A 57,671-nucleotide genomic window follows, 5' to 3' on the forward strand; every position below is an offset into this window, starting at 1 on the left:
TATTGCCTTTACCGATAGTGTGTCGTTGGAATTTACTACGAGCCGTCCTATTAGCTTAGTTTATACGCTTGACGGTACTGAACCTGGAATATCCTCGGAAATTTATACTTCTCCTCTTTCTTTTATCAGAACGGTATCCTTAAGATCGCTTCGTTACTACCCTCTGGAAAACTGAGCAAAGTGCGTACAATCCTGATAGAGAAGCAGGCACTTTTGCCTGCTGTGGGTGTAGAAGGGAGTTTTCATGGGTTAAATATGGAAGTGACATACGGTATGTTTCTTAATATGCAGGAGTTTATGAAAACGGGCAAGAGTGTGGATGTCAGTACGGATATCAGAGAAACGGGGGAATTAACGTCATTCGTGCCTTCTACGAATTCTATGCGAGGCGTAAGACAATATGCTGCTGTGGCCACTGGATTTATTGATATTCCTGAAAATGGTGTTTACTTTTTCTCCTCTGATCTGGAAGAGGTTTGGGTCGGCGGAAAATTACTTGTAAACAATGGTGGAGAGGTGAAACGTCATTCCCGAAATGACCGCTCCATTGCTTTGGAGAAGGGTATGCATGAATTGAAACTCGTTTTCTTGGGGCACATCATCGGAGGATGGCCATCGAACTGGAATAACGGAGCTGTCATGCTGCGAAAGTCTGATGAGAAAAAATTCCGAAAAATAACAAGTGACATGCTTTGGAGAAAAAAGTAGAGCTTATAATCTTTTTAAAAATATAATCATATGAGAAGAATTTTATATTGTTTTCTGTTTATTGCAGGAGGGGGTATTATCCATGCATCTGCCAGAGAAGAAAGAGTAAGGACAGAGGATCGGATTAAATCGGATAGTGTTTTATTTGTTGACAGTTTTGACGGTAGCTCCGTCGTGCCCGATACAGCAGTCTGGAAACTTTGTACGTATGCTAACAATGCCTGGTCACAGTATTTTAGGGGTGTGAATGGTTACGAAAACGTAAAAGTGGAGGATGGTTATTTGAAGTTGAGGGCCTGTAAGGATAACGGGACTTATAAAAATGGCGGAGTATTTTCCAAAATCGGTTTTCCCTGTGGTACACGTTTGGAAGTTAAAGCCAGATTAACCAAATTGGTTCGTGGAGGTTTTCCCGCTATCTGGCAAATGCCCATGGGAGCACCGGAATGGCCCAGAGGGGGAGAAATAGATCTTATGGAATGGGTTCAAGGAACTCCCTTGCAGATCTATCAGACAGTACATACTTATTATATAAACGGAGCAAACGGTTCTGCGGGCGTAACTAACAAGAATCCTGATAAAAACTTTGATGTGACTAAGGATCATGTATATGCAGTGGAGCGTACTGAAAAGGAACTTATATTCTATGTCGACGGCAAAGAGACCTGGAGATATGGGAATCAATACTTGGATGAGGGGAAATTACAGTATCCGTTTTGTGAATATCCCTTCAATATAATTCTGAACTTCTCGTTGGGAGGCGAATTGAATGGCAGGATGACATGGCCGGGAGAAATCTGTGATGAAGATTTGCCGGGAGAGATGTGGGTTGACTGGGTGCGTGTTGTGTCGTTAAATAATGAAAATCAGTCCGATACGGGCGATAAATAAATATCATTTGTTACAAGGCTGTTTTAAAACTGAAAGGTAATAAGTGTAAACAATATATGTGTATAATTTAATTTTATAAGATTTCATATGAAGATTTTTTGCCTTCTACTATTGTTGCTTTGCTCAATGAATTCCATGTCTCAGGAAAAAATTCCTTTCGAGATCAGGGATGGACATTTTTATCGGTATGGGGAGGAAATCCCTATTCTTTCTGGAGAGATGCATTATGCCCGTATACCACACCAATATTGGCGCCACCGCTTGCAAATGATGAAAGGAATGGGGCTTAATACCGTGGCAACGTATGTTTTTTGGAATCTCCATGAGGTTGAACCAGGAAAATGGGATTTTTCTGGAGATAAGAATCTGGCGGAATATATAAGGATTGCCGGGGAGGAAGGGATGATGGTCATCCTTCGTCCCGGACCTTATGTTTGTGCCGAGTGGGAATTTGGTGGGTATCCGTGGTGGCTACAGAATATACCAGGTATGGAAATAAGGAGGGATAACACTGAGTTTCTGAAATATACGAAAAAATATATTGATCGTCTGTATGAGGAAGTAGGCGACCTGCAATGTACAAAAGGTGGTCCTATCATTATGGTACAGTGTGAAAATGAGTTTGGCTCATACGTTTCCCAGCGTAAGGATATACCGCTTGAAGAGCACCGTTCCTATAATGCAAAGATCAAAGGGCAGCTGGCTGATGCCGGGTTTACCATTCCGCTGTTCACCTCCGATGGAAGTTGGTTGTTTGAAGGCGGGTGTGTGGCAGGTGCCCTGCCCACGGCCAATGGGGAGAGTGATATCGCTAATCTTAAAAAGGTGGTGAACCAGTATCATGGTGACAAAGGACCGTATATGGTTGCAGAGTTTTATTCGGGCTGGCTGTCGCATTGGGGGGAACCGTTTCCGCAGGTCTCTGCCTCGGAAATCGCCCGCCAGACTGAGGCCTATCTGCAAAATGATGTTTCATTTAATTTTTATATGGTGCATGGAGGTACGAACTTCGGTTTTACCAGCGGTGCCAATTATGACAAGAAAAGGGATATACAGCCTGATTTGACCAGTTATGACTATGATGCTCCTATTAGCGAGGCCGGTTGGCTCACTCCAAAATATGATTCTATACGTTCTGTCATCCAGAAATATGTGAAATATCCCATACCTGCTCCTCCTGCCCCCATACCGGTTATAGAAATCTCTTCGATAAAACTGGAGAGGGTAGTTGATGCCCTGCTTCTTGCACAAAGTATACAACCGGTGAACGCCTCTACTCCTCTGACGTTCGAGCAACTTAATCAGGGGTATGGTTACGTTTTGTACACCCGTCATTTCAATCAACCTATCAGTGGAATCCTTGAAATCCCAGGATTACGTGATTATGCTGTGGTTTATGTAGATGGTGAGAAAATAGGTGTTTTAAATCGCAATACCAGAACATATTCTATGGAGATAGATATCCCGTTCAATGCCACTTTACAGATCTTGGTGGAGAATATGGGACGTATCAACTATGGAAGTGAGATTGTATATAACACAAAGGGGATTATCAGTCCTGTCACTGTTGCCGGTAAAGAAATTACGGGTGGCTGGAATATGTATCGGTTACCAATGGATAAATGTCCGGTATTGACTGAATTTGGCGATAATGTCTACAGGAACACACCTTTGCAGGCTGTTCAATTCAAGGATCGCCCGGTTATTTATGAGGGAGAATTCACATTGGATCAACCGGGAGATACCTTTATCGATATGCGTGCATGGGGAAAAGGGATTATTTTTATAAATGGTAAACACATAGGCCGTTATTGGAAGGTGGGACCACAACAGACCCTTTACATTCCGGGGGTATGGTTAAGAAAAGGTAAAAATAAAATTGTAATTTTTGAACAATTGAATGAGATTCCCCAGCAAAACGTCAATACGGTCAGAGAACCCGTGTTAATGAATTTAAAATAGCGTTTTGGACATAATAGCTGCAATTAGAGGAGATCCCACAGACTATTTATAGATACGTGTGTTTGATCTGACTGTATTCAAGTTTTAGGTGAATGATAAGAAAAGTCTCCACTGGTAGTTTCTTCTTAATTGTATTGATTATTTATTTTGAGATTTTAATTAAAACGAGAATCTTGTTGGTTATTTATATTGCTAAATATAAGGACTGAATTGATAATCTATATCTTGTATGATTAGCCTTTCTTTGCATTAAACAATAAATCATATATGAAATATTATGGATAAAAACAATAAAATTCATAAACTGACTGCCGCTAATGGTCGTCCGATAGCCGATAACCAAAACAGTCAAACGGTAGGTCCGCGTGGTCCTATAGTATTACAAGATCCTTGGTTCTTGGAAAAATTGGCCCATTTTGATCGTGAAGTGATTCCTGAGAGGCGTATGCATGCCAAAGGCTCAGGAGCTTATGGGGTATTTACTGTAACTCATGATATAACCCAATATACCCGTGCTGCCATCTTTAGTGAAATAGGCAAGCAGACCGAGTGTTTTGTCCGTTTTTCTACAGTTGCTGGTGAAAGGGGGCGGCTGATGCAGAGCGTGATATTCGCGGATTTGCTATAAAATTCTATACAGAAGAGGGGAATTGGGATTTGGTCGGAAATAATACTCCTGTATTTTTTTTACGGGACCCTTTAAAATTTCCAGATTTGAATCATGCTGTGAAACGTGATCCACGTACTAACATGAGGAGTGCTAATAATAATTGGGATTTTTGGACCTTACTTCCCGAGGCGTTACATCAGATAACAATTACTATGAGTTCACGTGGTATTCCATATTCTTATCGTCATATGAATGGATATGGCAGCCATACCTATAGCTTTATTAATGCCAAAAACGAACGTATTTGGGTTAAATTCCATTTAAAAACATTGCAGGGAATCAAATGTCTAACTGATCAGGAAGCGGAGGCTATTATTGCCAAAGATCGCGAATCCCACCAAAGAGATTTGTATGAAAGTATTGAGAGAAGGGATTATCCTCGTTGGAAATTTCAGATACAGTTGATGACTGAAAGGGAGGCGGAAAGTTATCGAGTCAATCCTTTTGATTTAACCAAGGTCTGGCCCCATAAGGATTTTCCGTTACAGGACGTGGGTATTCTGGAGTTGAACCGTAATCCTGAGAATTATTTTGCGGAGGTGGAACAATCAGCTTTTAACCCACAGAATATTGTAGAGGGAATTGGCTTTTCGCCAGATAAAATGTTACAAGGGAGACTATTCTCTTATGGTGATGCACAACGTTATCGTCTTGGCGTCAATGCAGAACAAATACCGGTCAATAGACCGCGTTGTCCTTTCCATGCATTTCACCGTGACGGAGCAATGCGCGTAGATGGGAATTATGGTTCGGCAAAAGGATATGAACCTAATAGTTATGGGGAATGGAAAGATTCTCCAGAGAAGAAAGAACCTCCTTTGAAAGGATATGGTAATATTTATAATTATGATGAGCGCGAATATGATGCTGACTATTATAGTCAACCTGGTGACCTGTTTCGCTTGATGCCTGTGGAAGAGAAGCAGCTGTTATTTGAAAATACGGCACGGGCAATGGGAGATGCGGAATTATTTATTAAATATCGCCATGTCCGTAACTGTTATAGAGCTGATCCCGATTATGGAACAGGTGTCGCAGCTGCGTTAGGAATCGATTTACATACGGCTTTAGTGTCAACTGAATGATTGTTTTGTTTTATATTCCCCTTTTTAATAGGCAATATTTATATTGAATAGGAGATGATTGTTTTCTTGTTTGATATTTGTATTTTGTTGATTATTATTAATATAAAAATAAAATGTTTAAAAATGAAAATATATAGACAGGGAGCTCTGTTGAGTATAATATGTTCCTTTGTTGGATTAATTTTAATAGGATGTGCAGAGGAGAAACAGGGTGTCGAGACAGGAATTCATAAAATTGTAATCCAACAGTCCGGTGACACAGATTCATTTGAAGTGAGTGTAAGTATCGGTGGTGCTGACAAGGGTGGTCCTGCCAAGTTGTACAATGACAAGGGAGAATACATTGGTGATTCCTATTCTGCCCAAATAAGGACGGCAACCATGTCTTGTCGTACAAATGGGAACGCGTTTTTCATGACCTGTGCCGGTTCGGTTTCCAGTATCTCGGAGGCGGGTAAACGACTTCATATAACAGTAATAGGCTACATTGACGACAAGGAGGTTAACCGTTTGGAAAAAGAATATATAACAGATGGTAATACCCTTATTGAAACTTTCAGCGTTTCAACCAAGGAGATATGATCCGGGTAGAATACAGAACTTGTATTGAAAAGAGCATAACGCCTGAACATGTTTCTTATCGAACTTTTTTTCCTAACTAAATAATTTATGAATACACTTCAAAAAACAGCGGGAGCAATTCTGTCGCTCTCGCTATTGTGTGGGATGCAGGTTTATGCGTTCCCTGACTACCCTTCCCTGAGGGGACAAATTATCGAACAGAGTGATATCTGTCAAGGAGTTGTCAAAGATGCCAATGGCGAAAGCATTATCGGCGCATCCGTACTTGTCAAAGGGACGACAAACGGCAGCATTACGGGACTTGACGGTGATTTTTCCCTTAGGAACGTAAAAAAAGGGGATATAATTGTTGTTTCTTATGTCGGCTATCAGAGCCAGGAAATAGCCTGGACAGGTGAACCGTTAAACATCGTTTTGAAGGAAGATGCCGAAGTCCTTGACGAGGTGGTTGTTATTGGCTATGGTGCTGTAAGAAAAGCGGATATGGCCGGTTCCGTAGCCGTGCTGGACAACAAAAATTTCAAGGACCAGCCTATAACCCAGGTTGCAGACGCTCTTCAGGGGCGTGTCAGTGGCGTTCATGTTGAGAACAGCGGCGTCCCCGGGGGAAGCGTGAAAATCCGCATCCGCGGTGCTAACTCCATCAGCAAAAGCAACGACCCTTTGTATGTGGTTGACGGAATCGTCCGCGAAAGCGGTTTGGACGGTATCAATCCCGAGGACATCCGTTCGATGCAGGTTCTCAAAGATGCATCGTCCACTGCCATATACGGTTCCAGGGGTTCGAACGGGGTCGTTCTGATCACTACCAAGAGTGGTAAGGCCGGTGTGCGTGAAATTATGTTCGACGCATCAGTGGGAGTTTCCAATGTATATAAGAGATACGATATCCTTGGAGCATACGATTACGCTCTGGCGCTCAAGGAGGTCAAAGGTATTGATTTCTCAAACGAAGAGATGCAATCCTATCAGAACGGAACGGCGGGCATCGACTGGCAGGATGAGATTTCCGTACGGGGATCACCCAGAATTACAAGTTGGCTCTTTCCAATGGTAGCGAGAAGACCCAATATTACATTTCCGCCAACTACATGAGCCAGGAAGGTGTGGTCATTGAATCGAAGAACGAGCGTTATCAGGCGAAGGCGAATCTTTCCTCACAGCTTACCGACTGGCTGCATATCACGGCTGACATCAATGCTTCCCACGGTGTGCGTCGCGGGGGATCTTTTGCCTCCGGTAAGGATAATCCGATCTGGATTGCTTTGAACTATTCGCCTACCATGACGATGATGGCCGAAAACGGGAACTATAACACCGATACTTATAATTCCATAGCTTCCAACCCGGTCGGTATCCTAAAGTTGCAGTCGGGAGAGACAATGACCAATGTTTTCAACGGACGTGTTGATTTGCGCCTTGATATAATGAAGGGGCTGACATTCACCACAACCAATGGCGTGGACTATTATGACGGGAAAAGTTATAGTTTCAGCTCCAAACGAGTGGGGACCAAGAGTGGTATGGGCAACAATGACACTTACCGCCTGATGCTGCAGAGTTCCAACAACCTGACATATACGGGTTCCTGGAACGACCATCATCTGACAGCCACGGCCGTATATGAGGTGACCTCCTCCGAAACCAGGACAATGGGTATAACCGGTAACAACCTGCTGACCGAGGGTGTGGGCTGGTGGAATGTGGGTATGGCTTCCTCTCGTGATGCAAACAATGGTTACGAGCAATGGGCGCTGATGTCGGGAGTGACCCGTGTCATGTACAATTATAAGGACCGTTATATGCTTACCGGAACATTTCGTGCCGACGGTTCTTCTCGCTTTGCCAAAAAGAAATGGGGGTACTTTCCTTCTATTGCCGCAGCTTGGACGTTGAGCAATGAGGATTTCATGAAGGATGTTTCCTCGGTTCAGGACATTAAACTTCGCGCCAGTTATGGTATTGTGGGTAGTCAGGCTATCAGTCCTTATGCGACCATGGGCCTTATGAGTGCTACTGCATACAATTTTGGAACCAACAGTAATTTTACCGGTTATTGGGCAAATGACATAGCGACTCCTGAGCTTACGTGGGAGAAGACCAAACAGTTCGACCTGGGCTTGGAGTTCTCCCTGTTTGACAGGCGGCTGAATTTCAGTGTGGACTATTTCTATAAACGCACTACAGATGCGTTGCTTAAAAGAAGTATCCCCGGATATGTCGGCGGTAACTCTTTTTGGGTGAATGACGGCGAAATCAGTAATCGTGGTATTGATTTGAGCGTGACCGCCCGGATTATGCAGAATGACCGGTTCCAATGGACCTCCACCTTGAACGGTACTTATTTGAAGAACCGCGTGGAACGCCTTTCCGGTGGTGAGAATGATTTCATCAACGGCTCCAGTCCGGCTGCCGGTATGGTTGATTATGCCACCATTATCAAGCCGGGTGAGGCCATCGGTACTTTTTGGGGATATGAATGGACCGGCTTGGATGAAAAGGGACATGACACTTACACGGATGTAGATGGAAATCAGATGATAGACGGTGGCGACCGCAAGGTCATCGGCAAGGCCAATCCCGATTTCACCCTGGGATGGAATAACTCCCTGTCTTATAAAAACTGGGATCTGAACCTGTTCTTCAACGGATCTTTCGGAGCCAAGCGTTTGAATCTTGTAAGATATACGATGGCTTCGGCCGAAGGGAATTCCCGCTTTGTAACTCTGGCAGACGCCTATCTGAAGGGATTCGACAAGATTGGCTCTTCGGCAACATGCCCGAGCCTGACCGAAGGTGGAAATAATTTGCAGCCGGTTTCAACCAAATGGCTGGAGAACGCGGACTTCCTTCGTCTGGAGAATATCAGTCTTTCATACACTTTCCCCAAAAAGACAACGGGATTCGCTGATTTGCGGCTTACTTTCAGCTGTCAGAACCTTTTTACAATAACCGGGTACAAGGGGATGGATCCGGCCGGTACTACCTTCTCGAACAGCAGCGTTGACGTTGACGCGGGTATTGACATGGGAGCCTATCCTTCCCCAAGAACATTCACATTCGGTCTCCGGATGAATTTTTAAATCTAAAATAGAAGAACTTATGAAAATAAAAATAATAGCAGGCACTATGGTTGCCCTGTCATTTTCACTGATGTCGTGCAGTGATTCTTAACGGAAGATCCCCAGGGGAAAACTCACTCCGGAAAACTTCTTCTCTACCCAGGATGAATTGAACATGAGCATATATGCCCTTTACCAGAAAGTCAATCTTTCACAGGTATATACGAACATGCAGCTGCCCCAGTGGCAGGGGGATGATATAACGACCAATCCGGGGAGCAACAAACAGCCTGCCGCAGAAATGGACAAGTTTGCCGCAGCAAACAACAACAAGGGTGTCAAAGATGCGTGGAACATGCATTATGCCATTGTAAAGGCTGCCAATTTGATCATACAGGGGGCCTCTAAAACACCTACCACTCAAGATGAGATAAATATCGCCCTCGGGCAGGCTAAATTCTGGAGGGCATACGCTTATTTTACCCTGGTGCGACTTTGGGGACCGCTGCCGATGAATCTGGACAATGTCAACGATGATTATACCAAACCTCTATCCCCAGTGGAAGAAGTGTATGGTCATATTGTGCAGGACCTGACCGAAGCCGAGGCCATATTGCCTACAGTGTATAGTGCAGCTCCTCGCTTTATGAATGGTGTAAACGTGTATGTAACCCGACAAGCTGTAAAGTCAACTTTGGCAGCAGTATATATGGCTATGGCCGGTTGGCCCATGAATAAAACGGAATACTATGCAAAGGCTGCTGAAAAGGCAAAGGAGGTCATTGACGGGGTGAACAAAGGTGAATATGAGTACAAGCTCGATAAGGATTACAAAGATGTGTATGCCATGAGCAATAATTATAACTTGGAAACAGTACTCGGTATAAACTATTCTCCATTCGTGGATTGGACTCAGGATTCGGAACTCACCTCCTGTAACCAGTTTGAATCGCTGGGTGGCTGGGGAGACGCTTGGGGGGAAATTCGTTTCTGGAAGGAGTTTCCTGACGGTCCGAGAAAAGATGCGACCTATGATCCCAAGATTCGTCTGAAAGACGGAACCTTGGTTGACTGGTGGGAGTTAAAGGAGGATGGTACCCCCGTCGTTCCGGAACACCACCCAATGTTCAGTATATTCTCCGTAAACTGGGATCCTGCGTTAAAGGTGAATACTGATGCCCCGTATGACTATACAAAGCCGGCCAGTCAGAACATGTGTAATGACCATCGGCATAGAATCATTCGTTATTCGGAGGTTTTGTTGTGGTATGCGGAAGCCAAGGCCAGGACGGGGCAGACGGACGAGTTGGCATTCAAGTGTCTGAATGATGTCCGCGAGCGTGCCGAACTGGAACCGCTCACCGGACTTTCTGCAGATGACCTTGCCGAAGCGGCTTATAAGGAGCATGGTTGGGAGGTGGCAGGCTACTGGGTGGCCCTTGTCACACGCCGTGCGGACCAGTTCCGTATGAACAGACTGAAAGACACCTTTAAGGAAAGAGCGGAGAACACGGCTGTTGAAGTCGCCGACGGGATCCTGGTAAAGGAGTCTGTAGAATATACGAACAGGACATGGAGTGACAATCTGATGTATCTTCCATATCCTGATATGGATTCCCAGAAAAACCCGAATCTGGTAAGGTGATTTTTTATTTTAAGCCAGAGGGCACCCGCCAATCACCAGTTGATTGGCGGGTAGCTCCTCTGATTTTCAATGTATAATTTTTTAATATCATGTACTAAATTTTGAATTGTTTTTTCCGTGTTCTCTGCTCCTGCCTTTCCGGTCATCTGTTTTCGGAAAGAAGGGTATGTGACCTGCACGTGACTTTTGAGCTGATAGGGGAATGGGGTGTGGAGATCGTTCCCGTGGCATTATTGTTCATTCTTATGTTTTTCTCCCTTTTGTAAACTCAGGAGGTATCATTCCCGTCCCCATTGATATCCATGTTTGCGGATAGTCATTTGTAACGTGCTTGCGGCATGATAATGCCGGAAATCATGGACAAACGCATAATAGGTACACATTCGATTTTTAGTAATAACGGATTGGAATCATGAACATTCTGAAGTTACAAGGATTGGACGGTCGGCTTTTTGACCTTGTCGCCCCTTTGGTAATGAACCCGGCCGTATTGCGGCAAAATAATAATTACCCTTTCAAAACGACGCGTAACCATGTCTGGTACATTGCCATGGATGAGCAAAGGGTGTTGGGATTCATGCCTGTGAAAATGACCTTGACAAACAATTGCATAGATAACTACTATATTAGCGGGGATAACTCCTCTGTAATAGAGGTGTTATTGGACCGTATTATCCATGATTTTTCTTCTGATGGTTCCCTTGTGGCCGTTGTACACGAACGCCACGTGGAAGACTTTTCAATGAAGAATTTTATCCCCTGTGTCGAGTGGAAGAAGTATGTCAAGATGCGTTATCTTGAAGGAGGTGGGGCATGATGCGCCGGATGGATGTCCACGAGGCCGCCAACCGGAGATTGAAGATCATCTTTGACTATTTTGATTACGTGTATGTCTCTTTTTCCGGTGGCAAGGATAGCGGTATCCTTCTCCATTTGTGCATGGATTATATCCGCATGCATGCACCCGGTAGAAAACTGGGTGTGTTCCACATGGATTACGAGGTGCAGTACCGCCAGAGCACGGAGTACGTGGAAAGGATGTTTTCCAACAACCGGGATATCCTTGAAGTGTTCCACTGTTGTGTCCCCTTCAAGGTACCCACATGTACTTCCATGTACCAGCAGTACTGGCGTCCCTGGCAAGAGGGGTACCAGAATATCTGGGTTCGCCAGATGCCGGGCACCGCTCTTAGCGTGAAAGATTTTGATTTCTGGAACGACAGCCTGTGGGATTACGACTTCCAGTCTCTTTTCCCTTCCTGGATACGTCGTAAGAAGGGATGCAAGCGTGTTTGCTGCCTCGTGGGGATCCGCACGCAGGAGAGCTTCAACCGATGGCGGGCGATTCATTCCGACAAGAATTACCGTAAGCTGGCCAACTACAAGTGGACCCACCGTGTAGGATATTACACTTATAACGCCTACCCGATATACGACTGGAAGACAACGGACGTGTGGACGGGGTATGCCCGGTATGGTTGGGATTATAACCGTTTGTATGACTTGTATTACCAGGCCGGGATTCCCTTGTCCCGCCAGAGGGTGGCCAGCCCGTTTATCTCACAGGCCGTTTCGACCCTGCATCTTTATAAAGTTATTGATCCGGATACCTGGGGACGCATGGTCAGCCGGGTCAACGGCGTCAGTTTCGCCGGAATGTACGGGAACACGGTTGCGATGGGCTGGCGCTCCATCAGTTGTCCGGACGGGTTCACGTGGAAAGAGTACATGTACTTCCTCCTTGACACGCTTCCCCGGGCGACAAGGGAGAACTACCTGGAGAAACTGAGGGTGAGCCAGAAATTCTGGAGAGAAAAAGGAGGCTGCCTGGGAGAGGAAACGATCGGGAAGCTGCGTGCGGCCGGTGTACCGTTCACGGTGGAAGAATGCACGGCATACCGGACTGACAAGAGGCCCGTCCGCATGGAGTATATAGACGAGATAGATATCCCTGAATTTCGTGAAATACCCACTTACAAACGAATGTGCGTCTGCATCCTGAAAAACGATCATACCTGCAAGTATATGGGTTTCACGCAGACCAAACGGGAGAGGGAGATGAAAGAGAGAGTTTTGAAAAGATATAAATTGTGATTGTCATGTCAAGTTTTAAAAGTCCGGCGTATAACGTCAAGGCCGTGCCAGTCGAGAAAATCGTGGCCAACAGCTATAACCCGAATGTCGTTGCTCCCCCGGAGATGAAACTGTTGGAACTGTCCATCTGGGAAGACGGCTACACGATGCCCCTCGTGTGTTATTACCGGGAAGAAGAGGATATCTACGAGCTGGTTGACGGTTACCACCGCTATCTGGTTATGAAAACATCCGTCAGGATTTACAAGCGCGAGAACGGATTGCTGCCTGTAACGGTCATAAACAAAGACATCTCGAACAGGATGGCCTCGACTATCCGTCATAACAGGGCCAGGGGAATGCACTCGCTGGAACTTATGACAGGTATTGTGGCGGAACTGTCAAAATCGGGTATGTCCGACAGCTGGATCATGCGCAACATAGGCATGGACAAGAACGAGTTACTCCGTTTCAAACAAATCTCAGGTCTGGCTGAATTGTTTCGTGACAGGAGTTTCGGGCTCTCAGACGACTGGTTGGAGGAATGAAGTGAAATTTTCTCATTGTCGATTGAATCTTTTCGAATGTAGATGTCTTTGTTGTCTTGAGGCGGATAAATAGCATGAAATTGCTGTTTTTGATGAATTATTTATAATATTATGATTTTTCGTTTTTCTCTTTATGCATTTGCAATAAAATGGGACGCTGTTAGAGAATGTTAGAAACGTATGAATTATTATAAGACTTAAAAATGTAAATGTTATTGTAGTGTAACTACTTGTTAATTAGTATATTATTGAATCAATAAAAAGAGAATAGTTATGAAGCTTTTTTGTTTGAACGAACACACGTCTTGTTACAATTATGCAAGATGCGTGCAAGAAGGATTCCGGTACTATACATTTGATAAGGGGCTGGAGCATGAGGAAGAGTTGCAGAATGACTGCATACTGTTTGTTTTGAAGGGCAGTCTTCGCTTCTCGTATAACGAATTCCAGTTTACGATTTCAGCGGGGAAAATGGTCTTTGTTTGTCGTGAGAGTCTGTTTAGCACTTATTCGTTGGAGAAATGCGAGGTTGTGGTTGCCCTGTTCGAAGGTGGTGTTTGGCCCTGTCAGAAAATCTCCTTTTCAGAATTGTCTTATTTGAGGGATATTATCGAATATCGTATGGAACCTCTTGAAATCAAAGATCGGTTATATCGATTTCTTGAACTTCTTGAATGTTACTTGAAAGATGGAGCGAACTGTATCCATTTTCACGAGATAAAAATCAAGGAGCTTTTCTGGAATATGCGCTTTTATTATTCTAAACGTGAATTGGCAAGTTTCTTTTATATGGTTATAGGTCGATCCCAAGGCTTTAGAAATATGGTCCTGAACAATTATAAAAAATGTAAAACAGTGAAAGAACTGGCTTCGGTTTGTGGTATTTCTATTTCCTCTTTCAAAAGACAGTTTGCGGCGGAATTCGGAGAAACACCAACCGGATGGATGCAGAAACAGTTGGTGCGTGAAATCAAGTACAAACTTTCGATTACAGACTTGCCGCTCGGAAGTATTGTTTACGAACTGAACTTTTCATCTTTAGCACATTTCTCTAGATTTTGTAAGAGATGCTTGGGATGTTCTCCAAAGGAGTGGAGAGAGCAGATGAAAAATAATTTGAAAACATTTTAAGCGACATTGATAAACAATAGAGCTAAAATGAAAAAGTTTGATGTGCATTATTAAATAATTTATTATATCATGAATAGTATTTAATAAATTATTGAAGAGTTAAATTTATTTGTTTTAAGATTTTGTCTATTCACTTGATAACTTATCTAAAATTTATACTGTCATAAGATCTTTATTGCACTGTGGATTTGCATAGAAAGGTTTATAATGATAAGTGCTATTACTTCCTTGATTGTCTTCTTGTATCTTTATATTCAATTTATAGTTTTATTTGTTGTAACAACAAATAGATCAGATATTTAAAAAGTAAAACTCCTTTTTTATCGATGTAGTAATGATTCTGCTCCTTCAGAAAAATTTTCTATCTGTTACTTCTACTTAGGTATTTACAATGATAGAAATTTTTGTGAAATATGAAAGTAGAAGTATCCTCTATGTGTGGTTATACCAAACTAAGTGTGGAAACAATCAGCAAGAAATATGAAATCAAAGAGTGAAGAGCTTTTTTATAGATTAGAGAAGGGGCTAAAATAGATTTATAATTGTGAGATATTTATTTTTTGTTTCTATTATAGTATTCATAAAAACGACTGGCACTTCTTGTTCTTTCATAATATTTAATTAGTTCGTAAATATGGTTATATCTTTTTGAATTTTAATGGGAAGCGTTTACGTTCTGTTATGCTATTTGTTTCGTAAAAAGATTATATAACTCGGACAACAGGAGTTTTAGTTTGTTGTTGTAGTTAATATGTTTATTAATATAATTGTTACATTGAAAACAATAGTTATTTTGTTTTTTATGCTATTATTGGGGATATTTTAAATATATTTACAATTTGTATATCATTTTGCATGCAGTTTGCATTTTTAATCCATGAGATTGATCTATGGTTAAAATGATAAATAAAAGGGCTGAAATGAAAACATTTGTTTTTGAATAAATTTCGATTTTTGCAAAATAATTAAAAATTAAACCTTATGATGAAGAAAATTTTTATCTGTTTGTTTTTGTCTGGTGTTTTTATGTATCACACAAATGCCCAGACCGCAGTAGAGGGTAACAAGTTTCTGGACAACTGGTCCATCGGGATCAGTGCGGGAGGAACAACCCCGTTAACACATCATTCTTTCTTTGGAAACATGCGCCCGATCACGGGGATAGAACTGAATAAACAATTGACACCGGTTTTCGGTTTCGGTTTGGAGGCGGTCGGAAGCTTTAACACCTCACAAAGCAGGACCATTTTCGACCGCTCCAATGTCAGTCTGTTGGGGTTGGTGAACCTGAACAATCTCCTTGGGACCTATACCGGGGTTCCCAGACCTTTTGAAATCGAAGCGGTGGCCGGAATCGGATGGTTGCATTATTATATGAACCGGGAAACGGGTTCCGATCAGAACAGCATGTCAACAAAACTGGGCCTGAACTTTAATTTCAACCTGGGAGAGAGCAAGGCATGGACATTGGCACTGAAACCTGCCCTGGTCTATGACATGAATGCTATGGGTTCCGAAGCCGTACGTTTCCATTCCGGACGGGCCGTATGGGAAATATCCGTTGGTCTGAAGTATCATTTCGGATGCAGTAACGGGAAACACCACTTTACAAAAGTGAGAGCTTACGACCAGCAGGAGGTGGATGTCTTGAACGCAAAAATTAATGAACTTCATACACAGGCCGGTAAAGATGCCGAGGCATTGCAGGAGGCAGTGCGAAAGGTAACGGAACTGGAGGCCGCACTGGACAAATGCCGCAACCAGGAACCAAAAATTGTGAAAGACACCATTGACAACACTAAAAAGACGCTGGAATCCGTCATAACTTTCCGCCAGGGCAGGACGACAGTTGACAACTCCCAACTCCCGAATGTCGAACGTATCGCTACTTATTTAAAGAACCATAAGGGAGCAAGTGTGCTCATCAAGGGTTATGCCTCTCCTGAGGGAAGCGTGGAAGTTAACGAGCGGATCGCCCGACAAAGAGCGGAGGCCGTGAAAAAAATGCTGGTGGGCAAGTATGGAATTGCAGAAGAACGGATTGTAGCCGAGGGCCAGGGAGTAGGGAACATGTTCGAGGAGCCCGACTGGAACCGGGTAAGCATCTGTACGATCAACGCGGGAACGGAATCCAGTAGCCGTTAAATGCGATCCGGAAAATACCGGAAAGATGCATTCACTTGAACAGAATGTATTAACTATATTTATTCTACACGTAATTTGAAATGCTATGAACAGGTATGTATCTGAAATGATCGGGACAATGATCCTTGTTTTGATGGGATGCGGAAGTGCTATTTTTGCCGGGGATATGCCCGGTGCGGTCACCACCGGGGTGGGTACCCTGGGAGTTGCCATAGCCTTCGGGCTGTCGGTGGTCGCCATGGCATACGCTATTGGCGGAATATCCGGATGCCATATAAATCCGGCGATCACACTGGGCATGTACTGCTCGGGAGGAATGGGGGGCAAGGATGCCCTGTTATACATTATTTTCCAGATAATCGGGGGGATTCTCGGATCAGCCGTACTTTTCATACTGGTATCTACGGGGCCACATGCCGGCCCTACCATGACAGGGAGCAACGGCTTTGCTGAGGGGGAAATGTTGCAGGCCTTTATCGCTGAGGCCGTCTTTACGTTTATTTTCGTTCTTGTGGCGCTGGGAGCCACGGATAAAAAGAAAGGGGCCGGTAAACTGGCGGGCCTGGTCATCGGGCTGACGCTTGTCTTGGTGCATATCGTATGTATTCCCATCACCGGAACATCAGTAAATCCCGCGCGCAGCATAGGACCCGCACTTTTCGAGGGAGGAGGCGCGATCTCACAGCTTTGGCTATTTATAGTCGCTCCACTGACAGGAGGTCTGGCCAGTGCCATAGTGTGGAAAGCCATTTCTCAGCATAGCGACAGACAACGATGAAGGGAAGGTGGATGACCCCGAGACACGTTTCTCTGTTATCCACCTTTGTTTGATACATTATTATCAACAAAAATAAAAAAAGATGTCAAAAAGTAGTTTTTTACTGGATTTTAAGGCGTTTGTCATGCGTGGAAACGTAGTAGACATGGCCGTGGGTGTGATTATTGGCGGTGCCTTCGGGAAAATAATATCTTCAGTGGTGGCAGACATCATCATGCCACCGATAGGGTTGCTGGTAGGCGGAACCAACTTCTCGGAACTGAGATGGGAATTGGAACCCGCCAGGGTAGTTGATGGAGTCGAACAGGCGGCCGTCACGATAAACTATGGAAACTTCATACAGACCATGCTGGATTTTGTGATCATCGCTTTTGCCATTTTCTTGTTCATCCGCCTGCTCTCCAATCTCAGGCGCAAAAAAGAAGAGACACCCTTGCCCCCACCTGTCCCGAGCAACGAGGAAAAGTTACTTTCAGAAATACGTGACTTGCTGAAGAAACAATGACGTTTATTCAAACGGTATGGACGGTATCGGGCAGGAACATATCTGAGGAACAGGCTACTCCTTGGCGGTGGAAATTTTCCTTTGTCCCTGAATGATAAAAATAGTGTGAACATTAAAATTCAGATATGACTAAAGCAGATATTATAAACCGGGTCTCTGAGGAGCTTGGAATCGATCGCAGGACCGTTGGCCTGGTAATCGAGAGTTTCATGAAATGCGTGAAGGATGCACTCGGCAGAGAGAGAATTGTATTCCTGCGCGGATTCGGGACCTTTTCTTTGAAGAAAAGGGCGGCAAAGAAGGCACAGAATATCCAACAGCACACAACCATATGCATCCCGGCTCGCAAGGTCCCTCATTTTAAACCCTCGGAGTCTTTCTTGGTTCTCCGGAAAGAAGATAATCGAAAATAGACCGGGAGTGAATCTACCCCTTCCATTGTCAGGGAGGGGTGGATTTTAATGTGTTTTATGGAAATTTATCAATCATGTTTTACTCCTGTTTTCCAGCCCCGTTCAGATATGGACTACAGGATCATAGATGACCGGACGATCATGTAGATTCCCGGTAAACCTGTAAATAGACTGTTATGCGTGTTTTCAATCTTTTATTGTTGATCTCCATGTTCATTCCTTTTCCGCTGCCCGCTCAGGTGGGCGAACGTTATATAGAGGTAACCGGTACTTCCGAGATAGAGGTAGTTCCTGACAGGATTCATTACGTTATCGAAATAAGGGAGTACTTCGAAGAAGAGTTTGATGGCGTATCCAAACCGGAAGAATATCGGACGAAGGTTCCTCTTACCAGGATAGAGGAGGAATTGAAGCAGGTTTTGAAAATAGTCGGAGTGCCACGGGAGGCAATCCGCACAAAGGATGTGGGCGATAATTGGCGTAAGCCGGGACAGGATTTTCTGGTTTCCAAATCATTTGATGTCACGTTACGTGACTTCACACTGATTGATGAAATTTTAAAACGGGTGGACACAAAAGGAATTCATACGATGTATATAGATAAACTGGAACATAGGGATATCCTGTCCTATCACAGGAAGGGCAAGATAGAAGCACTGAAAGCGGCACGGGAAAAGGCGGTTTACCTGCTGGAGGCAATAGGTAAGAGGCCGGGTGAGATCATCCGCATCGTGGAAGGAGGGGATGCTGGAAAAGAGATGTTTGCACAAGGTCATATCTTATCGGTTGCCCCGCCCCCATTCGAGAGAAGCCGCACGATAAAAAAGAGATATTCGATGCTGGTCCGGTTCGGGATCGTGGATCGATGAACCGTTATTATAACAAATCCCGGAATGGACTTGCAAGAGAAGATAACGGGCATTCGGGTTTGCGGTGAAATATCCGGCCTTTTCTCTGACCGGTAAATAGATTAATAGATTCAACTCACGATAAGATGAAAGATTATTACTTTATTATGAATGCCGGGGTAAAAGCCGGAGGGGAGATCACCCATGCGGTATTAGAAGGGAAAATTGTATCCGCACCGAAAGGATACGATGCCTTCACGGGGATTGAAGCGGCCAGGGAGAAACTGGCTTGCGGGAATATCCGTCAGCAGATGGAAGAATTCGGTATCGAACTTGAGATCGTGCCGGTAAATACTGATTTTTTTACTACGATGAAGGAATATTGCGTTTATTGGTTTGAAAACGGAGAACCGAGGCACGAGGTATTTTCCTGTCTGGACGGGGCGGAGATGTTTTCCTGCATGATAAGAGGACAGGACGGCGTGGAACACGTGGAAATATCCGAGGAAGATATTTCCGCTCCGGAGGAATTCCGGGAAATATGCCCCGGAGATTTCTCTTGAACATATGACATGGATCCGGGGTCCTTTTTTGCCGTAGCCTGGCGGTAAAGGGACCTTATCTGGTTGTAAAATCGGGCAGTGTCAACCATTTTTTCACCGATTAATCGCATACGCAAGATGAAAGCTCCACGGAAAATTTATACATGGACCAGTATCCTGCTTTTCGTGTGCTGTTCCCTTATTTTTCTTTCATGTGAAAAGGAAGAGCTCGGGGAAGCCATGGAAAATCGGAAAACGTTATTCATGTTTCTGCCGTGGTCCACTGACCTGACAGGCTATTTTTACACCAATATCGCGGATATGGAGGCGTGTGTAAGCAGAAGGGGGCTGGAGCATGAAAGAATTCTCGTGTTTATGTCCACGAGCTCTACGGAAGCCACGATGTTTGAGATCATACATTCCAAAGGAAAGTGCGATCGTAAAACGCTGAAAAGGTATGGCACTTCGGGGTTTACTACGGTGGAGGGCATAACGGGGATATTGAACGACGTGCAGGAATTTGCTCCTGCTCCGGTTTACGCTATGATCATAGGTTCCCATGGCATGGGATGGCTTCCCGTGGACGGTACACAGGCGGATTCCCTTTTCCGGATGAAAAAGCATTGGGAGTATCAGGAGCAGCCGCTGACACGCTATTTCGGGGGACTGACCCGGGAGTTCCAAACGGACGTGGGTACCCTGGCCCGGGGGATTGTAGGCGCGGGCGTCAAAATGGAGTATATCCTGTTTGACGATTGCTATATGTCATCCGTAGAGGTTGCCTATGAACTGAAAGAAGCCACAAGATTTCTTATAGCCTCTACCAGTGAAATGATGGCATACGGAATGCCTTACGCCACTGTGGGGGAGTTCCTGCTGGGAAATCCTGATTACGGATCCCTTTGCGAAGGATTCCACGACTTTTATTCAACCTATGAAATGATGCCCTGCGGGACACTGGCTGTGACAGATTGCTCTGAATTAGATAATATGGCTGCTATCATGAAAAGTATCAATGACAGGTATGTTTTCGATTATTCCCTACAAGGAGAACTCCAGGGACTGGACGGATACACCCCCGTCATCTTTTATGACTTTGCCGATTATGTCCTCACCCTCTGCTCTGACCCTGTCCTGACAGCCCGCTTCAGGGAACAGCTGGAGCGGCTTGTTCCCTATAACCCCCATACGGGTAAATTTTATTCTAGGGCAAAGGGCACCTTCCCATACGTACTATTCCGGGGATAACGATCTCGGCCCCGAGCACCAATCCCATGGTCTTGCTGAAAGGTACGACCTCTTGGTGTAAGACCACATATGGGTAGTTATGCGGAAAGTAAGAGCATTTTAATGGATATTTGGTCTTAATGATCCTTTTTTAATGAGACCGGCATAAGTTTGTTAGCTATGTCTATTTTCAAAAGACAAATCTGAATGTGATTTGGTGAAGCTTTCCGAATAGAAGCTGTGATTCATCAGCTTGTGATAACAAAGCTGTATTGTGAGCAACGGGTATGGGGCATTTGGGATGTTTTTCAAATTATAGTAAATAATAATATCTAGCTAATTTTCTTATAATTTTTTATTCGATATAGTAGTAAATGTTATTAAAATGTAGCAAAATATAACATATATACTGATTTTGATAAATAATAGAACTGAAATGGAAATACTAGATTATATCGCACTCTTTAACTTTGCACGCATAAAAAAGAGTTCTATATGTTTTTACATATGGCATGAATAAATCAGAAAACTCTCTAATAAAGGTTTACATTATGCGAATGAGTCATGAGATATTCAACATGGAATGGTCCAACAGGGATTCGATTTACCTGCATACTCGGGACGGTGTCCTCTATTCGGCTTTCGCCGGATCGGCTGAAAGACTTTTAAGTCTCGTGGGCGGGTTGCGTCCCTGCAGGTCCTTCTGGTGTGGGCAGGAGTTTCCGGCCGTCCACTCTATACGTGCAAGAAAGATTCTGGAGTCTTTTCCGGGAAGCTGCATTTTTATTAATGATTATTACATAAGGATAACTTTGGCTTGTCCTCTTATAAAATAAAGTAACGAAACAATGAATAACAGTATGATGAAACCGTTTTTTCTTCTGGTGTTTTTGCTTTGTTCGGCTGGTGCCTTCTCTCAAAAGGTTGCCTTGAAGAACAATCTGGCCTACGATGCCTTGAAAACTCCCAACCTCTCCTTGGAGTTCTCCATGGGGCGTAAATGGACCCTTGACACACAGGTGGGTATGAATTTCTTTTTCTACACGCGGGACGCCACGTCTTCCCGGTACAAGGCAAAGAAGTTCAGTCACTGGCTTGTCCAGCCGGAGCTCCGTTATTGGACCTGTGACGTTTTCAACGGCTGGTTCTTCGGGTTGCATGCCCATGGCGGCCAGATGAATATCGGAGGTGTCGATGTCCCCTTCGTGCTTCAGAAAGGGGACGGAAACATGAAGGACCACCGTTACGAGGGTTATTTCTGGGGAGGCGGGTTGAGCGCCGGTTACCAGTGGGTGCTTTCCAACCGTTTCAATATCGAGGCCTCCTTGGGTATCGGTTACGTGCACGCCCGTTATGACAAGTACAAGTGTACCACCTGCGGGCAGAAGCTGGGCAAGGGGGATGCGGACTACATAGGTCCCACCAGGGCCGCCATTTCAATTATTTACATGTTGAAATAACTCCCTGAATCCGGGGACACAATTTTTTATTCTATCATGCTAAAAATGTATATCAATGAAACCTTACCATATTAACAAGAAGCAAATCCTTATCATGGGCTGCCTGGGAATGTTTCCCTTGTTTTCTTCCGCCCAGGACATTTTATCAACGTCAGGTACCTCGCGTTGGGATTATTCAAACAGCCGTGTGGAGCGTGAACCGGGTAGAGATGCGTTGGATATTACTTTCAGTGTCTTCCCCCTGGCAGGGCTTGGAAGCCAGGAAGTCGCTTACCTGTTCCCCGTCTATGTCTCGGTTGACGGGCGTGACAGCGTCCGCCTCGAACCGGTCTGCGTGGCCGGCAAGAGAAGATATAAGGTGATCAAGCGTCGAAAGGCGTTGGGCAACCTGAAACCCGGTAACCCCGGATCCGGCGAGGTCCGTTCCGCCAAGGTGCTGGAAAGTTCGGGCCTGACTGTGAAAAGGAGCGTCCCTTTTGAACGGTGGATGGCTGACGGGCGTCTCGTTGTCAGGGAGGTGTCGTACGGCTGTGCCGAGTGCGGCACGAACGAGAGCGAGGATATTGCCTTTCAGGCCGGTATCCCCCTCTTCGGGGAAAAGGATTATGCCTACAGTTTCATCGAACCGGAAAAGGTCATGATCAAATGCTACAAGGATTCCTTCGACTGTAAGGTGGTCTTTCCTGTTGCACGCCACGACCTGCAGGAAGATTTTGCAGGCAATGCTCAGGAGCTTGACAGGCTGAAGAAGTTTCTCTCGGAGAACCTGAATATTCAAGGAACGTCACTCAAGGAGGTAGATATAAAAGGCTATGCCTCTCCCGAGGGGAGCTTCGATTACAACAGGTCCCTCGCGCAACGACGCACCCAAACCCTTTCAGATTATATTTCGCGTCAATACCCCGCCTTGAAAAATGCACCGGTTTATCGTACCGAGGGTATCGGGGAGGACTGGGAGGATCTTAAATCGATGGTCAGCGGCTCCACCCTCGTCAACAGGGACGAAATTCTTTTTATTATCGGACATAACGAGCGTGACACGGAACGCGAGGAGGCCATCCGTGCCTTGGATGACGGCAGGAGCTATCGCCTCCTCCTCGAAGAGTTCTACCCGGGACTGCGGCGCACGACTTTCAGTCTCAGTTTTGACGTGAGACCTTACACGGTGGAGGAACTTCCCGAAATTTTTGAAACGAAACCCGAGTGTCTCAGTCAGCACGAGATGTACCAGCTGGCCGGACTGTACGCTTCCCGGGGGATGTCTCCCCTTCCGGTGTACGAGAGGGCCTACGGGCAGTTCCCGGATGACACCGTGGCAATCCTGAATTACGCCAACGCCCTGTTGAAATACGGGCAGGATGCGGACGGCGCGTTGCGGGTGTTGGAACCGGTAACGAATGACAGCCGTGCTTTCTTTCCCATGGCCGTTGCCTATAACATGAAAGGTGACTGGAGGAAGGCGGAAGAATTGATCAAGAAAGCCGGTATGGCCCAGGGCAAACAAAAACTCTCAGGGGAGCCCGGGGACGGTGAAAACAATCAGCAGATAGAGATGTAACTCAGACATAGTTATATATAGTATTAGTAATCTTAATTTAAAAACAATTCGAATTATGAAAGTAATGAAGTATTTTGCAGTGGCCTCGTTGGCGTTGTTCGCTGCATGTAACAACGAAGAGAATCCGGTAGCGCCGGAGAGTGGCAACCAACCGGTTGATGTGGTGATGTCAGTGGCATTACCCGGTCCGGGCACACGTGCCGCCATGGGCGAATTGCAGAACACCGCCAACGACCAGGATGCGGCATCGGTTGAAAAACTGCATGTGTACTTGGTGGCTGGGGAAGACATTGTCCTGTCGAAGGAATTTACAAAAGATACTGATGATTTTACCAAGCTGACTTCGGCTACTGTCGTGGGTGCAGAGGCAACGACGGGAGGTTATAAATTCCTTGACGTGGACAATGGCGTGACAAAGGCACTTGTTATCGCTAACCCTCAGGGAGCGTTGGTTGACGGTGAGGGAAAGACTGTTGCTGAAATCAGCAAACAACAGCTGAAAGCCCAAATTAATGAAGTGATTTATGCCGGTTCTGAAACACTTACCACTGTTGGCGCCGAGCCTTATGGCGTCAATCCTCAGGAAGACAAACGTACCGTGAAGAAGGCCGAGCTCACCTTGACCGCCAGCATGAACCGCTTCCAGGTGACCGGTACCAAGTTTGTCAAGGTTATCTGGAAAGACGGGAAAAAGACCGAGGCTGAACAATGGTGCACGACTTGGCTGGCCAAGGATGAAAATAAGGGAAAGAGCAGTGCCGAAGCGTGGGCCGCTTTCAAGGCTGATGCCGCAGGCTTCAACGGCCAGACATGGGACGGCAAGTCTGACATTGCCCAACAGACCAGCCTGAGTCAATGGCTGCAGGTTGTCGAAGTGACCACTGCAAACCAAGGTATCCTGATGAACCGTTTCAGCAGAACGCTCTCTGTTCCTCAACTTACAGTGGAAGAAGAGGCAAACTGGTTCTGGGCCAAAACCTACGCCGGAGATCGCTATAAATTCGAAGACGGCACGTTCAAACCCGACGGTAGCACGGACTTGTCGGAAGTGGCCTCCTATTTCAATGCAGCGGGTTTCGATTTCGCACAGGGGGCAAAGGCCGCAGCGTTTAACTTCTTCGTGAACGGTATTACGGGTTACGGTAAGGAAAACAACGCTCCAAAACTTGCTTTCGTTTTCAAGACAGGTGACGACGGCGTATCCGCCGACAGACGTTTTGTCGTTATATCCGGTTACGCGAAGGCAGAAGGTGAAACTGCAGGCACGACGGATCTGGAAGCCGGCAAGGGCGGTTACCTGATCAATCTGGATCTCGCTGCGCTGAACGGGGGCCAGGGTATCCTCGTGGATGTTGACCCGAGCATTCCTGAAGGTGTGACTCCCGAACCAGGCGGACAGGGGGATTTGGAGGACGAGAACGTGAACGTCATCGTCCGTGTCGAGGTGCAGCCTTGGACCGCTGTGAACGTATTCCCCATCCTTGACTGATACAGATAGAGAGTAATAGCCGCTTGCCGGAGCGCTTTTCCCGTATCGGCCCTGACAGGCCAGTACCGGAATCCGCCCCGCACTCTCGGGGAGGGGAAAGTTTGTCCCCTCCCTTTTTTATTACCCGCGGGAGGGAAACGTGTCCTCTCTTTCGGGAAAATTACAGTATTGATTTATAATAATTAGTGTAAAGTATGAACATAAGAAACATACCGACCTGGCTGGGCCTGTTGGCCGCTTTATACCTCGTGACCGCATGTGACCGGGTGTATGACGACCTGAGCGGCTGCCTTGGCAACACGATCGTCTTCTCCTACCTGGCCGATGACAACCGGGAACATCTGCAGGAATACGTGGATGACATTGACGTCTTCATCTTTGACGTCGGGAACGGGGCCTTGGTGGAGAAACACCACCTGGAGGGAGAACAGCTGCTTTCACCGCTGGAGGTCAGGCTCCCGGAAGGTGATTATAAAGTAGTGGCCGTGGGCAACGCGTTGAACGAGACGGTTATCGGGGATGGTGCTTACGGTGAAGCGTCGGTTTCCCGGCCCGAACTGGCGGAAAAGGACGGACCGGCGGCCGGCACGTTTGACAGGCTATACCTTGGGGAAACCACCATCACGTCGAAGGTCATGAACGACTCCCGTGACGTGGTAAGACTTTATTCCCAGCACGTGAAAATCCATGCGGTAGTCCTTCCCGACGACGATGAGAACGCCGGGACCTGGTACGAACAGAACAAGGGGACGGGCTTCCGCCTGACGATGGAAACGCTCTCAGCCCGTTTCTCCTTTTCCGGGCAGCGTTCGGGAGAAACATCCTTCGACCTTCCGTTTTACACGGGAGGAAAAAACGACCGTTTCGTGCTTGATTTCAATACCCTGCGCTTCAAGGACGGGGACCCGCTGACGATCCGTCTTATGCAGGGAGATAAGGTTCTCTGCACGGTAGATGTCGCGGAATATATCGCTCTGTATCCCGACCAGATACGGATAACGGGGCGGCAGGAAGCGGTGCTTCCACTGTTCTTCCGCCAGAATCCCCGTTCTCTGACAGTAAGTGTAAAACCCTGGGAAGCCGTTGACGTGGTTCCCATAACCGATTGATGAATATTATGCTGAAAGATACTAAATATACTCGCACGGTAAGGGCCTTGAGGAACTTTGTGATGACGGTGTTGCCGCTCTTTTTCCTTGCCCTGACAGGATGCCGGAACGAAGAAGATATCCCGGAACGGCTTTCCGGAGAGGATGACGTGACCGTCAGGCTGAACCTGTCAACCCGTGGCGTAACAGCCGGGGGAAGTGAGATGCTGGACCTTTATTCCTCCGATCCGGCCAACTGGTATAAAACCGGCACACTGTTTCCCCAAGCCCCCGCACAGCCCAGAATAGCACTTATGGTTTTCAACAAGGAGCAGAACCGGTATGTGTACAGTCGCCTGCTTCCTTTCAGTTCGGGCAACGCGGAGGGGGAATATCAAACCAAGATACGCATCCCCAAAGGCGAGAGTGAATTCTATGCTTTCTATGCCCCCAACCAGACAGGAAAGGACCTGCCCTATTATACGCCCGGAGGAATCCTGCAGAACGCAGTTCCATGGGACTTCCTCGGGGAAGGCATGGAGGAGGTGGACAGGGAGGATATTGTCGAAGCCGCATTCCCTGCCATCATCAGGGAGCAGGATGACGGCAGTCTCGGCATTCCGGTGGACAACCCGTACGATGGTGTGACTCCTTCCCCGTCGGATGAGAAGATTATAGATTGGACAACAACTTCCAATATCTCTTGGGATGACGCTCCCGGAATATCCAACAGGTTGCATATGGGCATGCTTTCGGGAAAGCTGTCCACGGCCGTCCAGCCCGCTTCCGGGGAGCAGGTGCAGGATATCACAATCCCGCTGTTCCGTGATTTCTCCCGTGTCAGAATATACATCGCAAGCATTGCCCCCTTTGAGCAGATCATTTATAATTATAAAAGGATTGCCTTTTTGAACTTTCCGGTACTGATGTCTCCTTCTTTCAGGGAGAATGACTCGGACGGCGGCCAGCTTGCAGGATCCACCCCGGGAACGGGAAAGAACACGGAGCATACGGGCACGTATTCCTATGGAATAAAAAATGAAGCGCAACTGACCATCCACGAGGCCCCCCTCAATGCCGGCGGAGAGATTGACTATACGAAAATGGACGCCCAAAAATACGAGCAGTTCTTCCTTCCCCAGTACCTGGCCCCGTATATTCCGGAAGCCAATTCCTGGCAGGAAGGACACCCTCACCCGAAGATACAGCTGACAGTGGAGTATTATACAGGAGGAAACATCTCACAGACCAGGACAAGGACCTTTTTGCTTGACATTGGCGAGGAAAGTTCTCCCGGGGTGTATTCCGGCCCCATTTACCCGAACCGGGATTATAAGGTATTCATGGTCTTGCCGGAAGCCGCGGACAGAGAGATTATCTACCGGGTCGAATCCTGGGAGCGGAAGGATGTGGAGTTCCCTCCTTTTCAGTGATGTTCACGATTTTGTCATTATAAATTTTTATTATATATGAAAGCATATAGGCTGAAAATAACTTGTTTCATTCTTTTGTTACTGCCCGTTCTTACCTGCTGTACGGACGAGGAGCTGCTTCGGGGCAGCGGTGTCCCGGAAGGTGTGCCCACGACGGTAGACATCAGCGTGGGTACGGCAGCCAACAGGGCCAAGACACGTTCGGGCCTGCCGGAAGGCGAGGAGAGAAAGATATACGACCTTTACCTGTGGGTTTTCGATTCCCGCGGCGGCGTGGAGTTCTCCCGGGAGTATTCCCGTGCGGAGCTTTATCAGGCCGCTGCTGCCTTGGAAACGGCAACCGGCGAGAAGGACACGGATGCACCCACGAGCATGGGATTGCTGAAAAACATCCCCATTACCTCGGGAGAGAAGACGCTGGTCCTGCTGGCGAACTATAAATCGGATGGTGACGGGCTGTTTCAGGTAGAGCCCGGGATCTTGGCTGGCGTGTCGTCCCTTTCGGACATTCAGAGGGTCAAGGCGGAGATGACCGCCCGTACCCTGTTCCGACCGAACGGGAACCTGCTGATGTCAGTTACCAAGACGGAGGAGATCAGTCCCGACACCAGGCGCCTCGAGGTCTCCCTGAAACGTGCGGAGGCGAAAATCACGGTCAACCTGAAAACCGGGGAGGGGCTCACGTTCGTGCCCGGGACATGGAGAGTCGGTAACGTGCCGGCTTCGACCTTTGTCACCGAGCATGTCAAGGGCAGTGACGCCGGGGCTCCCTGGGATGCCGGCGGGATGGAGATGGATTCGTACTGGTTGTCCGAATTATTCCAGTTCGAGGGCGACGCTACTACTACTACTACTACGTTTTACCTTCCGGAGAACCGGAAATTGGCAAAAAAAATGATAACTCCCGCCTCTCCCGGTTACAATGCGGAGAGGAAGGGGTATGACCTGCGGCAGAAACAAGTGAAGTCTCCCGTTCCCGATGCTACGGAGAAGCCGAACGTGCAGAACGGAGCTACAGAATACGCTCCGGATCTGGCTCCCTACATCGAGTTCACGGGTGAGTTACGCCAGGATATGACAACCGGTGAAGTCTCAACGGAGCGTTTCGGGAGGGTGACCTACCGCATTTATCTGGGATACACGGCGGAGAATGATCCGGTCAACGATTATGATATAGAACGTAACGTGCACTATACCTATAACGTGACGATCAAGGGGATGAACGACCTGGTAGTGGAGGCGATGTCCGACAAGGACCGGGAAGAGGAGCCCGCTCCCGGGGTGGAGGGCCTTGTATATGACGCTCACCGCTCCTTCAGTTTTGACTGCCATTATGAACAGGGCCTGATGCGTTTCAACAAGGACGAGCTTGCCATCTTCAATCCGGATGGCAGTTTGAAGGACGACGCGATGATCTCCTTTGCCATACGCACCCCGTTCTGTGACAAGATAGTCTCTTACACGAGGGCGGAGCTGGAACAGCTGGAGGATAACGGATACGTTCCTTCAGGGGAGAAGAAGGCAGACACTGGTTGGCTCGCGTTCTTCATCCACCCGAGCACCCTGTCTGACAATGGAAACGAAACCATGGAATATTACTCCAACACGGGGGCGCATCTGCTTTCGCTGGAACAGTTTCTTTACCGACTTGTCAAAGAGCCCGATTATGTATTTAATGCCTCCACGGGGCTTTGCAAGGTGACGGTTTACGCCAACGAGTATTTCTACGAGCGGAACCCCATGCAGGATGGCGCCCCCGAGGACAAGAACTTGTGGAAAACCTTTGCCAACGCCCCGGATCGGACTTTCGACCTGCTGGTGAACACGTCGCATGAAATCTCCCCCGACGGGCAGTCACGTTATCATCAGGCTGTCGTTTCCATCCGTCAGATGTCCATCAAGACGGTGTTTATGGAGGGACCCGAAGGCATGCGTGTCTGGGGGGTGGAAAACGTGAACGAGACACCGGACCTGGACTTTATGGTGAAGGCTCCGGGAGAACCGGATGCTTTTTATAATAAATATACATCCAACGGCTGGTCGAATACCTGGAAGGTGATGGCAAGGTCGGGCGACTTCAGTCAAGAGGTCATGATTGACCCGATGAGAAGAAGTAAACAAGACCAGTTATGGCAGGTCATGACGAAGGTGGACAACGCGAAGCTGACTCTCAGCAGAGACCATTATAATTTGGCAGCCAAGAATTACCACGCCGAATATGCCTGTTTCACCCCGTTTTTACGGAACCGGGATGATAACCGTGATGGCCGGATGCAGGCCGCCGAGATGAAGTGGTATATTCCTTCGATGAGCGAGAGCGGTATGCTTATCGTGGGGGAACGGGCGTTGCCGTTACATTCCAGGCTGCACGGGCACGCCCCCTCGGACAACGCCACAGCATTTTATATGTCAAGAGCCTTTATGGCAAGTACAAACCTTTCTTTATACTCTTCCAACCCCTATATTTGTATCTTGGAGTCCCGCAGCGTGACTCCCATCGCAAACTTTGATTATTACAAGGGAGGGAACTCACCCGGGGACCGCACCCCCTACTCGGAAGTGAGGTTGATCAGGGATCTGGGGATGCTGGAGTCTGGGGAAGAAAGCTATCACATCGAGGAGTTGGGCAGGGAACTGAACAAGTCTCTTGTCAATAACAGGACGAAAGAGGAATATCTGGTCTTTAGGGCAGATAACCTGCCATACAGCATGACGCGTGGAGTAAGAGCCATTTACGAGTTGCCTGCGCATGATGAGGACTCCCAGAGCAACACCATTTACAAGAACGGGTTTGAGGTGGCCAAGTATATCGCCAATAAGATAGATAAGCCCAAGGATTTGAATAATCCTGACAGGAAGAGCGAGTATTACTTACAGGATTGGAGCACGCTGATGGCGGACATCGAACAGGGAAACAGCCCGTGCGCCTATTATTACCAGGAGGCGGACAAGAGCGACCTGGGAACCTGGCGGGTGCCCAACGAGGTGGAATTGATCATCATGTGCGGGAGCCTGTTCGACTGGCATAACCCTGAGAAAAAGGAGGTTTACGAATTCGGTAATGACCTTCCTTCTCTGAGAGTAGTAGAGTCTGAAGTTCTCCATTCTCGGACGGGATTTTCCAAGCGTAGCATGAACGGGGCAAGATCGTTCAGTGCCGGCTACCAGATGTATCTCCATGGTTATCTCCGATGGGTCACGACCGTGGATACCCAGTGGGCGGGTGACAATGACAGGCTTGTGAATAACAGGAAGGGATACGTGCGTTGCGTGAGAGATCTGCCGTAGGCGCTCCTTGTGGACGGGAGAAGGGATTCTCCTGAAGCATGACTGGAAATGCCGGAGAGAAGGTTTCAACATTTTTCTCCGGCTTTGCTGTTTTAGCTGGAGATCGGTCTGTCAGTCCAGTCATTCCCTATAAGGCAACGTTCATCTAATTAGGAAAATGGAACTTGAAGCTATAGAGAGGAGATTGAAAGAATGATTCATGCATGGCAATCATATACGATATAATTACTGCCCTGTCTGAAGGAACTTTTTCTGGAAGCGTGAAAAGCATACACCGGCATTTGTAGGGCACAAGAGTATGCATCATTGATCCCAACTTGAAAAATTTTATGGTAAAGACAATTTCCATACGCTAGTTGTACATTTGTAAATCATCATTTATAGGTATTGTTAGTTGCTGATTTGATTGTTATTTTTGCAAACTAATGGATAGTACGAAAAAAAGACAGAGACAGCGGGCTGTCATAGCATGTATGTTGTTGCTGACATTGGTGCCCTTTTTCCTCGTGAAAGCTTTTCATGTTCACGGGGAACATTCGTGCGTATCCCATAACGAACAGGGGCACTCCCGTCACGATTCTCCTGAAAATTGTACCATCTGTCTCTTTACGCTCTCCCCGTTTGTCGAGGCAGGGATTTTTATATACGATTATATTCCGACTGGCAGGCCTGTAAGGTATCTTATCTCCGGGGAAACAGATGTCATCGTCATTCTTTTCCCGCATTTCCTCCGTGCACCCCCTGTGTGTTTGTCATAACTCCCTTGAGGGATTCGCATGCCATCACTGTGATTGCGTGCAGGGGCTTTTCATGTCCCGTCTTAACAGATTATAACCCGTTTATATTTTTTCAAGTATGACATTTCATGCATATCTCCAGTATGTGTGCCTGCTTCTTGTCTGCCTATGTACCCTCCCTTCTCCCATGGAAGCACGGGTACAGGCTGACCGGCAATCGACGGGTACACGCGATACTCTGCTGGTCATTGACCGGGAAAACGGGCTTCCCATTGAAGGGGCCTATATCCTGACCGGGGAACGGTTACTTGTCAGCTCCCCCCGTGGAATGATTGTTTTCGGTCATGGAACGTGTTTCATGGATACGGTCCTCGTGCAGTGCCTGGGTTACGGTTCCCGACGTGTGCCTTTGAACGAGGTATTCAAAGAAAGCAGCATACATACCGTATGTCTCTCCCCGGACATACAAAAACTCGGGGAAGTGGTCGTGACCGGTGAACGTGCCGGGGCGTCACCCAACGTGGTGAGCCGGCGCCTTTCATCTCCCGAGATCAGGAACGCGCTGGGAACCTCGCTTGCCACCCTGCTCGAACGTGTCAGCGGGGTAAGTTCCATCAGCACGGGAACCACTGTATCCAAACCCGTTATCCAAGGAATGTACGGGAACCGGATACTGATCATCCATAACGGTGCCCGCCAGACCGGGCAGCAATGGGGGGCCGACCACGCTCCCGAAGTGGATATGAACGGTAGCTCCTCCGTTTCGGTAATCAAGGGCTCCGATGCGGTAAGATACGGTTCGGATGCCCTTGGAGGGATTATCGTCATGGAGCAGTCTCCGCTTCCTTTCAGAAAACGCTCCCTTCAAGGGGGAATCTCCGTACTTTACGGAAGTAACGGGCGTCGCTACGTGGCTACCGGACAGCTCGAAGGTGCTTTTCCCGGTGATTTCGCTTGGCGTCTGCAGGGAACCTGGTCAAATTCCGGGGACCGTTCCACTGCGCACTATCTTCTGAACAACACGGGAACCAGAGAATATCACGCTTCCGCCTCTCTGGGCTATGACCGCGGACGTCTGAGAGTGGAAGGTTTCTACAGCCGCTTCTACAGCCGGACAGGGGTGATGCTCAGCGCCCAGATGGGTAGCGAGGACCTGCTGGCGGAACGTATCCGGCTTGGTCGCCCCCTGCACACGGATCCTTTCTCCCGTGGTATCAGGCCTCCCTGCCAGGAGGTCACTCATCAGATCGCATTCGGCAGGATGCGGCTCGGCATGAAGAAGGGGGAAGTATTCACTGGCAGAGTACCTGGCAGAAGGACGATAGGCAGGAAAACCGTGTCCGGCGGCTGGATTCTAACATTCCGACGGTTTCACTGCACCTGAATTCATTCCAGCATCTTCTGCGCTGGAAGCGGGATTACCGCTCCTGGCAGGTCGAGGCGGGAGGTCAGGTCATGTTCATCGAGAACCATAGCCGCGCGGGTACCGGATTCGTGCCCGTTATCCCGAACTACACGGAGACACAGGCAGGGATATACGGAATCGGGAAATATCACCTGGCCAGGGGAGGCGTTGAAGCAGGCCTCCGCCTGGATATGCAGGAAACCCGTGCCAGTGGTTATGACTGGACGGGAAGCCTCTATGGCGGGATAAGAAAGTTTAACAACGTGTCCTACAGCCTGGGAGGACACTATCAACTTTCCAGACGCTGGAGGCTCACCTCCAACTTCGGTCTGGCTTGGCGTGCCCCTCACGTGTATGAACTGTACAGCAACGGGAACGAGCTCGGGTCTGGGATGTTTGTCAGGGGAGACTCTGCGATGCACTCGGAAAGAAGCTACAAATGGATATCTTCCCTCCGTTACGGCGACGGGATGTTCAGCGTCTGTCTGGACGGTTACCTGCAATGGGTGGACGGCTATATCTATGACGGGCCGGAGAAAGAGACAGTCACCGTGATTTCGGGGGCATACCCGGTCTTCCAGTACAGGCAGACCCCGGCTTTCTTCCGCGGTATGGACTTTGACCTGCGTTTCACTCCGGGCGGTTCATGGAACTACCATGCCGTCGTCTCCTTTATACGGGCAAACGAACGAACAAAGGGTAATTATCTTCCTTATATTCCCTCCTTCCGTTTCAGCCATGAACTTGCGTGGATCCACGAGACGAAATCGCATCTCAGGCTGCGCCTGAACATCAGGCACCGTTTCACCGCAAAACAGAGGCGGTTTGATCCGGACACGGATCTTATCCCGTATACTCCCCCAGCGTACCATCTCCTCGGGTTCGACGCTGGTCTTGAACTTCCCGTGAAACGGGGACACCAGGTCCGGTTCATGCTGTCGGCAGACAACCTCCTGAACCGTGAGTACAAGGAATACACCAACCGCTCGCGTTACTATGCGCATGATATGGGACGTGATGTGCGTTGCGGTGTAAACTGGATTTTTTAATTTATAACAACTATAATCAACACTAATAAATAAAAAGAAAAATGAGAACAATTGCATGTAAAACCGTGTGGGCACTTCTGATAGGAGTGTCCCTTGTCCTGTCGCTGAACTCTTGCAGCAAGGATCCTGTAATACCAGAAGACGAGACGAAGAACAAACTGCATGAGGACCCGGCAAAAATGACCGTCCGCCTCGTTGAATGCCACCTGCACGCTGACTGGAACGAGATACAGAAGGCCGGAGGTCCCCACCAAAATCCGGAATCCCCGGCCAGGTATATGAAACGTGTCCAGGAGATCACTTATGAACTGAAGACCGGCAGTGGATGGACCCTTGCTGAAGGAAGCCAGGGCAAGTTTTACGTTCAGAAAAACGGCGAATATAAAAATGGAAACAACTTTACCCCGGCCCCGGTTTACCTGATGTTTATCTATTACTACAATTCCAAAGGAGAGTTGATGAACGGCCAGTTCGTGGAGAACGGGCAGGAGAATATCCACCAGCATTTCTTCACCCCGGAGAACGTGAGACCTACCTTTGACGGGAAACCGGAAGCTGACGACAATGATCCGGAGGCACTGGTGGATTATCTCTATGTGGATACCACGCCCTGGGACAAGACCAAACATGACAACGAGGCGGAAATTACGGGAGGCACTAACCCGGTAGGATTAAAAGGAGTTATCCGGTTCCTGAAGGACCGTAAGGAGTTTGACCTGAAACTCCGCCTGTATCACGGCTACAATTCTAAAAAGAACCCGCAGACAAACGGCTTTGACCCGTTCTACAAGCCCTCCGGGGTATTGATCCAGCGTGGAACATGGGATATTAACCTGAGCATCCCGGTAGTGGTATTTTGGAGCCGCGAGGAGTTTGTTGATGTAGACCTGGAGGCAGATGTGAACCTGATCGGGGAGGATAGCCTGGATGAAGACAGCAACCGCACACTACACTCCATCATGGAAACCTTCAATCTTACATGGAAGGAGGCGCTTGAGGAGTTTATCTCCTATACCTACCAGGCGGGGGATGTGGAAGCCGGATCCATATGGCTTTAAGGTCATTTGTAAAAATAATAGATGCAGCAGACGTTTTGAGAACTATAAATAACTTGAATTTATCAAACATTTATAATTATGAAACTTGTCGTATTTAATTTTTAGTGGCAGTAGTCATAATAATAGTGACATTAGGCTGTGCCGGATCGCAGAAGAAAACAGCGCCGCAGGAACAAAGTAGCTTTATTGCGACCATAAATGTAGTCAATACTGAGAATAAAGGTTGTTATGGAACCTATGAGGGCATTTTGCCCTGTGCCGGTTGCGGGGTATCAAAACTACACTGAAAATAAACAGTGATACGACTTATGATCTGAGGAGTGAATATTTTGGAAAAAAGAATGATACCTTTGAAGAAAGTGGTATTTACAATATAATGAGTCAGGATATCATAGAATTGGTAACACCCTCGTCTGGAGAAAAAACATATTATAAAATTCTTGATAATGCGGTCCCTTGTCTGATAGTGTTGGAACACTCAATAATGGTGAATGGGCGGAACATTATGTTTTGAAAAAACAATAGGAATATTTTAATATACATCTTGATGAAGAATTGGACACATTTTATGTTGAAACCAATTCTTCATCTTTTTTGGAAAACAAAACTTGGCTTCCCGGGAAGTCTGACGACAGTTTGGTTTATGGTCAGATTTTCAAGTACTGGAATGTCCCTAATAGATCGTATGTACTAGCGTTATTTGTTGTTATTTGTCATGAGATTGATATGTTTTTTCGGCATCAATCATTGTATTCTGTTTGGGCGAAAGTTTGTTAATAACTTCTTAATGTTATATTACATTTATACCTTGTGTTACTTTCTCCATAATCGTGTGGGAATTTGATTTTTCGAATAGGATGTCCTTCGCATTTTAACGATACAGATGAACGATAAAGAAGGATATTAAGGTCCTTTAAATCTTCTCTATCATTTTTACTAAAACTATTCAAAATCAGGACTAATCTGCCCGTTCAGGACAACATTAGATTGCATTTTAGATAATGAAATTGGGTGATGATTTTTTTACTCGCTTATTTGAATGGGATGTTGCACATTCCTTCTATAATGAAAGAAATAAAATAAATTATGCGAACAAGATAAGCATTCCTTGCAATCGGAGTGATTTCAGTATAAAGTTTTTATGAATTATGAACGACGAGATGATTATGTCTATACCTTTAGATTTTAAGGTTATGATGAGCTGGGAAATATAATGGATTCCCAACATTTTTTTGCAACATATAACAGTTTGTCTTTCTGGACTTATCCTTTTTATTTCAAAGCAAACCTTGACAATCATGAGGGTCTATGCTATTCTTTCAGAGATTTTAATAGCAAAAAAACGCATTAATCTGTATCTATTTCTGTGTGATATTTAGGGTAAAGACGGGGCACATATTTTGTGTTCCAACAAGACAATTATATGTCAATAACCACTGGAAAAACTTGTCTGAAAAGACACGAATCATGTGTAGAAAGAGTAGCTGTGAGAAGTGACGTAATGTGCGTTGACAAGATGCGTGAAGTACTATTTACTTGTATATAGGTATTGTGTGTGTTCCGTATGTCTATATTGTTTGATTTTTTACCGAAAAATGGGTATTGTTTGGCATCTCTCTTTCCGTTTATCTTTGCATTACTTTTAGAGTAGTGAAAAGTTATAAAGTAAAAAGGAGATGAGCAATAAATATTTTTTAGTTTTTCTGGCATTCTTGTTTTCCGTATCCGTATATTCACAACATGGGCGTCATCGTAGTAGTTTAATTTCGGGCAGAGTGATGTCCACGGAGAAAGAAGTGGTGGATTTTGCGACAGTTTATCTGAAAGGAACCAACCAAGGATGCTATACAGATGAGAAAGGTATATATCATTTGAAAACGACAGCAGGTGAATATACACTCGTCGTTTCGGCTATCGGTTATCAAACGGTAGAAAAGAAAGTTAAATTAGCTAAGGGAGAAAGAATAAAAGTAAACGTCACTATCGCGCCGGCGGTAAAAGAACTGGGAGAGGTGCTGGTCACGACATCCGGAGTCGGCCGTGTGAATCAATCTGCTTTTAATGCGGTAGCCATTGATGCGAAGAAATTGCATAACAGTACGCAGACTTTGGCGGGTGCACTGACTAAAGTGCCCGGTGTAAAACTCCGCGAATCAGGTGGAGTGGGGTCGGATATGCAATTGTATATCGATGGCTTTAGCGGAAAACATGTGAAAATCTTCATTGACGGCGTACCACAGGAAGGAGCCGGTGCTGCATTCGATTTGAACAATGTTCCTATTAATTTTGCCGACCGTATAGAGGTCTATAAAGGAGTGGTTCCCGTAGGATTCGGAACCGATGCCATTGGGGGAGTGGTTAATATTGTCACCAACAAACAACCCGGAAAGTGGTTTATGGATGCTTCCTATTCTTACGGATCGTTTAATACTCATAAATCATACGTGCGCTTCGGACAAACGTTCAAGAATGGTTTTATGTATGAGGTCAATGCTTTTCAAAACTTTTCGGATAATGATTATTATGTAGATACTTACGTACGCGAATTTGAGATTAAAGAAGATGGAAGCGTACGTTTCCCGCCACTTGATAAAAATAAGATTTATCATCTGAAACGTTTTAATGACCAGTATCATAATGAAGCCGTGATTGGAAAAATCGGCCTGGTAGGAAAGAAATGGGCAGACCGTTTGGCGTTGAGTTTCAATTATTCCCATTTCTATAAAGAGATACAAACAGGCGTTTATCAAGATGTCGTGTTCGGTGAGAAATTTCGCAAAGGACATTCGTTGGTCCCTTCTTTAGAATATTACAAAAGAACTTATTGGTGAAAAACCTGGATCTGCTGTTGACTGCCAATTACAATCATAATATCACCAACAATGTCGATACCGCTTCGCGGGCTTACAACTGGCGTGGAGATTTTTATGAAAAAGGCAGCCGGGGAGAACAGTCTTACCAGAACAGTGAATCTAAAAATAAAAACTGGAATGGGACGCTGAAGATGAATTACCATATCGGACAGGTGCATACGTTTACTTTCAGTCATGTAATCAGTGATTTTGAACGTACGAGCCGCTCTACCATCGGTGCTTCTTCCAAATTCACGGACTTTTCTATTCCTAAAATCACCCGTAAAAACGTCAGCGGGCTTTCTTACCGTCTGATGCCGTCGGACAGATGGAATGTGTCGGCATTTGCCAAATATTATCGGCAATACAACAAGGGACCGGTATCGCAGAATACGGATGGAATAGGCAATTATATCAATCTGTCCAATACGGCAAGCGCTCTTGGATATGGAGTGGCAGGTACCTATTTTATATGGAAAGATCTTCAGGTGAAACTTTCGTACGAAAAGGCTTTCCGCCTGCCGACCACGGACGAACTCTTTGGAGATGAAGATCTTGAAGCTGGCAAAATGAATCTGAAACCGGAGAAAAGTGATAATGTCAATTTGAGTTTCAGCTATAATCATCAGTTTGGCAAGCATGGATTGTATGCCGAGGCCGGTTTGATATATCGGGATACGAAAGATTATATAAAAAGAGGACTGGACGTATTGGGAGGAACAAGCTACGGATATTATGAGAACCACGGTCACGTAAGGACCAAAGGGTATAATTTGTCATTGCTTTATAGCTTCTCGCATTGGTTTGATATAGGAGGAACATTCAATAGCATCGATACTCGTGATTACGAAAAGTTTCTGGCGGGTTCCTCTTTGCAAGAAAGCATGCACTATAAAGTGCGTATGCCGAATCTGCCCTATCGTTATGCTAATATCAATGCAAATTTTATTGGAATGACCTGTTTGTCAAAGGAAATGTGTTGAGCATCGGCTATGATAGCTACTGGCAGCACGATTTTTCCTCTTTACTGGGAAAATCTCGGAGATAAAGATTCAAAGAATATGGTGCCGGAACAGTTTTCTCATAATCTGTCTTTGTCCTACACCATGAAGAATGGACGTTATAATGTATCATTTGAATGTCGGAATTTCACCGATGCCCAACTGTTTGACAATTTTAGCCTGCAAAAAGCGGGGCGCGCATTCTATGGAAAGTTCAGAGTGTTTTTCGGTAAATAATAAGAGTCAGTTTTTAGTATCAATCAATAATAAAGAATATATGAAGAAGTTTTTATTACAGGCTTTTGCCATAGCTTTTTGTTTGAGTAGCGGTGTGTTTGTGGCATCTTGCGACGATGATAATAATCCGGTGGATAACCCGCCGATTGATGGAGAAACAGCTTATGTGGTGGCTGCCACAACTGGTGAAGCAAGTTATTTGGTAGTAGCCAACTCTTTGGATGAAGGAACAGTGTCGACCCAAGGGAATGGAACTGAAGTGATTGGCGGTACCTATTGGGTATATAAAGGACTGGATTATGTGTTTGCTTTAGTTTATAATAAAGGTGGCGCAGGTACAGGCGCTTCCTATTATCTGGGTGCAGATGGTAAAATGAAGGAAAAGTACACATACACTTATAATCGTATCACGTCATACGGTACTTGGGGGGATAAAGTGGTGACTGTTTCCACCGGGGACTCGAAAATAACGGATGAGGATCAGAATGTAGCTCAAGCATTGTTGTTCAACTATTTGGATGCGACCGATGGCAGTCAGGAAGAGGGTACCTTGCTTGCCGAAAATTATTTGGGTAATGGTGAAAAAGTTTCATGGGCAGGTCTGGTTGAAGCTAACAATAAGATTTATACATCTGTCATCCCAATGGGAATGAGTAAGTACGGTATTAAAAAATGGCCGGAAGCTGTGACAGATCAGGAACTTGTGACTAAGACTGACGGTGGTAGCGGCAGCGGTGCATATACAGCCGGTGTTATTCCTTCTACACAATACCCGGATAATGCTTACGTGGCAATTTATAGTGGCACGAACTTCAATGAGACTCCGGTGATTGCCAAGACTGATAAAATAGGCTATGCATGCGGTCGTATGCGTTCACAATATTATCAGACCATTTGGGCCGCTGATAATGGTGACGTCTATGTGTTCTCTCCCGGATATGGACGTACGGCAGTTTCATCTTCAGATTTGAAGAAGGTAACAGGACAGAAACCTTCGGGCGCAATGCGTATCAAAGCAGGTGCAACAGATTTCGATCCGGATTACTATGTGAACTTTGAAGAGATAGGCACTAAACATCCTATTTTCCGTTGCTGGCACATCTCTGAAGATTACTTCCTGCTTCAATTGTATAAAAAGGGAGCGGAAGATATGATTGGTGGAGGTAGAAATGCAGATGTCAGCGAATTGGCTGTTTTCAAGGCGGAAGATAAGATGATTATGCCTGTTACAGGTTTACCGGCTAACTGTAAGTTTGGTGGTGAGCCTTATGGAGAAAAAGGGTATGTTTATATGGCGGTTACTGTGACCACGGGCGAGAATCCGGCCTTCTATAAAATAGACGCAAAAACAGGCAAGGCAGTTAAAGGTTTGACGGTAGAGGCTGACGCTATCACTACGGTAGGTAAGATGAGATATCTTTCAAAATAATACAGTCGGTTAAATAGAGAATCTTTCGTAGATAAAAGCCTGCCGAGCAGAAAGCTTTGCAGGCTTTTTCAGGAAATAGTAATGAAAACATGAAGAAAATATTCAGAAAGATACATTTATGGCTTTCCGTCCCTTTCGGACTGATAATAACTCTTGTCTGCTTCTCCGGTGCCATGCTGGTATTTGAGAATGAGGTAAATGAGTGGTCTCGCCCCGATCTTTACTACGTTGAAACGGTAAAAGAGTCACCTCTTCCTATGGATAAGCTGCTTGAAAAAGTGGCAATGGCATTGCCTGACAGTGTATCAGTGACCGGTGTCAGCATATCTTCTGATCCCGGACGTGCGTATCAGGTTAGTCTTTCCAAACCACGCCGTGCATCTTTGTATGTAGACCAGTATACGGGCGAAGTAAAAGGAAAAAGCGAGCGTAGCGGCTTTTTTATGTTTATGTTCCGAATGCATCGCTGGTTGCTGGATAGTATGAATCCGGGAAATGAAGGGATCTTTTGGGGTAAGATGATTGTAGGTGTCAGTACGCTTTTATTTGTTTTTGTACTGATTTCGGGAATTGTCATTTGGTGGCCGCGTACACGTAAAGCATTGAAGAATAGTCTGAAAATAACTGTATCAAAAGGTTGGAGAAGGTTTTGGTATGACTTGCATGTGGCAGGTGGAATGTATGCCCTGTTCTTTCTACTGGCTATGGCACTGACGGGATTGACTTGGTCTTTTCCGTGGTATCGGACGGCCTTTTATAAAGTCTTCGGGGTAGAAGTACAACAACGATTTTCCCATGGAAATGAACAGAAGCATAATGAGCATAAAGGAAATACCAGACTGGCTAATCAGGAAAAGAAAAGGGGAGGAAATGGTAGGCGAAGTGCTGATAAAAGAGAGGGGTTGGAAAACAATCATAGTGATCGATGTTCTGCGGCTTCTCCATTCGCTTGTTGGCAGGAAGTGTATGATAAGCTAAGGCATCAAAATCTGGAATATAAGCAAATTAGTGTTTCTTCCGGTACGGCAAGTGTGTCTTTCGACCGCTTCGGAAATCAGCGTGCGTCTGACCGTTATTCTTTCAATACGGATACTGGTGAATTTACGGAAACAAGTCTTTATCAACATCAAGACAAGTCAGGAAAAATTCGCGGCTGGATTTATTCGGTACATGTCGGTAGCTGGGGAGGGATGCTTACCCGCATACTTGCTTTTATTGCTGCTTTGATTGGGGCTGCATTGCCACTGACAGGCTATTATTTATGGATGAGGAAATTCATCAGGCAATTAATAGGTACAAAGAAATAAGGGCTACCTGATGGTAGGCTATTGTCTGTAATAGGCTCCTACTTTATTTCTATTCCGATTAGAGTAAAATCATACGATTTTGTTTAGAATATATTGTGATTTTTGTAAGAGCTTCATTGCCTTTCTGAAAACCTGCACGTTTAATAACGAGAAAAGATATTGAGCAGCACGCCCTGTTCCTATGAGATAGTGAAAACGGTGTTTCTGTTCTCTTGTTTCACCGGATTACGGTACGGCGACATGTTTATTTTGGAATGGTACGGGATGCATAAGGAGGCTGATGAAAAGACGCTTTACATCGAACACGAGCATTGAAAGACAAATCATAGGGTAACAATCTACTTGTCAGATAAAGATATTGGTATTGTAGTTCATCAACTTCGCGTCACCTCTACCACAGTGGAAGTGGTGTTGGATGAATGGATGCAGGAGGCCGGAATATAGAAATATATCACCTATCATACTGCTCGCCATACCGCAGCCGCTCTATTGCTGACATTGGGGGGTAAACCTCTAAACAAGAAGTAAGATAGTCAATCACAAAAGTATCAAAATGACAGAATTTTATGCCAAAATAGTGTATAAGAAGAAAATCGGGAGAATGCACCTCATGAACAATCTGTTTGAATAACCAATAAATAAGTAATTCTATGAAAGTGGAAATAAAAGAAAGTTGCAGTCGGAAACCACAGCTTGTATCTTGAATATTATGAGAAAGATTTTTAGTAAAAAAGAGAAATATGTACCTCATTTCCGATGGTGTCCAAAGCAAGGAAAATCAACGGACAGACCTGCAACAAGATAAGTGGAATACAGGCATAGCTTATCCTAAACCCACTTTCTTTTAAAAGTAAAAAGAAGAGGTGGGAAAGAAAACAAGAGGGTGAAACAATGATTTGGCTTCAGTGATGTGATGATTATATATAAAGTGCGATAGACAACGAAAACTATAAGAAGATGATAGTACACAAAGGGGGACACAAACGTATTGCCGGCTATTTGAAACGGATAAGGAAGTCGAACATCCTGTAAAAAGACGCGGCAAAGACATGGTAAACGGACTGTTTAGGTAGATGCGTGATAATTACCGCACTCCCAGTCAAATCAAGACTGATGGTGGCAAACTGACCGATTTTACCCTTGTGCTGTTTGAGGAGACGCTAAAGGTTATTTCCAATAAGGATGTGCGTGACGGTTTGATACCGTTTTAACACCGTTCAGGGCCTTGTAAAAGAGGAACGTTTTCACGTGCTGGACAAATGGAGTATCTGACAACGAATGAACTGAAGCCTTTCCTTGCCGTTGAAGTACACCTACAGGGACAAATGGTGCAAAAGGCTTTCGGTTTTCCTTATGGTTGACTTACCTGCTTCGATGGATGCAGGGTAAATACGGGCTTACCAGGTTCAATACAAGTGACTAACGATCGACTTGGGGACCATCTCTCCTCATCAGCAGTATAGTGTCTGTGTAATCTTATATACTAAAGGGGTTATTCCAACAGCTTGCCTTTTGGCTAGGACTACTTCATATCCGTAAGCTATTCTTTATTACGATGGTGTAGCGGTTTACTTATACTTAGTTATACCGGTTTGCTTAACGGTCTATACAATTGCTAATAATCTGAAAATATCCAGATGAAATTACTCAACAATCTACAAACCAATTATTTACAAATTTATCTATTTAGATTAAAAAGCAAATCTGGTAGAGCCGTGACTGTGCTGGTAAAATGGACATTAGACAGAATCAAATTGTGGCATATCACGTATTTTCCCGCGTGTTTAACAAACATTATTCTCCATTTGGACGTTATCTCTTTCGATAATCATCAAAAACAATAATTATGAATACTAAACTATCCACATTTCTGCTGGCAAGCATCGGCATCGTGTCACAAGTGCCAGCCGGTGCCTGCACGGGCATCACCCTCAAAAGCAAGGACGGAGCCATTGTCGCGGCACGTACCATCGAATGGGCAGAAAGTGCTATGAACAACATGTATGTAGTGGTTCCCCGGAACCAGGAACTCCAGTCGCTCACTCCTTCAGGGATGGACGGAATCAAGTTCAGGAGCAAACACGGGTATGTGGGACTGGCGGTAGAGCAGAAAGAATTTATGGTGGAAGGAATCAACGAGAAAGGTCTTTCTGCCGGACTCTTCTACTTTCCCGGATATGGTAAATACCAGCCCTACGACGCTTCCTTGAAATACAAGTGCTTGGCCGACTTTCAGGTGGTATCCTATGTCCTGGCGGAATGCGGCACCCTGGATGAGGTAAAAGAGGCATTGGAGAAGGTCCGTGTCATCCATATCGACCCCCGTTCGTCCACTGTACATTGGCGGTTCACTGAGTCCTCGGGTAAACAAATGGTGTTGGAAATTGTGGACGGGCAGGTACACTTTTACGATAATCCGCTGGGAGTATTAACTAACTCACCGGGTATCGAATGGCATTGGACCAATCTAAACAACTACATCAACCTCCAACCGGGCAACGCTCCCGTACATAAATTCGGACCCTTGGAGATGAAGAATTTCGGGCATGGAAGCGGCATGTTGGGATTGCCCGGTGACTTTACCCCTCCATCCCGTTTTGTCCGTGCAGCTTTCTTCCAGCTTACTGCACCAGAACAACCAGACGCACGGGGATGCGTCTTTCAGGCTTTTCATATACTGAACAACTTCGACATTCCGACGGGAACCGAACTTGCTTGGGGAAAGGCTCCTGCCGATATGCCCAGTGCCACTCAGTTCACCGTCGCATCAGACACCCGCAACCGAATGATTTATTACCGGACCATGTATAACAGCAATATCCGGTGTATCGACCTGAAAGAAATCGATTTCGACGGGGTGAAATACCACGCGAAACCTTTGGATGTAACGAAAACACAGCCCGTCGAAAAGATAAGCATACGGTAAGACGGTTTAGGAGATGTTGCTTTCTTCGCCACATCGGATGAATTTGAAAAATCTAAAACATTTTGTCATTTAAAGCGTCAGCGAAGAATCTCGAATATATATATCCCTTTGTGTAATCGAGATTCTTCTTCTCTTCGGTTGTCTGAATGACATAAGACGAGATTTTTGGCTAAAATAAAGATTGGACTTCCAACTATATTAAGGAAGAGTTAGAAGCAGGTGCGATAACCAAGAACAATAATCATATTTAGATTGTAGAGTTCCACTTCACGCCCTACGCTGTGCGTTCCTTCTAGTTGACGATGTTTGGTAACCGCCTCAGTCATTCAGTGCAATATCAATAGCGATGTGATTTTTCATCTTGAAATGATTACCCTATGAAGAGCACTAACATCCCTCCGAAAAACTGTCACACGTGACACTAATTCATTGAATATGATAATAGACAGACATCTCATTCTTTCGTTCCGGCAGAATGGTTTTCCCATTTGATGAGGAATGTGATTTATAATGGGATACGATACATAATAAGCAAATAACAGAATATTGTCATAATTCAATATGTAAAGGTATTTAAGTTAATTTGTTTAGCACCACAACAGAAAATCTTTTATACTTTTGCATAAGGTTTAAGTAATAGAGAGCATGAAGGGTTTAACCGTATCAAAACGATTCAACGAAGAGGGGGATAACGAACTTCTGCGACATGTTGTCGCAGTAATTGAGTCTTTACGATTACAGATAGAAAAACAACTGAATACTGTTGTGATGTCCTCTTATTGAGGGATTGGCAAGTTGTTGGAAAAATGTAAACTCGGTAGTAAACACGGTGGTGGCGTTGTAGAGATTGTCTGTCGATTTGGGATCAGAATATCCTGAAATGGGGATGTCCCCGAGAAATTCTGTAGGATGTGAAAAAGTTCTATCTCTGTTATTACGAATGTGATACAAAGCTGCGACAGGCCATCGCAGTTTTATTGTGGAGTCATAATTTAATTCTTATGAGCTATGATTTGTCACCTGAATATATGGTGTTCTACGCAAATGAGGTCGAGTCTATAAATGTAATAAAACTACTGCTGGAGAAGGATGCAGCGTTATGGTAAGTAAAGGCGTTGGCAAAGAGGAGGGCATTTTTCTCCGCCTGTATCAGTTCTTTTTTCTTCCTCGCCACTTTTCGGCACTTCTTCATCGGTTGCAGTATTTCACTGGTCAACCGAAATGACATCAGCCTTTACTAAGTCACTGCTGTCGGCACTAAACACGAGGGTGTCAACCTGCTTGTAGCCCGGGTTCCTGCAGGTACTGATGGGGATATATAGGTTGGTATAGTAGCCCTTTACATTTGTATTGGTCATGTTCCCGTCACCCACGATCACGGCAACATACCTTCCGTGCTCTTGTAATTGACACGGCAGCTCACTTGAAGATGGGCACCGACAGTATTCTCTTTCCCGAGTGTTGTAAACTGGTTTTCATTGCTAGAGTTGACGCCGGGCGTGCTGAGGTCAAGCGGCTTGAGCTGCTACGGGGTGAGAAGCAGGGCGGCTTCCGTGTCTTCCACGCGTGCTTGTCGGCCCCCTTGCTTCAATCCTGTTGATGTCGGTCGCGTTTGTCATGTCAATGCCTTCGATAGTGTACCAGGCAGTTTGCTCGCTGGAAACACTTTTGCAGCTTTTGTCATATTCTTCCCAAAGTATGATAAAACCTTGGAGCTGTGAAGTGTATTCGTGTATGGGTATCATTTCACGGAAAAGTCCCTGCAAACTTTCGATGGTTTGCTGCAGGGGCTTTATGCATTAGGACAGGGAATCATCGCTTGTCAGCAATTCCATATTCCGGCCAATGGCTGGAATCTACACGGGGCTTGATTAAACCCTTCAAGTATACAGTCAAATTGCGAATCTCTGCCAGTTTGCGGTTGGTGTTAGGGATGATTTCATTCAATTCAGCGCGCCGGCGGTCCACTTCCGCGTTCAGTTTCTCACCTTCGAGGATAGCAGCTTCCAGTTTTGACAAGTCACTCGCGCTTACTCCGTAGTTTTTCACCGTTACCAAATGATTTCTCAATCCTTTGGTCAAGGACCGTGCCTTGTCCAAATACATTTCGTTTGTTTTTGACATATTCTTTTGTTAATTAATTAGCAAGGTAATGAATCCGTCCCTTGCATGACTGGAGCTTTTGCCGTTTCAAAGATACGAAAAAAATAGCAAAACAGGTACTGCTATTTTATAGTGTATACACGTGTAAATAGCTGAAAATCTGTAGATAATAAAGTGTTAATTATTCAAAAACATTCTATTCCTTCTTCGCCTTGTCGCCCATGTCTTCACTATCGGCTTCCACTTATCGATCATCTCGTTCATACAATAGTAAAGTCTTCATGATTCGCTTCGCCGTTGAGAATAGCTAATGTGTTTACGGCATCCACCGGTGGGCGATAAGCGGCTTTGAAGACGTTACGACTTCCCCTCTTACAGGACCCTCCTGACAGGCCGCATCCGCCTTTTATATCATTCCTTTGCATTTATAGCAGCTCTGTACCTCCTTTTCTATCTTTTTATCCATTCCTCACCAACACTGGGTTCCCCGACTTACAACTTTTGAATTAAACTTTTCAAACTCATAAATAATTAATATGTTTTAAATAGTAAACGAGTGAGAACGTTATAAAAATTATTTTGGAGGATTTGTTGCATATTATCGCTTACTGGTGGCGGAAAACCAGAGAAGTAGTGTTTACTACCGCATGGATGGCCGATGCGGGTTATGTATGCGACCGTTACTACCATATGGCAGTAATGGCTGGTCACCGGGACGCCTGTCGTATATTCTACTTCTTACACCCCAACCTGTTCGGGAATTATCCGCTGCTCAAGCTGTTCAACTCGTTCAGTATCCGGTTGGCCTTTTACGGGCATTATTATCCGTTGCGGTACGAGGTTTGGCTTAACGATAAAACGGGTATTCTCCGTTCGCTTTTTTGGTTCAAGGATAGTGAGATACATGGTATCGAGTTCTTCAAATTGATACCTTTCGGTTTCAAAATGGGATCATTTTTACTTATTGTTTGTGATAATGATTGATTATCAGCGTATTTCAACTACATTGTGCGTTCTTACATAAATTGCACATGATAGCTGTTCCTCTCTTTAATTGCAAATCGAAATCAGAGAAGGGATAAATTCTTTCCGTGAAATAAAAGCAGTTATTTGATGAAAGTTGTAATCGGGTGAGCTTTCTTTTTTTTTCGCCAACATTATTTTTCTTATCTTTCTTTCCTTCGTAAAGGTGAGCCGTCTTCATGGCTCATCTTATTTTTTCGGTTGTAAACGCGCTTCTATATCTTACACTCTCCTTTTCAATCTTAATTAAAAGCTATAGAGCACGTTTGTTCTTTCCATTTTGGACTGGAATAATAGTTAAAGTATTTAGTTCATTTTTATTCAAATCACCATTTTTCAACGCCATGAAAACAGTTTGAGAATACAGTAAAATGACCATTCAAAAGCAATATTATCGTAGCTTCATTTTGGTATATTTTTATAACTTCAATACATAAACATGCTGAATATTGGTATCGTAATATCAGTGCTTAACTATTCCGAGGAGATGTTTATAATTTTTTATGGAAAAGATGGAAAATTTGAACTTTTGTCAAAAAAGACAAAGAAAAATCTTTAGAATAAAACTTCTTCCTTTATGTATAGGAAAAAGGAAGATTTACTTAATATCACTAAGATATTATGTGCTAGTGCTATTCGTTGTTATCTGTTATGGGATTAATATGTTTTTTCGGCATCAATCTTTGTATTCTATTTGGGCGAAAGTTTGTTGATAACTTCTTAATGTAATGTTACATCCATAGTTTGTGCTACTTTCCATTATCATGTGGGGACTTGATTTTTTCGAATAGGGCCATCCTTCGCATTTAATGATATTAGATGAATAATAGAGAAGGGTATTAAAGTCTTTTAAACCTTCTCTATTATTCATTTTTACTAAAACTATTCAAATCCGGGATTATTCTGTCCGTTCAGGGCTGCATTAGATTGCATTTCAGCCAATGGGATTGGGTATAGTTCGTGTTTGCCATCCACAAAATTATGTCCTGCTACATAATTACTTGATGCCCATGTCTTTGGATTCCATTTAGCCATGTTGATATTGTCATCTTCATTAGGTTGCCACGATTCCAAATATTCTTGTGCAGTTCTTAAAGCGTCTCCTAAGATACCCCAACGAAGAAGGTCATATTTGCGTTGTCCTTCATAGCAAAGCTCAAAAGCGCGTTCCCAATAAAGAGCGGTACGGAATTTTCCGGTATCATCTGCATCGGAAATAAAAGCTAAATTGTAAACTTTCGGAGCCTTCAATAAGCTGTTATAATTAGCATTTGTTATAGGAGTAGCACCAGCGCGTTCGCGTACGTTGTTCAGTAATTTCCACGCTTCTGGTGTATTCCCTGTTTCATTGTAAGCTTCAGCTGCCATCAAAACAACATCTGCATATCTTAATGGACAATAATTAACTCCAGTATTATTAGGATCTACAAATCCCAAAGCCATCCATTCTCTACGCCATTTTCCTGGATATCTATATGCATTATTTCTGATAGCACTGTTTGTGTATGTTTTATTTTGTGTTTCAGTGCTTGCATTCCAAACGTAAGCATAGTCTACAAAATTCACATCTCTTCGTTGGTCTTTTGGGGTACCGTCATCGTTTGTTTCATAGAATGTTTTCCAATAAGGTAGTACCAGGAAGAAAGCATTAGCTCGTCCCATATAGTTACTTGTTCCCGGATACTCCCCTGGAGCAGCTACTATTGGACCATTATAAGTTGCCCATGTTCCAGCATTGTCTGTTTCTCCTTGGTTTGGTTCAAATGCTATTTCCCATAAACTTTCCTGATTGTTTAATATCAATTGTGAGTAATTTTTAAAAAGCTGTTCGTACCCCTCATTATAGAATCCATGATAGTTTTCTGATTGAAAGGCCTCCCACTCATCAATAACAGCATTGAAGTAAACGCTTCTTGTATTATCATCTGGTCGTGTAAGTTTGACTGTTTCACGATTCAGACTATAGCCTGCCCGTTGTAAGTAAACTCGCATTAACAAGGCACGTGCAGCACCGCTAGATGGAACCTCTGAAGAAGATGTGGTACTTCCTTTAGGTAAGTGCTCCTTTGCAAAATTTAAATCTTTGATAATCTGTTCATAAATAAGTTCACGGTTCATTCGCGGTTTTGAGGTCTCTTCATAACCGCTTGTATATTGTGTGCTAAAAGGTACATCTCCCCAAAATCTTACTAAATCAAAGGCAAGGAAGGCACGGAGGAAGCAGGCTTGCGCTACCAATTCCTGTAAAGTAACATTGTCTGTATATCCTTGCATTTTCTCAATGTTGCTGATTGCCAAATTCGCACGGTCGATGCCTAAATAAGCGTATTTCCAAACGGAGGCTATCCATGTATTGGATGAAGTGTACATATAATGGGAGATATCACGTCGAGTACCATCCGAGCCGGTACCTCTTACCATAAACATATCGTCTGCTCCAAAGAAGGGCATTATATACTGTCCATAATAGTTGATTGTTTCTATACAGTCATAAATTCCTACTACAGCCATTTTAGCTTTATCTTCTGTTACAAAATAGCTGTCCATTTCATAATACGAGGTTGGCTGTTCGGTTAGCTCACAAGAAGCTAATATGAGTGCAAAGAGTGTATATATTATTTTGTTTTTCATTGTATGTTTTTTTAAAATGACACATTTATACCAAACACGAAGGAACGGCTTCTCGGATAGGCTCCGAAATCAACTCCCGGTGTTAAAGGACTACTCATGGTAGAAACTTCAGGGTCAAAACCTGTATAGGGTGACCATGTGAACAAATTATTACCAGTAGCATATACACGTAATTTACTTAGACCGATTTTATTGATGATCCGTTTAGGGAATGTATACCCTAAGGTAACATTACTTAATTTTAGGAAAGAAGCATCTTCTATAGCCCATGAATGAATGTAAGTATTATTTGAGCCATTATCGTCAAAGCAGGCTACAGTTTTTCCTGCATTCACAGTTGCTAATTCTTCTGGATCAGTTATAATATTACCGTCATTGTTTATCGTAACCCAGCGATTTGTTTCACTGGCTATTGCCAAAACATTTTTATTTGTCAATGCGGTTTTTGTGTTAGTTAGTTTGGTCGCATTCAAAACCTCACCACCGTAGCTGTATGTTAGAAAGATACTTAAATCAAAATTTTTATATGCAAAGGTATTGTTAATACCGCCATAGAAATTGGGAGAGGCATTACCGATGACAGTTTTGTCATTTTCAGTAATTAGGTTGTCCTCACTGCCATCTACATTCTTAAACTTCCAGTAACCAGGTTGAATGCTTGCTTTGTCCCCATGATAAGGTATACCTTCCTTCAAGGTATACTTTTGAGTGGTAGGATCGTAATCGAAATCACTGACCTGATATAATCCTTCTGTCACATAACCGTAAAATTGTCCTAAAGGTTGTCCTACCCCAATCTGGTGTGAAGCACCTGCACCTGAATATCCGAAGTTAGCTAAATACAACTGTATGCTTTCTCCTGTTAGTCTATTGACTTTATTTTTATTATGAGAAAAAGTTATCGATGTATTCCATGTAAAATTCTTGTTGGAAATATTCACCGTATTTAGAGTCAAGTCAATACCTATATTTTGGGTTTCACCGGCGTTGATAATCATACTTTGATATCCTGATGAATATGGTAATTTAGCATCTAGTAATAAATTGCTACTACGGTTAATATAGAATTCGGGTGAAAATGTTATACGCTGATTGATAAATCCAAAATCCATTCCTAAATTGAATGTTTTGTTTGCCTCCCACTTTAAATCAGGATTAGGAACTTGATTAGAAGCATATCCTGCCTGTGCTCCGTTGCCACTAGCTGCCGTAACAGAACTCATTATTGCCAAGCTTTGGTAGTTGTTGATACGATTGTTTCCTGCCAAACCATAACCAATACGAAGTTTTAAATCGGAAAAGATTCCTATGTTTTTGATGAATGTTTCTTCACTCAAACGCCATGCAGCAGAAACAGCAGGGAAGTATCCCCACTTATTGTTTTTTCCAAACTTGGATGAGCCGTCTGCGCGTATAGAGGCTGTAAATAGATAACGATTCATATGGGCATAGTTCACGCGGGTAAAGAAAGAAAGTAGTTTGTCGTCATAATTTTCGTTGGAAGTAGGGGTGCTTGGTGTTCCTAATGAAAGGTCTGCCAGGCCAATTTCATCGTTTGGGAACTGTGTGGCACCGGCTGAAAACTGTCTTGTCCATTTCGTTACAAATTCATGTCCCACCATTATGGCGACGTCGTGAGAGCTGTTTTTCCAACTATAACTCAGAACATTGGAGTTCTGTAAACTGCTACTTTCAATGTTTGTTATACTTCCGTATATACTTGAACGTTTGGCTGTCTGCGAATCAGCTCCATAGAAAATATCATTACGACGGGTTTGATAGCGCATGCCTACTGTACTGCGAAATGAAAATCCTTTCCATAGTTTGATTGTAGCGCCACCATTGGCTTGGAAAGTACGCCATTCTCTATTATTTATTTCTTCGGCCGCAGAAATCAAAGGATTTTGCATTACATTGCCGCTGTCATCAGCAAGTATAGGATCTTCCCCAAATAGCAGATCGGCATCTGCTCCTTGAATGCCTATTGTTGGACGATATTGTATGATATGTTGCATTTTGTTAAAACGGTCGGTATTCTCCGAAGTGCCCATTCCTTCTATACGCATTTGGTCGTAACTGATACGAGAGTTTATTGTTAACCAGTTGCTTACCGCATGATTTATGTTAAAGGAGATGTTGTGTTTTTTATTACTACTATATACCATAGCTCCTTCTTCATCGTAATAGGAATAAGCTAAACTGTAGTTCATTTTATCGGTCTTTCCAGAAACAGATATACGATAGTTCTGTGTCAAGGCAGTACGCCCCAATGTTTCTTCTTGCCAATCAATTCCTTTGCGACTGATATAATTGGATTCAAGATCACTATATTCGCCATATCTTTTCTTCCATGCTTCCATACCATCAGAGCTTGTATCCCCATTACCTATGCGCCATAATGTCCGTTCGTAATCTAATTTGACAAATTCATAAGGAGAAAGAACATCTAACTTTTTTGCTAATGTTTTAGCTCCCCAATATGCATCGAAATTAACTGTTGCCTTTCCACTGGATTTACTACCATTTTTAGTTGTGATTACAACAACTCCATTTGCTCCACGTGCACCGTAAATGGCAGTGGCAGAAGCATCTTTTAATACATCAATTGTTTCTATCTCAGCAGGATCAATGGTTGACATCCCATCTTCGCTAGGAAATCCATCAATAATATACAAAGGGTCGTTACTTTGAGTAATAGAAATTCCACCACGTACACGAATAGAAACAGATGACCCTGGGGCCCCTTCACTTTGCTGTACTAGCACACCGGCCATACGTCCAGATAGGGCTTGAGTTACATCACTAACCGGTATTTTAATTAACTCTTGACTGCTTATTGACGCTACCGACCCTGTTAGATCTTTACGCTTTACTGTGGCGTAACCAATAGCAACAACTTCATCTAACATCACAGTGTTAGCCTGTAGTGTCACATTAATAACTCTCTGTTTATTTACTTTTACTTCTTGTGTGATCATTCCTACATACGAAAAGACAAGTATGTCTTTAGATGCATCATTGATTTTTAAAGTAAAATTGCCATTAATGTCAGTAACAGTCCCAGTACCAGTAAGACCTTTTACTGTAACGCTACTGCCGATCACTTCATATCCTTCACTGTCAACCACCTTTCCTGTAACTATCAGGCTCTGTGCATATGCAGACACACATGTAAAGGTTGTAAGGAATAGTAATAATTTCTTAAAATTGTACATAAATAAATCTAAGGTTTTAATTAAAAATATTAACGTCTCTAAGTTCAATGAAAATTATGAGAAAAAATACAAGTATTATTTATTTTTCTTACTTATATACATTATTATCATATTAAATTTGTTTCCCAACTATCATTTTTGTCTAAAATATAATAATCATACATTAATGTTATAATCTTTTTATGTGGATATTTTTGTTCTCCTTTATTATGAATGAGTATTGTTCTGCCTAAGAAAAATATATAAAATAGATTCTGATTAATGTTTAAATGTGTTTCCGGGTTAATAGTGAAAATATTTTAATCTATTGTTAAATATATCATTTTAAGACATGTCTTTAGTAGTATGTATAAAGTTTTAGCTATTTGATTGCATCTATATTTGTCATTTCACGCTTTATTTTTAATAAAGAAGAGGAATCTGCAATATTTTTGGAAGTGTACCATCTCTGTCTGGAGGCAGTATTAGCGTCAATGGGAGTAGTTTTATTAAATAATGTATTGCTATAAAATGTATTCGTGAATAGTCATTTTCTATTCCCAGGCTCCATAAAAGATATTAGTATTCAACTAGGAATTTAAATTTTCGGTTCAGTTGTATGCTCGTTTAATATTCTTCGGATAAAGGTTTAGTTGCAATAACTGTTGGATTAAAGATACAGGACATTTGTTTAGATGTTATTTGATGTAATCCTTTTCGGTCCACCTTTGTATTGATAATGAAAAGTATATTATTGTAAGTGCTTATCATAGATTTTAATTTTCCTATGAGAACTTCAGAACTATCTACTATTCTAAATCAAACAATATAAATGGTTTAATACAGATGATTGACATCTGGTTAAATTTAAATAGTTGTGATTTCGTTGGTGCCTCATTGAAATTAGGACGAGTTATTTATTAATCAAACAGTCCTGAAATAAGAGAATTGAATTGTTTTTGGGATATCATTGAATTAAATTTTATTGAATGACTCTTGTAGTAAATGGGGCTTATTTGTTAATGGGATACTAAGAAACTATAGGACCTTATAGCTTGAACGATTCTGTTGCATATTAAATTGGATAACAGTTACCAAACAATAAGTGGTGATAGTAGTACTAATCTGCATTTGAACAGCATGCTCTAGTATCCTATAAACTTTTTATCTTAAGATGTTGCTTCAACGATTTGAAGCAAGGTTTCACAAGCCGTTTCTTTTTGTGCTCCAAGTGCGGATATCCGTTTGGCGTTTGTCAGGAAAGAAATCAACTTCACTTCCATATCAGAAAAGACATTCTTCGCATTTTACGCTTCCATTTACGGAATTTAAACTTTAGGTTTGACTTCACTCTAACTACAAAGAACCTACAAGATGGATTTGATAAAGTTCTTTGAATAACTTTTACACTCTGTCAAATATGTAAAATTTTGCTCATAATTAATTATGGACATTATTGTTGAATTATATCTGAATGCTGTAGTTATTACATAGAAGGCTGAAACTTGTACTTCTATATCATAGAGGAGATGAACTTTAGTGCCATTTTCTTCTAACAGAACTTCGCCTAAAGGGATTTAGTCAGACATAAAAGAACCATAGTGGAATCACACGCATATTTTCTTCATTCTGTAGAAATCAAAGTTTTCGGAGATTCCATAATCTCAAATCTGATTGGCGGATGTAAATGTCGTTTTGGTTGGGAATCATCCCTCAATGATAACGTTTTTTTTGATATAACTCCAAGCTATAATCAGGTTACGAAGACTTTTTGCGTTTAGTAAGTTGACCAACCATTATTGCAAGTAAATGGCTCGAATAACTGAAGTGCTTTTACATAACGATTACCACTGTACTTCTCTACAAAGTTTTCTAAGCTTATCGTTGTTCAAGAATTCAAACGTATTTGTCTTGATTCATTTGAGGTCGCTTTAATTAATAGATCTCAAAGGTGTGATATCTTCTTATAGATGTCTTTTACTAAAATGCCTATCTTTTCTGTGTATTAAACAGATCCGTCCCCAAGTTTAGAGATTAAACAACTTTTCTATAATATGGATGGGAGATATCCACTTTTTTCTCCCGATGATAAATATGGTCATTTAAATACAATAACTCGGTACAGTGTATTAGCATACAATCATAAAAAATAAATTTCTACTCGAACTAGAATGAAATGGATTTAAACTGGAAAAAATCTATTTTTATATTCTATTGGTAGACAACCGACATATTTTTTAAAACATGTTGTAAAGTAAGAAGGGGTATTATATCCCACCATAAAGCTGATTTCAGATATGGAAAATTTACCTTCTTCTAATAACTGGCAGGCTCGATTAAGCCGTATTTTATGTATAAATTCAGTGGTTGATTCTCCTGTTATTGCTTTCAATTTCATGTGAAGGCTCGAACAACTCATATTCATTTCCCATGCGAACTGTTTTATGGAAAACTTCATATTATCTATATTTTTCTCAACTACCATATTGGCTTTTTCAAGTATTTCTTTATTCATTGTGGTATTAATTCGTTCTGTCGGCATAATGTTAGAACTATGCTCAAAAATATAGTGAGATGTATGTAGCATATTTAATGTTTTAAATTTTAAAATATTTATGGAGAATGGTTTGATTATATAATCATCAGCACCTACTCGAAAACTTTCCAATTGAGATTCTATATCTGTTTTTGTAGATAAGATATAAACAGGTATATGACGAGTAGATAGATTTTCTTTTACTAGTTTACACAGCTTAATACCATCTATTACAGGCATTATTGCATTTGTAATGATCAAATTAACTTCCTGTCTTTTTAAAATATCCAGTGCTTCTTTTCCGTTTTTCGCTTCTAATAGATAAAACAAAGAGGATAGATTATTGGATATATATTGTCGTAATTCTTCATTGCTTTCTGCTATTAAAATAGTTCCGTTTTTTGTTTTTATCACTTGTGTATTAGTGGGTTCATGCTCATCTTTCATACAAATCTTGTTTGAATATATAGAAGGTATTATATCTTGTTTCTCTTCCATGTTGTCGTTAAGAAACTCATCTTTGTTGTATGAAGACTTGTCCTGTGGAAAATGAATAGAAAAAGTGCTCCCTTTTCTTATTTCGCTTTGCAATATAATTTTTCCATGATGTAATTCAACTAATTGTTGAACCATAGAGAGCCCTAAGCCGTTTTCTATGTAGCTATTTTCTATTTGATAGAAACGATCGAATATTTTTTGTTGTTTTTCTACTGGAATACCGATCCCTGTATCTGACACTTGTAGGACAAGGTTTTTGTCCACCTTATATAGTCGTATTGTAATGCTTTTTCCAGATTCTGTATATTTAAATGCATTTGCAAGTAATTTATTTGTAATTAGAATTAGAACGTTTTCATCAAAAAAAAGATCTTCATCTTGTAATTTTGTATAGAAATTATATTCAATATGTTTCTTCCTGGATAAGTATTTATAGCTCATGAAACAATCTAGTACTCGTTTATATGCGTTAGAGTGTATTATATTGAGCTTGAGTAAACCTAAATTGATGTCACTAAGAATTTTTGTTTGGCTAATAATGTATGATAATTTAT

At 43.8% G+C, this 57,671-nt stretch carries 31 protein-coding genes and 8 pseudogenes (1 of these 39 only partly in view); 34 read left to right on the plus strand and 5 right to left on the minus strand.

From position 1 onward, the window contains the following. From HMPREF9007_RS20700 to HMPREF9007_RS20550, 33 genes and pseudogenes are all read left to right on the plus strand, one after another. A pseudogene (locus HMPREF9007_RS20700) lies at positions 1-708 on the plus strand (chitobiase/beta-hexosaminidase C-terminal domain-containing protein); the annotation flags it as partial. A 30-nt stretch (positions 709-738) separates the two neighbouring features. Next, positions 739-1,599: a glycoside hydrolase family 16 protein gene (locus HMPREF9007_RS20695; RefSeq protein ID WP_008760190.1), complete on the plus strand. Its 861-nt coding sequence runs from the start codon at positions 739-741 to the stop codon at positions 1,597-1,599. Positions 1,600-1,686: 87 nt separating this feature from the next. After that, on the plus strand, positions 1,687-3,561 hold the full coding sequence (locus HMPREF9007_RS20690; RefSeq protein ID WP_008760191.1) for a beta-galactosidase: 1,875 nt from the start codon (positions 1,687-1,689) through the stop codon (positions 3,559-3,561). 277 nt (positions 3,562-3,838) lie between these two features. After that, positions 3,839-5,316 (plus strand): annotated as a pseudogene (locus tag HMPREF9007_RS20685) (catalase). A gap of 123 nt (positions 5,317-5,439) precedes the next feature. Then, on the plus strand, positions 5,440-5,898 hold the full coding sequence (locus HMPREF9007_RS20680) for a beta-barrel fold lipoprotein (protein ID WP_008760192.1): 459 nt from the start codon (positions 5,440-5,442) through the stop codon (positions 5,896-5,898). An 87-nt stretch (positions 5,899-5,985) separates the two neighbouring features. Then, a pseudogene (locus tag HMPREF9007_RS20675) lies at positions 5,986-8,981 on the plus strand (TonB-dependent receptor). Positions 8,982-9,000: 19 nt separating this feature from the next. After that, a pseudogene (locus HMPREF9007_RS20670) lies at positions 9,001-10,605 on the plus strand (RagB/SusD family nutrient uptake outer membrane protein). 412 nt (positions 10,606-11,017) lie between these two features. Then, complete coding sequence (locus HMPREF9007_RS20665; protein WP_008760193.1) at positions 11,018-11,422, plus strand: hypothetical protein; 405 nt, start codon at positions 11,018-11,020, stop codon at positions 11,420-11,422. Further along, positions 11,419-12,699 (plus strand): DUF3440 domain-containing protein, encoded by a 1,281-nt coding sequence (locus HMPREF9007_RS20660; RefSeq protein WP_005805231.1) that lies wholly within the window; start codon positions 11,419-11,421, stop codon positions 12,697-12,699. Before HMPREF9007_RS20665 ends, HMPREF9007_RS20660 begins: the two co-directional genes overlap by 4 nt. 5 nt (positions 12,700-12,704) lie before the next feature. Next, positions 12,705-13,226: a ParB/RepB/Spo0J family partition protein gene (locus tag HMPREF9007_RS20655; RefSeq protein ID WP_005798034.1), complete on the plus strand. Its 522-nt coding sequence runs from the start codon at positions 12,705-12,707 to the stop codon at positions 13,224-13,226. A 273-nt stretch (positions 13,227-13,499) separates the two neighbouring features. Further along, a complete protein-coding gene (locus HMPREF9007_RS20650) occupies positions 13,500-14,357 on the plus strand; it encodes an AraC family transcriptional regulator (protein WP_008760194.1) in 858 nt (285 codons plus the stop codon). 984 nt (positions 14,358-15,341) lie between these two features. Then, positions 15,342-16,502: an OmpA family protein gene (locus tag HMPREF9007_RS20645; RefSeq protein WP_032850202.1), complete on the plus strand. Its 1,161-nt coding sequence runs from the start codon at positions 15,342-15,344 to the stop codon at positions 16,500-16,502. 85 nt (positions 16,503-16,587) lie between these two features. Further along, the gene (locus tag HMPREF9007_RS20640; protein ID WP_008760196.1) at positions 16,588-17,280 is read left to right on the plus strand and encodes an MIP family channel protein; all 693 of its coding nucleotides are present in this window, start codon (positions 16,588-16,590) and stop codon (positions 17,278-17,280) included. An 82-nt stretch (positions 17,281-17,362) separates the two neighbouring features. After that, positions 17,363-17,785: a large-conductance mechanosensitive channel protein MscL gene (gene mscL / locus HMPREF9007_RS20635; protein ID WP_008760197.1), complete on the plus strand. Its 423-nt coding sequence runs from the start codon at positions 17,363-17,365 to the stop codon at positions 17,783-17,785. A 125-nt stretch (positions 17,786-17,910) separates the two neighbouring features. Further along, complete coding sequence (locus HMPREF9007_RS20630) at positions 17,911-18,198, plus strand: HU family DNA-binding protein (RefSeq protein ID WP_008760198.1); 288 nt, start codon at positions 17,911-17,913, stop codon at positions 18,196-18,198. 176 nt (positions 18,199-18,374) lie between these two features. Then, positions 18,375-19,067 (plus strand): SIMPL domain-containing protein, encoded by a 693-nt coding sequence (locus HMPREF9007_RS20625; protein ID WP_008640895.1) that lies wholly within the window; start codon positions 18,375-18,377, stop codon positions 19,065-19,067. A gap of 125 nt (positions 19,068-19,192) precedes the next feature. Continuing rightward, the gene (locus tag HMPREF9007_RS27470) at positions 19,193-19,609 is read left to right on the plus strand and encodes a hypothetical protein (protein ID WP_277754619.1); all 417 of its coding nucleotides are present in this window, start codon (positions 19,193-19,195) and stop codon (positions 19,607-19,609) included. Positions 19,610-19,726: 117 nt separating this feature from the next. Beyond that, positions 19,727-20,913: pseudogene (locus HMPREF9007_RS20615) on the plus strand (clostripain-related cysteine peptidase). Between the two features lie 750 nt (positions 20,914-21,663). Further along, a complete protein-coding gene (locus tag HMPREF9007_RS20610; RefSeq protein WP_005823195.1) occupies positions 21,664-22,275 on the plus strand; it encodes a DUF3575 domain-containing protein in 612 nt (203 codons plus the stop codon). A 55-nt stretch (positions 22,276-22,330) separates the two neighbouring features. Continuing rightward, the gene (locus tag HMPREF9007_RS20605) at positions 22,331-23,833 is read left to right on the plus strand and encodes a hypothetical protein (protein WP_032850118.1); all 1,503 of its coding nucleotides are present in this window, start codon (positions 22,331-22,333) and stop codon (positions 23,831-23,833) included. Positions 23,834-23,888: 55 nt separating this feature from the next. Next, positions 23,889-25,322, plus strand: a complete 1,434-nt coding sequence (locus tag HMPREF9007_RS20600) for a hypothetical protein (protein WP_008760203.1) — start codon at positions 23,889-23,891, stop codon at positions 25,320-25,322. 194 nt (positions 25,323-25,516) lie between these two features. Continuing rightward, positions 25,517-26,431, plus strand: a complete 915-nt coding sequence (locus tag HMPREF9007_RS20595) for a FimB/Mfa2 family fimbrial subunit (protein ID WP_008760204.1) — start codon at positions 25,517-25,519, stop codon at positions 26,429-26,431. Continuing rightward, entirely contained in the window at positions 26,431-27,843 is a 1,413-nt protein-coding gene (locus tag HMPREF9007_RS20590; protein ID WP_032850204.1) for a DUF5042 domain-containing protein, read from the plus strand. The genes HMPREF9007_RS20595 and HMPREF9007_RS20590 overlap by 1 nt, the downstream gene beginning before the upstream one ends. Positions 27,844-27,879: 36 nt before the next feature. Then, positions 27,880-31,131 (plus strand): fimbrial protein, encoded by a 3,252-nt coding sequence (locus HMPREF9007_RS20585; RefSeq protein ID WP_008760206.1) that lies wholly within the window; start codon positions 27,880-27,882, stop codon positions 31,129-31,131. Between the two features lie 425 nt (positions 31,132-31,556). Continuing rightward, on the plus strand, positions 31,557-31,889 hold the full coding sequence (locus HMPREF9007_RS28030; protein WP_008760207.1) for a hypothetical protein: 333 nt from the start codon (positions 31,557-31,559) through the stop codon (positions 31,887-31,889). Between the two features lie 97 nt (positions 31,890-31,986). Next, positions 31,987-34,322 (plus strand): annotated as a pseudogene (locus HMPREF9007_RS20580) (TonB-dependent receptor). A gap of 41 nt (positions 34,323-34,363) precedes the next feature. Next, the gene (locus HMPREF9007_RS20575; RefSeq protein ID WP_008760208.1) at positions 34,364-35,380 is read left to right on the plus strand and encodes a hypothetical protein; all 1,017 of its coding nucleotides are present in this window, start codon (positions 34,364-34,366) and stop codon (positions 35,378-35,380) included. Positions 35,381-35,484: 104 nt separating this feature from the next. Then, positions 35,485-35,905: pseudogene (locus HMPREF9007_RS20570) on the plus strand (copper resistance protein NlpE). A gap of 1,151 nt (positions 35,906-37,056) precedes the next feature. Then, positions 37,057-39,470, plus strand: a pseudogene (locus tag HMPREF9007_RS20565) (TonB-dependent receptor). A 40-nt stretch (positions 39,471-39,510) separates the two neighbouring features. Further along, positions 39,511-40,899, plus strand: coding sequence for a DUF4374 domain-containing protein (locus tag HMPREF9007_RS20560; protein ID WP_008760209.1), 1,389 nt, complete (start codon positions 39,511-39,513; stop codon positions 40,897-40,899). Between the two features lie 89 nt (positions 40,900-40,988). After that, the gene (locus tag HMPREF9007_RS20555; protein WP_032850205.1) at positions 40,989-42,206 is read left to right on the plus strand and encodes a PepSY-associated TM helix domain-containing protein; all 1,218 of its coding nucleotides are present in this window, start codon (positions 40,989-40,991) and stop codon (positions 42,204-42,206) included. Between the two features lie 1,073 nt (positions 42,207-43,279). Further along, positions 43,280-43,417 carry a hypothetical protein gene (locus HMPREF9007_RS27005; RefSeq protein WP_165000505.1) on the plus strand — a complete coding sequence of 46 codons (138 nt, stop codon included), beginning with the start codon at positions 43,280-43,282 and terminating at the stop codon, positions 43,415-43,417. A 635-nt stretch (positions 43,418-44,052) separates the two neighbouring features. Then, a complete protein-coding gene (locus tag HMPREF9007_RS20550; protein ID WP_008760211.1) occupies positions 44,053-45,132 on the plus strand; it encodes a choloylglycine hydrolase family protein in 1,080 nt (359 codons plus the stop codon). Between the two features lie 1,036 nt (positions 45,133-46,168). Here HMPREF9007_RS20550 and HMPREF9007_RS27015 read toward each other — a convergent pair. Together HMPREF9007_RS27015 and HMPREF9007_RS20540 are read right to left on the minus strand one after the other, a co-directional pair. Next, complete coding sequence (locus HMPREF9007_RS27015; protein WP_164674625.1) at positions 46,169-46,324, minus strand: hypothetical protein; 156 nt, start codon at positions 46,322-46,324, stop codon at positions 46,169-46,171. Positions 46,325-46,944: 620 nt separating this feature from the next. After that, the gene (locus tag HMPREF9007_RS20540) at positions 46,945-47,256 is read right to left on the minus strand and encodes a hypothetical protein (protein WP_008760214.1); all 312 of its coding nucleotides are present in this window, start codon (positions 47,254-47,256) and stop codon (positions 46,945-46,947) included. A gap of 558 nt (positions 47,257-47,814) precedes the next feature. Between HMPREF9007_RS20540 and HMPREF9007_RS20535 the strand changes: the two genes are divergently transcribed. After that, positions 47,815-48,219: a hypothetical protein gene (locus HMPREF9007_RS20535; protein ID WP_008760216.1), complete on the plus strand. Its 405-nt coding sequence runs from the start codon at positions 47,815-47,817 to the stop codon at positions 48,217-48,219. Positions 48,220-49,140: 921 nt separating this feature from the next. Here the strand turns inward: HMPREF9007_RS20535 and HMPREF9007_RS20530 are convergent. The 3 genes from HMPREF9007_RS20530 to HMPREF9007_RS20520 all read right to left on the minus strand — a co-directional run. Further along, positions 49,141-50,889 (minus strand): RagB/SusD family nutrient uptake outer membrane protein, encoded by a 1,749-nt coding sequence (locus HMPREF9007_RS20530; protein WP_008760217.1) that lies wholly within the window; start codon positions 50,887-50,889, stop codon positions 49,141-49,143. A gap of 11 nt (positions 50,890-50,900) precedes the next feature. Beyond that, positions 50,901-54,104, minus strand: coding sequence for a TonB-dependent receptor (locus HMPREF9007_RS20525; RefSeq protein ID WP_008760218.1), 3,204 nt, complete (start codon positions 54,102-54,104; stop codon positions 50,901-50,903). Positions 54,105-56,265: 2,161 nt separating this feature from the next. Beyond that, a protein-coding gene (locus HMPREF9007_RS20520; protein WP_008760219.1) for an ATP-binding protein crosses the window boundary here: on the minus strand, positions 56,266-57,671 show its 3' portion. The gene runs 604 nt beyond the window's last position; 1,406 of the gene's 2,010 nt are visible here — the last part of the coding sequence; its start codon lies off the right edge, out of view — the gene reads right to left on this strand; its stop codon occupies positions 56,266-56,268.

Source organism: Bacteroides sp. 1_1_14 (assembly GCF_000162515.1).
GTDB classification, from domain to species: domain Bacteria; phylum Bacteroidota; class Bacteroidia; order Bacteroidales; family Bacteroidaceae; genus Bacteroides; species Bacteroides thetaiotaomicron.

Excerpts from the sequence above, each read along its gene's own strand:
- HMPREF9007_RS20695 (WP_008760190.1), top strand. The coding sequence starts at position 739 with ATGAGAAGAATTTTATATTGTTTTCTGTTTATTGCAGGAGGGGGTATT.
- HMPREF9007_RS20690 (WP_008760191.1), top strand. The coding sequence starts at position 1,687 with ATGAAGATTTTTTGCCTTCTACTATTGTTGCTTTGCTCAATGAATTCC.
- HMPREF9007_RS20680 (WP_008760192.1), top strand. The coding sequence starts at position 5,440 with ATGAAAATATATAGACAGGGAGCTCTGTTGAGTATAATATGTTCCTTT.
- HMPREF9007_RS20665 (WP_008760193.1), top strand. The coding sequence starts at position 11,018 with ATGAACATTCTGAAGTTACAAGGATTGGACGGTCGGCTTTTTGACCTT.
- HMPREF9007_RS20660 (WP_005805231.1), top strand. The coding sequence starts at position 11,419 with ATGATGCGCCGGATGGATGTCCACGAGGCCGCCAACCGGAGATTGAAG.
- HMPREF9007_RS20655 (WP_005798034.1), top strand. The coding sequence starts at position 12,705 with ATGTCAAGTTTTAAAAGTCCGGCGTATAACGTCAAGGCCGTGCCAGTC.
- HMPREF9007_RS20650 (WP_008760194.1), top strand. The coding sequence starts at position 13,500 with ATGAAGCTTTTTTGTTTGAACGAACACACGTCTTGTTACAATTATGCA.
- HMPREF9007_RS20645 (WP_032850202.1), top strand. The coding sequence starts at position 15,342 with ATGAAGAAAATTTTTATCTGTTTGTTTTTGTCTGGTGTTTTTATGTAT.
- HMPREF9007_RS20640 (WP_008760196.1), top strand. The coding sequence starts at position 16,588 with ATGAACAGGTATGTATCTGAAATGATCGGGACAATGATCCTTGTTTTG.
- mscL (WP_008760197.1), top strand. The coding sequence starts at position 17,363 with ATGTCAAAAAGTAGTTTTTTACTGGATTTTAAGGCGTTTGTCATGCGT.
- HMPREF9007_RS20630 (WP_008760198.1), top strand. The coding sequence starts at position 17,911 with ATGACTAAAGCAGATATTATAAACCGGGTCTCTGAGGAGCTTGGAATC.
- HMPREF9007_RS20625 (WP_008640895.1), top strand. The coding sequence starts at position 18,375 with ATGCGTGTTTTCAATCTTTTATTGTTGATCTCCATGTTCATTCCTTTT.
- HMPREF9007_RS27470 (WP_277754619.1), top strand. The coding sequence starts at position 19,193 with ATGAAAGATTATTACTTTATTATGAATGCCGGGGTAAAAGCCGGAGGG.
- HMPREF9007_RS20610 (WP_005823195.1), top strand. The coding sequence starts at position 21,664 with ATGAATAACAGTATGATGAAACCGTTTTTTCTTCTGGTGTTTTTGCTT.
- HMPREF9007_RS20605 (WP_032850118.1), top strand. The coding sequence starts at position 22,331 with ATGAAACCTTACCATATTAACAAGAAGCAAATCCTTATCATGGGCTGC.
- HMPREF9007_RS20600 (WP_008760203.1), top strand. The coding sequence starts at position 23,889 with ATGAAAGTAATGAAGTATTTTGCAGTGGCCTCGTTGGCGTTGTTCGCT.
- HMPREF9007_RS20595 (WP_008760204.1), top strand. The coding sequence starts at position 25,517 with ATGAACATAAGAAACATACCGACCTGGCTGGGCCTGTTGGCCGCTTTA.
- HMPREF9007_RS20590 (WP_032850204.1), top strand. The coding sequence starts at position 26,431 with ATGAATATTATGCTGAAAGATACTAAATATACTCGCACGGTAAGGGCC.
- HMPREF9007_RS20585 (WP_008760206.1), top strand. The coding sequence starts at position 27,880 with ATGAAAGCATATAGGCTGAAAATAACTTGTTTCATTCTTTTGTTACTG.
- HMPREF9007_RS28030 (WP_008760207.1), top strand. The coding sequence starts at position 31,557 with ATGGATAGTACGAAAAAAAGACAGAGACAGCGGGCTGTCATAGCATGT.
- HMPREF9007_RS20575 (WP_008760208.1), top strand. The coding sequence starts at position 34,364 with ATGAGAACAATTGCATGTAAAACCGTGTGGGCACTTCTGATAGGAGTG.
- HMPREF9007_RS20560 (WP_008760209.1), top strand. The coding sequence starts at position 39,511 with ATGAAGAAGTTTTTATTACAGGCTTTTGCCATAGCTTTTTGTTTGAGT.
- HMPREF9007_RS20555 (WP_032850205.1), top strand. The coding sequence starts at position 40,989 with ATGAAGAAAATATTCAGAAAGATACATTTATGGCTTTCCGTCCCTTTC.
- HMPREF9007_RS27005 (WP_165000505.1), top strand. The coding sequence starts at position 43,280 with ATGCGTGATAATTACCGCACTCCCAGTCAAATCAAGACTGATGGTGGC.
- HMPREF9007_RS20550 (WP_008760211.1), top strand. The coding sequence starts at position 44,053 with ATGAATACTAAACTATCCACATTTCTGCTGGCAAGCATCGGCATCGTG.
- HMPREF9007_RS27015 (WP_164674625.1), bottom strand. The coding sequence starts at position 46,324 with ATGAAGAAGTGCCGAAAAGTGGCGAGGAAGAAAAAAGAACTGATACAG.
- HMPREF9007_RS20540 (WP_008760214.1), bottom strand. The coding sequence starts at position 47,256 with ATGTCAAAAACAAACGAAATGTATTTGGACAAGGCACGGTCCTTGACC.
- HMPREF9007_RS20530 (WP_008760217.1), bottom strand. The coding sequence starts at position 50,889 with ATGAAAAACAAAATAATATATACACTCTTTGCACTCATATTAGCTTCT.
- HMPREF9007_RS20525 (WP_008760218.1), bottom strand. The coding sequence starts at position 54,104 with ATGTACAATTTTAAGAAATTATTACTATTCCTTACAACCTTTACATGT.